This window comes from Bacillus sp. SH5-2, assembly GCF_008368905.1.
Lineage (GTDB): Bacteria > Bacillota > Bacilli > Bacillales > Bacillaceae_G > Bacillus_A > Bacillus_A luti.
The window spans coordinates 114073-171743 of sequence record NZ_QOSD01000002.1 but is presented as its reverse complement, the minus strand read 5'-3'; the positions used below and the strand labels follow the sequence as shown (position 1 = coordinate 171743).

The window sequence follows — 57671 nt, the reverse complement described above, 5'->3', positions numbered from 1 at the left end:
TGGAAAAATCAAAAGTTGTAGAATTAGATGACAATCTCAAGGTAAAAACGCCGATTCTATTAGAAGTGCAAAAACGTAAGGCTGTTGCTTTGCGCATAGCTTAGTGGGTGCGTCAACCATCCATGTGTACGCGACTTGTCGGGGCTTGTAGCACACGCCGGATTCATCTGAGTGGTGGCTTCTTCCATAAGGAAGAATTGCTCTTTTTCGAAAGGGTGGTGCAAGTGGGAAAACAATCGTTCGTTGCCAGTACCAACCAAAAACATACTTGGGGTGTTACCATAAGGTGGCATGAATGCTAGAGCGTCAAACTGTCTAGTGATAGACGAAAAGACCTAGCATTCAAACTCAAGCCCCCACTGAAACGTTTTATCTCAGTGGGGGAGTTGACGCTTGTCCAACAAATCAGTGTGGACAATTAAATGATTATATAAGGATTGGAACTTAAAAATAGGGAGAGTTTTAGAGGGATTTCAAACTTAAAGATAACGGTTTAATTGCGTATAGAAGTAGCTATCATTTTTTGAAGTCTAATAGTAAAAATAATGTTTGTATAATTTCGTATACCAATTTAATAGTACAAAAAAGAACCTCATCAACTAAATTTTAGTTGATGAGGTAACTTTTCTGTAATCAATTACATTTTAACTTTCATCTGTTTCAATAGAACCTTCGGATTACCTTTCACATAATAAAAATGAGGATTATTTTCATCATCGTAAAGCATAATATAAGGTTTTTCATTAAGAGGAAGTAAAATAAGTACTTCATCAATCGTTGAATGCAACCATTGATTTGTGATGGAAACTGGTTTAGATAAAGGTATTTTTATCATATGGCCATCTTTCGGAACAACGTTTAAGTTTTTAAATGGGCCAGTGATTGCTTTAGCATATTGGACTGCCTCTTTTTCAATCGCTGGATCTAAAGATTGTTTTTGAACGACCATTTCTTTTTGACAATCAAACACTTCAATTTGTTTATTTATATTTGCAAAAGCATTTGTTGATAATAAGAAAAGCAGAAAAGTAATAACCCCGATTTTTTTTAACATAATACAACACCTCATCATTACTATGCCCTCAGATGCTATAAATATTTTTCTGTCACATTCATGTAACAAAGAAGTTGTATGATACAATTGGTTTTTTGTTTAAAAGTAATGGAGGAATAAGCATGAAAGTATTAATCGCAGATGATGAACAAGATATGTTAAAAATTTTAAAAGCTTATTTTGAAAAAGAAGGCTTTGAGGTTTTGTTAGCGAAAGACGGGGAAGAAGCACTTCAAACTTTTTATGATGAAAGAGTAGATTTAGCTATATTAGATTGGATGATGCCGAAACAGAGCGGTATTGCAGTCTGTCAGGAAATAAAAAAGAATTCAAGTGTAAAAGTGTTAATGCTTACGGCGAAAAGTGAAAGTGAAGACGAATTAGCTGCGCTTCAAAGTGGGGCTGATGAATATGTGAAAAAGCCGTTTCATCCCGGGGTATTACTTACACGTGCAAAAAAGCTTGTACAGCATGATGATGTAATTCAAGTGCAAGATGTTAAGATCAATTTTGCGAAAAATAAAGTGTTTAAAAATGATATAGAGTTAGAAATTACAAAAACAGAACTTCAGTTAATAAAGTGTTTTTTGCAACATAAAGGAATGATTTTAACTCGTAAAAAGCTGTTAGATATCGTGTGGGGATTTGACTATTTTGGGGAAGAGAGAACTGTTGATACGCATGTAAGAAGATTGCGTAAGAAAATAGGGGAGAATGTTATAAAGACGCATCGCGGGCTCGGATATAGTTTGGAGGAACAAAGTGAATAAACTCGGAAAAAAGCTATTTCTCAGCATTTCTTTAACGGTCATTCTAATTTTTACAATCTCATTATTATTAATCAACTATCTCTTACCGAAATATCATATTTACAAAACACGTGAGAACTTGGATGAATTTACGACGCAAATACAAAATGCATCAGTTAAAGATTTTGAAGAAGTTATTCATACAATCGAAAGTGAAAATAACGTTACAATTGCATATACACCAATCAATCAATCCGAAGATGATATGAATGAAGCGCTACGCATGCAACTTACGAAAAAGAAAGTAACGTTAAATAAACTTTGGATTACGAAAGACGAAGTACTGAAAGTGAAAATGGAAGGGCAATCGAATAAACTGTATGATCAAGAGAAGTTAAAAGCCAGCTTTTTTGCTAAATATATTGCGAAAGATGATTCGTTAATTTTAATGGGAACTTCTATTGCACATTCTAACGAAATTATAAAAACGTTAAATACATTTTATTTATACATTTTTTGTTTCTCACTCCTACTTATTATTTTACTTGTGTGGATACTTTCCAAAATAATAACGACTCCACTGAAAGAGCTAAGTGATGTAGCTCAAGATATTTCACGTTTGAAGTTTAAACGAACGAAAGTGAAAACGAATGATGAAATAGGCGACTTAGCCAATAGTATCAATATTATGAGCGATAAGTTACATGAGGCACATCAAGATTTAACAGATCGGAATGAACATTTAAAACGATTCATGGGTGATGTTACCCATGAATTAAAAACACCAATCGCATTAGTAAAAGCATACTCTATCGGAATAAAAGACGGTTTAGATGATGGTACATACTTAAATATCATTATTAAACAAACAGATCAAATATCAAACTTAATTGAAGAACTATTACGATTTTCCAAATTAGAAAGAGATAGTTTACAAAAAGAAGAATTCCCTATTGAACCACTAGTCCAAAGTATAATAGATAAGTATAAGATTGAATTGGAGTCGAAAGAAATTAAGTTACGAGTGAAATACAATGTGGGTGATTCGGTTATTTATGCGGATGTGAATAAAATGGGAATGGTGTTTCAAAACTTTATTTCTAATGCAATCAAATATACAACAAATCAAAATATAAAAATTAATTTAGAAGAGAGAATAGACGGTGTATATTTTAGTATTCAAAACGGTATTGATGCTGAACAAATGAAAGATATTGATAAAATTTGGGAACCTTTTTACGTTTTAGAGTCTTCGCGAAGTAAAGAAAAATCAGGTACAGGATTAGGACTAGCGATAGTAAAAAGTATTTTAGAGAGACATAGTTTTGATTATGGAGTTTCTATTGTACATGAAGAGATACAATTTTATGTGAATATGAAAAAAGGCTAATGAAATATTAGTCTTTTTTCAGTTTTAGAAATTCCCGATTATAGATTAATAATCATAAATTTCTCAACTTTTATATAAAATTAAAACTGAATTTTCAGTTATTTTGTTATATAGTAAAAGAGAGCAATTAAGGGGAGGGAACATTTTGAGTAAAAAGAAAATAGCAATTACACTTTCAGCAATGCTATCTGCAACTTTTATACCTAACTTGACAACGGATGTGCATGCAGAGAAGAAAGAAGAGACAAGCAGTACGAAAATTGAATTGGAAAATGGGATGACAAAACCAATTTATTCTCTTGATGAAGCAATTATTGAAAATTTATTTGTAGAGACAGAAGTCGATAGTGATCGCGATGGTAAAAAGGACCGCGTATCAATAAAGGTAATGCGTCCAAAGACTGAACCGAATGTAAAGGTTCCTGTTATCTATGAAATGAGCCCATATCGGTCAGGGTTAAAAGATGTTCCGGTTTACAATGTAGATGAAGAATTGTATGCATATGAAGGAAAGCCGTATGGGGCGGTTAATCTTGGTTCATACGGAAATTATTACGTGCCAAGAGGTTATGCAGTTATTTTAGGGGAAAGTATTGGGACTGGTAAATCAGATGGATGTCCTACAACTGGAGATGAACAAGAAATACTTGGGACGAAGTCTGTCATTGATTGGGTGAATGGACGTGCAAAGGCATACACAGAAAATGGTGAGGAAGTTAAGGCTGATTGGTCTACAGGAAATGTAGGTATGACAGGGGTTTCTTACAATGGTACATTACCAAATGCTGTTGCAACGACTGGAGTGGAAGGATTAAAAACGATTATTCCAATTGCAGCGATTAGTAGTTGGTATGATTATTATCGCGCAAATGGTGCAGTCATTGCTCCAGGTGGATATCAAGGGGAAGATACAGATAATATGGCAGAAGCAGTGCTAACAAGAAAGAATCCAGAAGTTTGTGGTCCGATAATTAAAGATCTCACTGCTGGACAGGACCGGAAAACTGGTGATTATAATGATTTTTGGGATAAACGAAACTATGTCAAAGATGCTAAAAATATAAAAGCAAGCGTATTCGTCGTTCATGGTTTAAATGATTGGAACGTAAAAACGAAGCAGTTCGCGCAATGGTGGGATGCGCTTGGAGAAAATGATGTACCTCGTAAAATGTGGTTACATCAAGGTGGACATGGTGGTACGTCAAGTAATGACTGGCAAAAAACACAAAATAAATGGTTAGATTATTGGTTGTACGGAATTGAAAATGGAATTATGGATGAACCAATGGTTGATGTACAACGAGAAAATAAAACATGGGAAAAGTTGAAAAATTGGCCAGATCCAGCAGCTGTGCCGTCAAAAATTCGTATGTATTTAAGTAATAAAGCAGTTAATTTACCATTAGGTATGGGATCTATTAATAAAGTTTTCTCATTCGTTGATGATGCAAAAATAAAGTCAAATCAATTAGTAGAAAAACCGGAGCTAGAGGTAGCAAATCGATTAGTGTACACAATGCCTGTGCTGCAAAAAGATATGCGTATTAGCGGTACACCGAAGATTTCATTTAAAGGAAATATTGATCGCCCTGTATCTAATTTAACGGCATTACTTGTTGATTACGGAGGAGTGAAGCCTGAAATCGTTACGAGAGGTTGGATGGACCCACAAAACTTAAATAGTATAAAAAATTCAACAGCACTTCAACCAGGTAAAGATTATACATTTACATGGGACATGCAACCGGATGATTATGTATTTAAAGCTGGGCATCAAATAGGAGTTGTTTTAATCGCAAGTGACTACGATTATACAATTAGACCAAAGGCTGGAACGAAACTAACAGTAAAATTAAGTGAAGTGACATTACCGATTGTGAAATAAATGGTTAAAGACAAAGAGCTTACGATAGTAAGTTCTTTGTTTTTTGAAATGATACTGTTTATAAATGTGGTGATTTATTATGAATTTCTATTGGTAGAAACAAAGAAACTTATAACAAATAAAACTATTGCATTTACGATTAAAAGTCCTCCAAAGGTAAGTCCAGCCATCCCTCCAGCAAAGCCGTCTCCTACTTTTTCACCAATTATGTGCAAAGTGGTGAAGAAAACAAGGGGAGAAGCAAGAATGAAAATACAACTAGCTATTTTCCATGTTTGCTTATATTTCTTTGCAACAAAGAAAATTAGTGTATTAAAAACGATAAGAAGAAAAAGAAATCCAAGTAACGAATTCATTATATCCTCCTTTAGAGAATTCCACATGTTTATTTTTAAGGGAATATTATACAATGTGATTACATTCTATGGAAATGAGTATTACCAAGAAGGTTTTTTAAAATTCTCGAAGAAACGTTAGATGTTGGACGAGTCATTATTCCATTTCTTATGGATAATTTTAAAGTTGATACAAAAGTGACTGCCTTATTTTCAATCTTATGTGGTTCGGAGGAAAAAATATGAAGTTCATAATAATATTTGGCCCGCAAGCAGTTGGGAAAATGACGGTTGGACATGAATTAGAAAAAGTAACTGATTTGAAGCTGTTTCATAATCATATGACAATTGATTTCGTTAGTCCATTTTTTGATTACAGCACTAAGGAAGCAAAAAGATTAGTGAGTTTGTTTCGTAATGAACTATTTGAAGAAGTGTCTAAAAGTAACTTATATGGAATGATATTTACATATGTTTGGGCATTTGACCTACAATCTGACTGGGAATATATAAATCATATAGTAAGCATTTTTGAATCAAAAGGTGGCACAGTATATTTTGTAGAGCTAGAAGCAGACTTAGATGAAAGGTTGGAACGTAATAAAAGTCCACATAGATTAGAGCATAAACCGAAAAAAAGAGACATTGAGTGGTCGGAAAAAAATTTAAAAGAGACATTGGAAAAACATAGGTTGAATTCACTTTATGGTGAAATTAAACGTGAAGAATATATAAAAATTAATAACACTCATTTAACTGCTAGAGAAGTAGCAAAAATGATTAAAGAGAAATTTAAATTATAAAGTTTATTGAATGTATGTATTCATCGTCCAAGCATTCTTCTGAAAATTTCATAAAATACTTATATTAAAGGTGATTATTGTAAAATAATCGTTATTTTACATGAAAATTTAATATAAGAAAGTAGGGAAATAAACTTGGAAAATGCACAGCCAGGAAGAGTCGAAAATCAAGTTTATTCAAATAGAGTTTTAAGATCAGAATTCGATGAGAATTGGACAACTTGTATTTCAAAAAGTGGTTATGTAAATTATATAGCTACAAGCAATGGTGCAGAAGTAATTGTATTACTTTCTGATGGTACGAGAAAATTATTAGTATTTGATAAAGGTGGAAAAGTAATAGTAGGTGGCGGTGGTACGAGTCACTATAGTAAACCGCATGTCGCAATTGATATTGTGTAACGCATGGTATACTAAGTAAGCATTTCCTATTTTGGGAAATGCTTTTTTATGTTATAGTATAATAGTGTTTAAAGACGATGTTATTTTAATATAATTCAAATCTTGTTATGTATTATTTTTACATTAAATAATCATTTAACGTATTTTTTTATATAAGGAGTAATAATTAGAGAAATGAAAAATATAGATTTCATACTAGAAAGTGATGAGAGATTAAAACCGTCTGAACGATTAGTACTATTATTATTAGAGAAACATAGAATGTTATATACGAATGATCTGTTGGCGTTATCTAATTTATCTTATAAAACATTAACTGATTCGTTAACCGCACTTGTTTTAAAGTCATATGTGTTAAAGGAAACAGGTAAGGGAAGAAGGCAGAATTGTTATAGATTAGTTTGATTTCAAAGACTTAGTACATAGTTTTTTTCAAACGAAAGGCTAAATTTCATTTTAGTTTTCAATTGAAAAAACAAATAAATAACTGTTGTTTGATTAGTATAAACTGCTACGGTTTTCAAAATATAAGTGTATTTCATTTTTGTAAATACAGTATAGTTGTGATAAAAAAACGATAGTATTTAAATAATCACAAAAATGAAATGTAAAAAAACAATCCGTTAACAAGCGGATTGTTTTTTTATTGGAATAACAAATAATAAAAATAATATTATTATGTAAACTTTTTAAATGGAGAAAGAATGCATCATTGATAATAGAAGTACAATTAAAAGCGCAGTAGTTATAGGTTAAACTTTAGTTTATATTTAAATAGAATAATTATATGATATTATTATTTTAATAAAGGTGTGAGAGTATTGGATGAGACTCAAGTCATGATTTACTTTAATCTGTACGGAGATAAATTTCCATTAGAGGTTGTTTCAGAACGATTGAAAGTAAGCCCAACAAAAAGTTTTAGCAAAGGAGACATAATTAGTAAAGTAAATGAAAGTGATATCGAAAGTCGAACAAGAAGCTATACATCATGGGAGCTAGGTACAGGATATCAGGAATCACTTGATGTAGGGGAAATGATGGAGCAAGTAATTGTACAAATAAAAGATAAGTCAGCCATTATAAATGAACTAAAAAGAGAATTTGGATTAGAATGTAGGTTCACAATTGTAATTAAAATGAACGATGGCCATACACCAGCATTTCATTTAGATCTTTCTGTGATTGATTTCGCCAACAGAATTAAAGCTGATTTTGATATAGACTTATATGTTAATCCTTATGCTGAGGAGAGCCTGTGCTAAGTAAGAAAACTCTTCTACAATAGTAGAAAAAGAATAACATAAACTACTATTTTATTGCAGCATACATAAAAAAAATCGATGGAAATATGGAGATGTCGTCGAATGCTATCTTTAATTGGTTAATTTATGAGATATTTTTGTGAAGGAGCTTATTTTATAAGAATAGAATTTAGTTAAGTAAGAAAACGTGCCGATGGTAGTGAAAAATATGGGTTAGGGGGATTTGAATGAGGAAACTCAAACGAGTAAATGTTCCTAATATACCAGAGCAACAATCACAGCCTAGTCACAATCGTACTATAAACAAAAAGAAGTTAAGGCGGCTTATTTTAATGGCTCTTTTTATTGCGGCAACTACTTTGTACGTTCAATATATTTTAACGAAGCAACAAGAGATAATAATGAATAAAAAGGATACGATTACGAATCAAAAGAAGCAATTAGTTTCATTAAAGAAGGATCAATCGTCTTTAAAGACTAATATCGAGAATTTAACGGATAATGAAGAAGAAATCTTGAAGTTTGCGAGAAAAGAATATCAATTTTCTAAGTCGAACGAAACAGTGTTTGTATTACCAAAGTAAAGAAACAGTTAGCGATAGCTAACTGTTTCTTATTTGTGTACGAAGTGTGGAAAAGAAGAAGTAAAATCTTGTCATGGTACAATGAAGCATGACATATTTTAAGGTAAAGTGTTAACCCCTTTCTTCAGTTATATAAATGAATCTCCTTAATTATGGAATATATGTAAAGATAAATGTTGTTAAAATTCTGATAATTTTATATAATATTCGTAAGCGGATACATTTTTTAATCAACGTTGAGTTTACCGCTCATACGTCTGTTAAAAAAACCGTTATCCTCGTTTAAGAAAGGAAGATAGCTGTGTACGCTTCAAATACGATTTATATTGTAGGGGATGCAAAATCTCCTCAAAACAATCCGATTACAGAGAAGTTTAAAAGCTATTTTGTAGCATTTGTAATTGAAAAGGATACAGGGAAAATTGTTGATGCAGATTGCTCAGCAACAATTGTATTAACATCTCAGTTCGTTAAATATTTATTTTTACATAAAAACATTAACGACCCAGATTTATTAATAGAAATAAATAATCGTTATTTCGGTTCATCTCAAAAGGCTCTGCTTGTGGCGCTAAAAGATGCGCAGAAAAAATATAATCAGATCGCTGCTTTGTCTACACATTCATAGACAAAATCCAGCCGTAAGAATCCTTCTTATGGCTGGATTTTTTTATTCCACATTAATGGTCAGTAGCTCAATTACAGTAAAAGTAAACGATAGATAAGAAATTAACTGTCCATAAAGGCCCAATTTGTTTAGCTTAATGTTTCACTTTATTGGACAACGAAAGGATGAACGATATGAAAATTACTAATATAAAAGTAAAGCGCCGGCAAGTAAAGCTTCATACTCCTTTTAAAACAGCACTTCGTACAGTAACAGAAATTGAAAGTATCGATGTGTTTGTTCATACAGATAAAGGAATTATCGGCAAAGGTGCGGCAACTGCGACACCAGTTATTACGGGTGACTTTGCAAACGGGATAGAGGAGGCGATTGTAGGACCGATCCGTTCGTGTTTAATTGGCCAAGATATGATTCAATTTCAACAATTATTACAGCGCATTCAAATGAGTTGCATTGGAAATTCGAGTGCGAAAGCAGCAGTAGATATCGCTTTATACGATGTATATTGCCAATATCAAAATGTACCATTATATGCATTATTAGGCGGGAAGAAAGAGATTCATACAGATATTACAGTGAGTGTGGATGAACCCTTATTTATGGCAAAAGAAGCGAAGAAACATATAGAAAAAGGATTTCAAACATTAAAGATTAAAGTGGGGAAAGAGGCGCATTTAGATTTAGAGCGCATTGAGGCAATTCGAAATGTGGTACCAAAAAATACGACGTTACGTTTAGACGCGAATCAAGGATGGAGTCCAAAAGAAGCGGTGTCTATCATTAAAGAGATGGAAAATCGTAATTTAAATATTGAATTTATTGAACAACCAGTACACGCGAAAGATTGGGATGGGTTAAAGTACGTAAAAGAAAATGTACAAACGCCAATTATGGCTGATGAAAGTATATTTTCAGCACGTGATGCATTAAAACTCGTTCAAGGAAGATATGCAGACTTAATCAACATTAAATTAATGAAATGTGGTGGCATACGTGAAGCGTGGCGTATTGCAGATATCGCAGAAGTAGCTGGTGTGAAGTGTATGGTGGGCAGTATGATGGAATCTTCGCTTTCTGTTAGCGCTGTTGCCCATTTAGCGGCAGCTCATCCTAATATTCATTACTTTGACCTTGATGCACCACTGTGGTTAATGGAAGATCCTGAAGGAATGTCATATTTTGGTTCAAAGGTAAACCTCCATTCTACAGTGAATATTTAATCTTAGAAGAAGTGAAAAATTAACTATCTTTTAAGGGGGATATATATGAAAAAAGTAGGAACTGTATTTTTAACAACTTTATTTATGTTTTCATCGTTTACATCGGTAAATGCTGAAGAAAAGAAGGATCGTAAAGCATTTATAGATGTATCTGCAGCAACTCTTTGGACTGCGCCTGATTCTTTACGACCAATTGATACACCAAGCGCAACAAATCCAGTTGATTTGTGGAAGTGGACGAAATCAATGACGCTTGATGAGAAACTATGGTTAACAAGTGCTAATAAATTAGAAACGCAAGCACTACTTGGTCAAGAAGTAACTGTTATTGATAAAAGAGATGACTGGGTGAAAGTGTTAGTCCATGGTCAGCCAACACCACGAAACGAAGAAGGTTATCCGGGATGGATACCTGAAAAACAATTAACGTATAATCAAGAATTTGCAGATAAAAAAAATGAACCTTTCGTATTAGTAACAAAACCGACAGCTATTTTATATATTAACCCTTCTGAAAAACATAAATCACTTGAGGTTAGCTATAATACGCGTTTGCCGCTACTTAGTGAAGATGCGATTTCATATCGCGTATTGTTGCCAAATGGTCAGAAGGCGTGGCTACGGAAAAATGATGGAACGGTTTATCGTTCTCAAAATGATATTCCGGCTCCGACGGCAGATGATTTAATAAACACTGGAAAAATGTTTTTAGGATTACCGTATATATGGGCTGGTACAAGTGGCTTTGGATTTGATTGCTCTGGATTTACACATACGATTTATAAATCGCATGGTATTACAATTCCACGAGATTCTGGACCGCAATCAAAAGCTGGAGTTGCAGTTAATAAAGAAAACTTGCAAAAGGGAGACTTAATTTTCTTTGCTCATAATCAAGGGAAAGGTAGTGTTCATCACGTTGGAATGTATATTGGTGATGGAAATATGATTCACTCTCCAAAAGCTGAAAGATCGGTAGAAATTATACCGCTAAATACACCAGGATATATAGAAGAATTTGCTGGTGCACGTCGTTACTTACCTTAAAACATAGAGGGGGTTTTCAAATGAAAAAAGTTGTTCGCTACTCATTAGTTAGTACTCTATTAGTTTCTTCATTTTTAGTCGGCTGTGCAAAAGAAAAAACAGCTACAAAACCGAAAGATGAGAAGAAAGTATTACAGCTACTAGAAACGGGTGAAATTCCATCATTAAATTCAGGTAAAGTAACAGATGCGGTCTCATTTAACGTATTAAATAACGTAATGGAAGGGCTATTCCGTTTGTCGAAAAATGATGAAGTGATCCAGGCAGGAGCGCAAAAATATGAAGTGAGTAAAGATGGAAAGACATATACGTTCCACTTACGTGACGCAAAATGGTCTAATGGAGATCCAGTAACTGCTCATGATTATGTATACGCTTGGAAGCAACTGATTAACCCAGACACTGCTTCTCAATATGCATATATTGCGTACGATGTGAAAAATGCAGAGAAAATAAACAAAAAACAGCTAGGGCTAGATGAATTAGGGGTAAAAGCAAAGGATGATAAAACATTCGTTGTAGAGTTAGAACACCCTGTACCGTATTTTACGAAACTACTCATTTTACCATCCTTCTATCCAATTAATGAAAAGTATGCGAAAGAGCAAGGCGATAAATACGGATTAGAAGCAAATAAAACGATATATAATGGACCATTTACATTATCAGAGTGGAAGCATGAAGCTAGTTTTACGATGAAGAAAAATGATAAGTATTGGGATAACAAAGAAGTGAAATTAGATGAAGTCAACTATCAAATTGTAAAAGAAATTTCAACTGCGGTAAATTTATATGAAACAGATAAAGTTGATAGAGCGGTCATTTCAACAGAATTTGTAGATAAATATAAAACGAATAAAGAACTAAAACAATATACAGATCCGGTTATGTACTTCTTCCGTTTCAATGAAAATGTACCGATTCTTAAAAATAAAAATGCACGTCTTGCGCTGAGTACAGTGTTTGATAAGAAAGGCCTCGCAACTTCATTTTTAAACGATGGCTCGATAGCTGCAAACTACTACGTGCCAAAAGGATTTTTAAAAGGGCCAGATAAGAAAGATTTTAGAAGTACAGCAGGTGAGTTTAATAAGACAGACGTAAAGCTGGCTAAGGAATATTGGGAAAAAGCAAAACAAGAGACAGGCACGAATGAAGTGACGTTAGAACTATTAAACTATGACCTAGAAAACTTTAAAAAAGTAGGAGAGTACATTAAAGAGCAGCTTGAGAAAAACTTACCAGGCTTAAAAGTAAATGTGAAATTGCAGCCGCATACTCAAAAACTAGCACTTGAGAAGAAGAAAGAATATGAAATGTCATTATCACGTTGGTTACCTGATTATCCAGATCCAATGACTTATTTAGAAGTATTCCTTTCTGGAAGCAGTGTGAATAATACAGGATATGCAAATCCAGAATATGATGCGTTAATTAAAAAGATTAAAACAGAATTAGGTAATGATGAAAAAGCACGCTGGAAAGCACTGCAAGATGCCGAAAAAATGCTATTAGATGATGCAGTAATTGCACCGGTATTCCAGCGCGGTTTATCTTACTTGCAAAAACCTTACGTGAAAGATTTATACGTACATCAATTCGGTCCAGCAACAAGTTTGAAGTGGGCGGATGTACAAAAATAAAGGAATGGAGAAACAGACTACACTTATGTGTTAGTCTGTTTTTTAGTTAAAGTCGGGTAAATAGTACATGGTATAATTTACTAGTCGGTATAAAATTTTGGAGGGGAATGAAGTTTTATGTTTGAAGAAAAGAAAGTAATATATACAAAAAGGTTATTCATGAGAAAGCCGCTTATAGAAGATGTTGATCAGTTTTATAGCATATTAAAGGAAGAAGTTGTTGGCAAATGGCTTGCTAAATCAAGAGGAATGTCAAAGGAAGAAGTAAATGATTATATTGGACAACTTATATCACATTGGGAACAGTATGATTTCGGGGTATGGTTGTTAGTTAATAGAAATACAAGGAAGCTTATAGGACATTGTGGTTTAAGAAAAATAGATGAAACAGGTGAAATAGAAATTATGTATTTACTTGATCCGGAGTATTGGGGAAATGGATATGCGTCAGAAGCAGCAAAGGCTTCCATTCAATATGCAAAAGAGATGATGAATGTAAAAAGAATAATTGCTAGGGTGAAAATAGCAAATGAGAATTCGAAAAAACTTTTACGAAATTTAGGTTTCACATATACTCATGATGTTGATCATAACGGGCGTTTATTATCGTACTTTGAACTCCAGACATCATTGGATAAATTATAGACATTTTCTATGTTTTTTAATAGTTTAAAAATAAAATTATTACTAAAATTCCAGTGTGAAATGTATGTAGAATCTTGTATAATTAACGTGTTTCTATGGAAACATTTTCTTGCGCTATTTATATAGGGTTTAATAGAACAAGGAAAGAAATACGTACATGTATATAATAGATAAATAGAATGAAACATGTATAGAGAAAAAGGAGAAAAAAATGACGTGTCAAAAACAAGGGTTACAATTTAATAGCGAGAGAAAGAGGAATAGACGATGAAGATGAAACATGCTTTTGGTCCAATTATTATAGCATGTCTACTCTTTTTTATTGTCGTGCTTATTCCATCTTCAACTTTCGTATCACTTATTAGCGATACGAAAGTTGAAGATGCGGCAACTTCCTTACAAAAAGAAAAATTACAAAGTGTTTTCTTACAACAAAAAATGTTAGAGAATTCGCAGTATTTACCGATGTACGGTTCATCTGAATTTTTGCGAATGGATGCATATCACCCTTCTAATTACTTCAAGGTAAATCCCGCAGGTTTTACACCATATTTAATCGGGATTGGCGGTACGCAAAGTTTAGCTCATATTTTAAATATGACGTCTACAATGAATGAGCTAGAAGGTAAAAAAGTAGTCTTTGTTTTATCACCACAATGGTTTACAAAGACTGGGGTATCGCAAGGCGATTTTACTAATAATTTTTCCAAACAACAAGCCTATCATTTTATTTTTAATGACGAAATAAATCCTGAAATGAAGAAGAAGATTGCGAAACGTTTACTAGATTATAAAGTTGTTCGTAAAGATGATATATTAAAAAACTCATTAGAAGGTATTGTATATAATGATACAAAACATAACATAAAGGCAGGAATAGTCAAACCACTCGCTTATATGCATCGAAACATTTTAGATCATAGGGATTTGTTTAATTCCTTATTTAAGGTTGAACCGATGAAAGAAAAAACAAATATGGGACTACGTTCACTATCTTGGGAGGATGCACGTAAACATGCGGAACAAGAAGGGAAAGCTGAATCTACTACAAATACATTCGGAATTGAAAATCCGTACTACTATAAACATAATTTAAAGAAAAAATTAAAAGGGTTAAAAAACTTTAGAGCAAATGAATCGTATGATGAATCGCCAGAATATGATGACTTACAAATTGTTTTAGATCTTTTCAAAGAAAAAAATGTCGAACCACTCTTTATTTCTGTTCCTGTAAATGGACCTTGGTATGATTATGCCGGGTTCCCGAAAGAACGCCGTGATGTATATTATAATAAGGTTCGCGAGCAAGTTGAAAAAGCAGGATATCCAGTAGTTGATTTTTCTGGCCATGAATATGATAAGTATTTCTTAAAAGATACAATTCATTTAGGTTGGAAAGGTTGGATTTACTTTGATGAAGCGGTACAGAAGTTTTATGCTGAGAAATAAAGTAGTGAAACCGGAATAGCTATTAGCCGTTCCGGTTTTTTAATATAGAGGATTTTGGTGTGGACAATTCGGAAATGCATGTATGTCTTGAATTTGTCTAAAATCATAATGTTTCATTGCGAACTGAGCCTGGTACAGGTATTCATATACATATAATTGACCATCATGTGCTGAGCATAATACACCAGAAGTTCCTTGCCCATTCATGAAGGAAATGCCAATAGGGGCCCGATTAAGTATGGTATTTTTTGTTGCCAATGCATAGGAAAATCACTCCTTTTTGAAATAATATACGAAATGTATGACTGGATTGTTGCTTATCCACATAAATATGGAGGCTTTTCATACAATTTCTAGAAGGTATTAATATGAATGGATTATAATTATGAGAAAGGAATGAAAAATGAAGAAAGAAAATATTTTGGAAGAAAAGTTAAATGTAATAGAATGGTCCCAAACGTTGAAGGGAGTACCTGATGATATATGGTTTCAATCATTTAAAAATGGTTCGTGGGCAAGTGCAGATGTGATTTCACATTTTATCGTTTGGGACGAGTTTGTAATGAAGTATCGAATACCTTATTTTCTTAGTGCGCAATTAATACCTCATGTTCCAACAGATGTGGAGGAAATGAATACGGGTGCAATAAGATATGCAAGATCAGGTATTTCAAAAGAAGGACTATTAGATCAATTTAGTTTTACTCGTAAACAATTAGTAGATCAAATTGAGCGAATTCCCACCCCATATTTTTATAATGACTACCAATTTGACACTAAAAAAGTGAGGTTAAATAATTACTTTGCATCACTCATTAAACATGACTTAAAGCATAAAGAATACATAATCAAGCCTATAATAAAAACCGCTAAAATTCGTAATGAATTTTAGCGGTTTTTATTATTAGCTTAAGCAAGATTTTTACGTTTTTTTGTCCATTTTTTTATGACGAAATATAAAAGAATAAGTATGACGCCGCCAATTGCGAACGATTTCACATACGGTCCAGCAATATCATTAATATTCTCCCAGTTTTCGCCAAGTTTTTCACCTAAATAAATGAAAATGATTGACCAAGGAATTATCGCAAGTGCTGTTAATGTAGTGAAACGCAGCAATGGCATTTTTGTAATACCAGCAGGAATTGAAATCGCATGACGCACTACTGGAATGAAGCGAGCTGTGAAAATTACGCCAGTTCCGTAACGATTAAACCAATCTTCAGCAGCATCGATTTGTTTTTTATGAATGAAAATATATTTTCCGTAACGTTCTAATACAGGACGACCACCGTATCGGCCAATCCAATAAATAAAGACTTGGGCAATAACACCGCCAATTGTACCAAAGATAACTGCACCTATAAACGATATACTTCCATTTGAAACTAAGTATCCTGCATAAGCGAGGACAATTTCACTCGGAATAATTTCAATCATTAATCCAAGCATAATGCCCCAATAACCTAATCCTTCAAAAAAAGTTAATACGGAATGAATAAAACTACTTAACATTGTTGCACCTTCTAGTTCATGAATTTTTGCATAGAAATTCCTTTTAATTAACTACGTAAAAGGTTTACTATATGTAGATTATACCTTATTTACATAGGGGATTGCTATTTCAATTCTTTTATGTCTCATATAAGTAATATAGTAAAGGATATTAGCCTAGTTTTCATGAAGAGATAATGAAAAGATTATTAAAAATTTCTCATATATCAATGATAATAAACTGAAAATTAAGTATAATGATAGGAGCTTTTATTTATAAAAATAGGAGGAGAATACATGCAAATTAATGATCCGATTTATGGAACAAACTCTATTCGTGATAAAGATATCCTTCGATTGATAGATACAAAAGCATTTCAAAGGTTGGCGTATATTAAACAACAAGGACATACATATTTTTTACACGAAAACGCAATACATACGAGGAAAGAGCATTCAATAGGTGTATATGTATTAGTAAATAAAGTGATAGAACATCTTACAGATATTGGTGACATTCGTTTGTCAGAATACGAGAGGAAATTATTATCTGTTGTAGCTCTCTTACACGATGTTGGCCATGGCCCATATTCACATTGCTTTCAACATATATCAGGTGAAGATCATGGTGATTGGACTGTACGAATCATTCAAGAGGATGAAGAAATACGCATGATTTTAAATCAGATTCCTAGATTATTAGATGATGTAACGAAAGCTTTAACAGAAGATGGAGTTTTTCAAATTATAGATGAACTATTATTTAATTCATTAGGAATGGATCAATTAGATTTTTGGAATAGAGATTTATATTACTCATCGCTTGAATTAGAAGGTTTACGGGTAGAAGAATTGATTACTTATATGCGTTTCATTAACGGTAAACTTGTAATTGAAGAACCAGGAATCCCTTTAATCGAACAACTAATGAAAATGAAAGAAGGGCTTTACCATAATGGATTTGGCAACCCGTTTGTGGTAGGTAAAGACTTATTGTTGCAAAAGATTTTTAAAAAGATAGAAGAGAAAAACCTTTCGTTCTATACTCCTGAGCTTCAAAACTTCTTTTATAAAAGAGAGAAGTTAGAAGTAGAGGATTTTCTTCCATTACATGATGGAATGATCTTCAATGAATTAAAGTGTTTTACAAAATCAAACGACGTAGAAATAGCAGCATTAATCCAGCTATATTTTTCGGCAACTAAAAGTTTAACATTTGAAAAAGGAACAGAGGGTGACTTTAATAAGGAAAATAGCAGCTTAGCGGTAATCACCGAAAAAAAGGCTTACAGTACATATGTAGGTGGTATTTATGTTTATTGTAGTGATGAGTTAGAAGATATTATAAAGCAATCACCTTTCATTCAAGAGATAGTAAAATTGCCTAAAAAAGAATATGCATACTCAATTTAAGTGAGTTTAAAAATAAACATGGATGAGGTGAGAATGTGGATTGGAAAGAACGGCTATTAGAATTAGATGATTTGTCAATTATATTAGAATGGTATAACAATGAAGAATTACATAATATAGCAAATGTGAAATCATTTAAGCGATATACAATCGAAGAGCTTCGGCAGTATTGGACCGAAAAATTGTCGCGGTCTTATGCAAGTTATCATGTAATAGTAGTGCAAGATGAAGTAATAGGTAGGGTCGGATTAAAAAAGAAGAAACATAATGATATGTATGTAATGGAATACTCTATCCTTATTGGTGCTTCTAACTTATATTCAAAAGGGATTGGAACAGAGGTTACAAAGTATTTTATTAATAAATCATTTTTAGACGCCGATATACAAGCGGTTGTATTGCAAGTTAAAGACGATAATAAGAGGGCAATTCGATGCTATGAGAAAGCTGGATTTATAAAAATAAAATCGTATTTAGAGAATGAAGTGAAAGTGTATGATATGCATAAAATTAAGGAAGGGGTAGCAGTATAGAAAGAAAAATATAAACGATTAATTCTGAATATAAGGTGAATTAAGGGTATGAAACCAAAAATGATACTACTTGCAGGTGTACGTAATACCACCACTTTATATGAAATGAAACAAAGATTTAAAACGGCCTAAATTGAAATAAAACAAGCATCTACATAGTATGGAAGGTAGATGCTTGTTTTCATTATAAAAAACAGGAGCAAAATTGCTCCTGTTTTTACGGTTTTACATCTAAATTTTGTAAAAATAACGTTGCTGTTACGTAACGTTTTGCTAACATTTGTACATAAGCGGTATGTACAGAAAGGGTTGCAATAATAATAGCATTACGAATTGCTTCGCGTTGTTCGTTATTAATTTGGTCGAATTTGCTTGCGATTTTATCAGCTTTTTCCTTCACAATATTTTCAATTGTATGGACTGTATCTGTCGCATTTAATTGTAGGCAATCTCCGCGGTTTAACTCTTCAAATAAAGAAGAGTAGGCTACATATAAATGAACAGGGTTAATTAAATCGTCACTTCGATCGGCTGGGTCATTTACGATGAGTCGTAAAAGTTTGCGAATAGATTCAAAATCAAGCGCTGTTTTTAAATCCTCAACAATGAATAGTAAGGCTGCTTGTTCAATTGAATATTTTTTTCCTTTTTGAGGAGAGCCAATCATTTCTTTTATATCTCGTTTCACCCAGTTTTGCATCGCAGTTACAGAGAAACTCGTGTTTTCAATCTGATTGCCAAGCGCAACTATTTCATTTAATGAAAAACCAATGTCCGTATCTTCAATTTTAATCAATTTTTCAAAAATAGGTGAAAGTGCGGTAGTAATAAAAGCAGTAACGCTTTGTCCGCTTTCAATATCTTTTTTATGTGACTTTGCCCAAGCTTCTTGTAATATTCCGAGAGGCTTTTTTGTATTCCATCCTCTTAGTGATAGAAGAAGGGTAGCCATTTCGTTTCGTGTGAGATGAAATGTTTCCATCTTTTCACCTCCAAAATAATAAAAAGTTCTTATGAACCTATAATATGTTTTGTTTCATTTAAAGTCAATTCTGTTTTGCTTAATTTTTCCTTTGTCAACAAACATTCGAAAGTAAATAATGCTTGCATATTTCGACAAAAGTTCATATAATGAGTTCATAAGAACCTTTAAAATGTTTTTAAAAACAAATCTATCATTCTGAATTTACTAGAAAGGTAGATTTCACATATATCTATATAAAAGGAGAATGGATATAATATGTTGAAAAAACTTGTAGCAGTAATGACAGCATTCATGGTGATCTTTGGAGCTAGTAGCTTTATATTTGTAGATCATGCAGCAGCGAAAAGTTACAAATCTGGTAAAAAATCATTTACACCAAGTTCAGGTCAAAAGTCAAAAGTTGACTTAAATAAAAAAGACTCTAACGTAAATTCTCAAAAAACGACTCCAGATTCAAAAACAAAAGCAACTAACACAGCACCAAAAAGTAATAAAGGCAGCTTTATGAAAGGTTTATTACTAGGTGGTCTTGGTGGTTTACTAATGGGTAGCTTATTTGCAAATATGGGAGCTCTTGGTTCTGTATTAGCGTTTATGGTAAATATGTTAGTAATGGCTGGTATCGTAATGTTAGCAGTTCGTGCATTTAAATACTTCAAAAATCAACGCAAGAAAAAGGCAGATGAAGTAGCATGGAAACAATAAAAATTTCTGAACAAGAACTTATAAATGCGCTTTGTGTATATATCGCTGAAAAAAGACAAGTTGGTCCGGAAGAAGTTTTAGTTGAACTGATGTATGATGATGACTATGGTTTCTCAGCTGAAGTAGAGGTAAATGGTCGTCAGCAAATATTAATTCAAGCAAACTTAATTGAGGCACTACGCTTGTTACTTGACAGAGAATATAATGTCAATTCATTCGCAGCAAGATTACAACTTGAATTAGATGATGAAGAAGGCATTTACGCATTAGCGAAATTTAATAACTCGGATGAGTAGTGAAAAGAGCTGTTGAGAGTAATCTCAACAGCTCTTTTTAGTATGTGCATAGGAAGAGGAATAATCACGCCAAATTTCATTCATTTTTCGTCTGCCAGCATCGACCATTGGATTAAACTGAATTGCAGCTTGTTGACGTACGGCGTGTACATTTTGGATTGCTTGTTGCAAGTGTTGTTCAATCGAATTAGATTTTTTATTTGCTTGTTTTACGATTGAATATCCAGCAACCGCTCCTTGCGCCATTGCGATTTTTCCGCTTTCAATGCCAGTAATATTGCCGGCTACAAATAAACCGGGAAGAGGGGTTTCCATTGTTTCGGAATGAAGAGGGATGTGTCCGCCTAATTCCGAGATGTATTGGAAAGGACAACCAGCTACAGCGGCAAGCTCGGCAAGCGGATATAAGCCACCAGCAATACAAACGAAGTCTGCCTCTAATATTTTTTCTGATCCATGAATAATATTACCTTTAGAATCAATGCTGGCGACGCGAACCCCTTCAACTTGATCCGTTCCGATAATTTCAAGCGCTGATTTACGGAGATGAAGCGGTGTTCCATTTATTTTCATCCCGTTATTTGGATAAAAAGTTAATCCGGCTTTTCGAATCCAATCGTATTTCATGAACTTACTTCCGAAACGAAGTAAAGCAGAAGGAGCGAGGTGAGCAGCATTTAAAAGGGAGTTCAAAACTTCCTCTGGTTCACCAGCTTTTTGGCTTAACTCACTTTTTTCAGGGAGTACGATATGATCCACTTTAATTCCAGCTAATTGTAGTTCATTTAAAATCGCAAATGACAAAATGTTAGCACCAATAATGATTCCTTTTTTCCCAACTTGAACTCGGTGAACATTTGTCATAACTTGTGCTGCTCCAATCGACATCACCCCTGGAAGTGTCCAGCCAGGAAGGGGAATAGAATATTCAGCAGCCCCTGTAGCGAGTAGAACAAACGGTGCTTCTAACGTACCGATATTTGTATGTACAAACCAATTACTTTCATCTTTATCTAAATTAAAGACAGAAACATCGCATTGAATTTCGACTGAAAGTGATTTTGCTTCTTCATAAAGGCGTTTTGCTTCTTCTATTCCGTTCCACCATTCTCCAGTCGACTCTTGATGCAACTGTCCTAACAATCTTCCACCTGGCTTCATAAATTCATCAATAACGAGTACATTTAGCCCGAAACGTGCACAAGAGATAGAAGCTGATAATCCCGCTGGTCCTGCACCAATAATAATTACATCTCTCATCGCTTTTTCACCATCTCTCTCACGATATTCGGGTGCTGTTTTCCGCTTTCCACAACCATATTGTCTTCTACAACAGTTAAGCAAGCACGTACATTCGTTTGATTATTTACTGTCACGCGGCATTCAGAGCAATGTCCGATATTGCAATAAATGCCTCGCGGTGTTCCGCTATCTTCATGTACTCTTAACGTTCGTATTTCGTTTGCTAGTAAGGCAGCAGCAATTGTTTCATGTTCATATGCTTCATATTGTTGACCGTTAAATTGAAAAGTGATTCGCTGACTATTATTTAAACTACCTAAAATAGGGTGATGTGTAATTCGGCTCATTTACTCTCACCTACCGATCCAAAAGTAACTGCACGTACCGGTGGCTGATATTTCAAAGGGGTTTCATTGGAATTTATATCAGGATTTGCATTTTCAATCATTCGATCTATCATCATTCTACATGTGCGGCCACCACAAAACCCCATGCCAGCACGTGTTCTTAGTTTTAATTCCCTTGCCGAGCAATTATATTCAGCGATTGTTGATTGAAGTTGTCCGTATGTTACTTCTTCACAACGACAAACAATTACGTTCTCTGTATTCGTCATATGTATTCCTCCTCTAGTTCGGTTTGCACAAATTAAGATGCAAAAACTGTGCCAAAGTAGAGGAGGAGAGGTGGTTATTGTAACCCGAGTTTTTTCAATCGGTTATATAAAGTAGCCCTCGTTATGCCAAGTTGCTTTGCACATTCTAATTTATTTCCATTTAGAATTCTTAAAGCGCGTTCGATTACCTTTTTCTCATGCTCATCCATTTCATTTTGTAAAGTGAGGATTGTATTATTGTTACTTAGCAAAAGGGAATGAGACGTTTCGCTTTCTAAAGTTTCGTTTGTGTGAAATGGTAAATATTCTTGTTTTATAATACCGTCTGTCGCAAATACAACGAGTCTTTCAACTACGTTACGGAGCTCGCGAATATTACCTGGCCAATTGTAATGAAGTAGTTCATGCATAATACTTGAAGGTAAGTCGCGAACTGGTCTGTTATAGTTAATTGAAAAATCATTTAAGAAGGAGTACGTTAATTCGATAATATCTTCTCGTCTTTCTCGTAGTGGTGGAATATGCAAACTAACTACATTTAAGCGATAATATAAATCTTCTCGGAAAGTTCCTTTTCTCATTTCTTCTTGTAAATCACGATTTGTAGCAGCGATAATGCGGAAATCAATATTTATTTCTTTTTCCCCACCAACTCGGTAATATTTTCGTTCTTGTAGTACACGTAATAGTTTCACTTGCATATCGAGTGGCATTTCGCCAATTTCATCGAGGAATAAAGTACCGCCTTGCGCGAGCTCAATTTTCCCTTTTTTCCCTTTACTATTTGCGCCAGAAAAAGCGCCTCGTTCGTATCCGAATAACTCACTTTCAAATAGCGCTTCTGGAATTGCACCACAGTTAATTGAAATGAAAGGTGCATTTGCTGTTTCGCTTGCTTCATGTATCGCTTTCGCAAATACTTCCTTACCAACACCGCTTTCCCCAAGTATTAAAACAGTCGACTTCACAGAACAAACCTTTCGAGCTAATTGTATCGTTCTTTGTATGACAGGACTTTTTCCGTTCATTGCATGGAAAGGATCTGATGTATCTTTATACTTTGCGACTTCTTGTTCTAATCGGTGCATTTCATGCGACATATTAAATAGTTTTTCATTCAAAGCGACTTGATTTGTAACATCCGTTTCTGAAACGACTGCTCCTATTATTTTATCGTTACAATAAACTGGATTTGAATTAATTAATACGAACAAATCAGGGCGAGGCTGATGGAACTGAGCGATTATGCTTTTTCCACTATGTAATGATTGTAAAATTTCTAAATCTTTATAATCAAAAAAGCGAGTGATTGGTTGCCCAATAATTTCATTATGTTTTACTGAAAAAATCTTTTCAGCACCATCTGTCCAAGTGCGAACGCATTCTTTATCGTCAATGACTGTAACGGAAGAATCTGACGTTTGAATAACAGTGTTATAAAAAGCTTGTAGTTCATTGTAATACTTATAAAGAAAAGGAATCATTTGCTGTGTAGTAATACAGTATATAGGTTCTTCGTTTTCGTTCATGATGACAACAGCTAGTTCATGTGAGAATGCGTCGATTAAAGCAGTGAAAGAGTCATCCTCATATATAACTGCACAACTCCATTTTTCAGTAGATGAATGGATGTAAAAAAATTTCTCATTTACTTGCTTGATTGGTTGCAGGATACTTTTGTGATCCATTGGCAAAAATTTTATAAATTCTTTTATTGTCGGAAATGAAAATGCCATAGTGTCCTCCTGTTATGTAAAAAATTTTAGACAGTGATAAAAAAATAATACACCTATTCACGATAAATTTAAAATATTTTTACAAATAAAAATATTAATTATAAAAAGTGTATATATGTAGAGTTGGCACATCAATTGCATAAAAGAAAGTGAGAGGTTTAGGGGGAAAGGAGGAGTGTTTTGTGAGGCACTGCGACGTTTTAATTATAGGTGGTGGAATAATAGGATGTTCCATCGCTTATTACACTTCAAAATACGGAAGAGATGTAACAATCATTGAAAAAGGAGAATTTGTCAGTGGGACGTCTTCACGGTGTGATGGAAATATATTGGCAATTGATAAAGATCCAGGGTTTGATAGTCAAATGTCATTAGTAAGTCAAAAGTTAGTAACAGAACTAAGTGAAGAGTTGGAGCATTCATTTGAATATAGGGCACCTGGCAGCATCCTCGTTTGTGAATCAGACGAAGAGATGGAAGCGGCGCAGCAATGGGTAGCTAGGCAAAAAGAAGCTGGTTTACCGTTTCGAATGCTAGATAGGCAAGATATAAGAGCGGAATCACCATTTTTTGCTGATGATTTATTAGGTGGTTTAGAATGCGCAACTGATTCAACTGTAAATCCGTATCTTCTCGCTTTTTCACTTTTAGCAGAGGCGAAAAAATTTGGTACAAAAGCTTATAACCATACAGAAGTTAAGGAAATGAAAAGAGAGGCAGACGGCTTATTTATTGTAGAAACAACAAACGGTACATATACTGCGAAGCAAGTTGTGAATGCAGCTGGTGTGTGGGCTCCTAAAATCGGACAGATGTTAGATGTGAATATTCCAATCGAACCGAGAAAAGGGCATATTATTGTAGCTTCAAGGCAACAACACGTTGGCTGCCGTAAAGTAATGGAATTTGGTTATTTAATTTCTAAGTTTGGCGGGAAACGACAAGTGGATGATTTGACTGAAAAATACGGGGTTGCACTTGTATTTGAACCGACAGAAAGTCAAAACTTCTTAATTGGTAGTAGTCGGGAATTTGTAGGGTTTCACACGAGAATAAACAATGAAGTTATTAAATGTATTGCAAATAGAGCAATTCGTTTTTATCCGAAAATGGCGGATATGATGGTAATCCGTTCATATGCAGGCTTACGTCCGTGGACAGAAGATCATTTACCAATCATTTCACGTGTGGAACATATTCCGAACTATTTTATAGCAGCGGGGCATGAAGGCGATGGAATTAGTCTTGCGGCAGTTACTGGGAAAGTGATTGAGGAGCTATTAAATGAAAAAGAAACAATCATTCCTATTGAACCACTTCGTTTGAGTCGTTTTACAGAAAGGGTGTTAAATGGATGAGGTTACAAAAAGTCTTTACGACAATTGATACACATACGGGCGGGAATCCAACGAGGACATTAATTAGCGGACTTCCAAAGTTAATTGGAGAGACGATGGCAGAGAAGATGTTACATATGAAAAAGGAGTATGACTGGATTCGCAAATTGTTAATGAATGAACCACGTGGACATGATGTAATGTCAGGTGCACTATTAACTGATCCGTGTCACCCTGAAGCTGATATAGGTGTTATATACATAGAGACAGGTGGATATTTACCGATGTGTGGACACGATACAATCGGTGTATGTACAGCTTTAGTCGAATCAGGCTTAATTCCAGTAGTTGAACCGGTTACTTCTTTAAAGCTAGATACACCAGCTGGCTTAGTTGAAGTAGATATTTTTGTTCAAGATGGGAAAGCGAAAGAAGTCTCCTTCTGCAACATACCAGCTTTTTTATTGAAAAACATTACTGTAGACGTTGAAGACATTGGAACTGTAGGGGCTCATATTGCATATGGAGGGAATTTTTATGCCATTATCGATGCGAAGTCAGTAGGTTTAGAGTTAGTACCAGAAAACGCATCTACAATCATTGATAAGGCAATTCATATTCGAAATACAATTAATGAGAGGTTTGAAATCATTCATCCAGAGTATTCGTTTATAAGAGGATTAACACATGTTGAATTTTATACAGATCCTACTCATGAAAGTGCGCATGTGAAAAATACAGTTGTTGTTCCACCAGGAGGAATTGATCGATCTCCATGTGGTACAGGAACATCGGCGAAATTAGCTGTATTATACGCTCATAAAGAAATCGACATCAATGAAGAGTTTGTTCATGAGAGTATTGTGGGCTCTCTCTTTAAAGGGTGCGTCATAAATACGACATATGTAGAAAATATTGAAGCTGTAGTAACGAAAATTACAGGATCAGCTTGGCTTATGGGTATGCATAGATTTTTTTACAATGAAAAGGATCCACTTAAAGAAGGTTTTTTGTTAATTCCGCCGATGGAGCATGAAACGGAGGATGTAAAATGAACATTCAAAAAATATATACAGCAGTAGATGTACATGTAGCTGGTGAAGCATTTCGTGTAATGAAAGACGTGCCATGCAAATATTACTACAGTTTGGAACAATTAAATGAACAATTTTCAGGTGAATTAGCAGAAGAGATGAAACTTCTATTAAATGAACCACGTGGTTTTATCGGTTTAAATGGATGTATTGTTGTTCCTTCTATTTATCAAGAAGTGGATGCAGCTGTATTGTTTTTTAATCATGAAGGATCCATTCCTCTTCATTACGGTGGTATCGTGGCGGTAATAACGATGTTACTAGAAAGTGGTTATTTAAAAAAGAGAGAGTCAAATCAGTACAAAATCGAAACGCTATCTGGAATATTTTTAGTTCATGCGTATGTAGAGAATGATGAAGTTATATCTGTTTCATTTGAAAGTAAACTATGCTATATGATTGAGAAAAATTTAAAGGTTGGTAATATAAGTTACTCTCTCATACAGGCAGATAAAGTATATGCAGTTGTAGAAAAAGATACGCATTCGCCAGAAATTTGTGTGGAAAACATTTCTGAATTAAAGAAATGGGGAGAAGCTACACTCCAAACTATACAAAAACAGTCACTTATAAAAAGGCTTATTTTAGTAAATTCGTCGCAAAAAGAAGAAAACCATATAAAGTCGATTACATTTCATGAAAATAACTTTATAGTACGGTCGCCTGGTTTTGTTTCTACTATTGTGTCTTATGTTAATGCTCTACTTAAAAATGATATTACAACGAAAAAACCTTTTAAAAACGAAAGTATATTTAATAGCTTTATAACAGTAGAAAAAGTGAAAAAAGAAGAACTAGGATACATTTTTCGCTTTGAAAGTAGAGGGTTTATTACAGGAATGCAGACGTTTCTATTAGATCCTACAGATCCGTTTCCGGCAGGTTTCTTATTAAAATAAAATATGAAAGGGAGAGATAAGTATGCAAAAAATTAAAGGGGCATTTCCAGTATTAATAACACCGATGGATGAATTTCAGGAGATTAATTGGGATGGGATAAAACAAAATGTTAATTACTTTATTAACCAAAAAGTTGCAGGTATTATCATTAACGGAAGTACAGGAGAGTTTGTAAGTTTATCAAAAGAAGAACGATTTAAAATGGTAGAAACAGTTTTAAAAGAAGTTGATGGTCGTGTTCCTGTCATTGTGGGTACTGCAGCAGAGACGACGAAAGAAACGATTGAATATACGAAACATGCAGAAGCGCATGGAGCGGATTGTGCGTTAATTATAAACTCGTATTATTGTAAACCGAAAGAAGAGGAAATCTATTTTCATTTTAAAGAAATCTCAAACGCAGTAAATATACCAATTATGTTATACAATAATCCATTTACTTCTGGTGTTGATATGAGCACAGAGCTAATGCTCCGTATTGGTAAAGAGTGTGAAAATGTTACACATATTAAAGAATCTAGCGGAGATATTCGAAAAGCGAGAGATTTAGTACGACAAGGCGAAGGTGCTTTTCAAGTTTTCTGTGGATCTGAAGATTTAGTTATGGAATCTTATTTAGTTGGTGCCTCGGGATGGGTTTCAGTTGCAGGAAATATCGTTCCAGGTCTCGTTACGAAAATGTATGAGCATTTTCAAAATGGTGAATTAGAAAAAGCATGGGAAATAAACGATGCGATTTTACCTCTTTGCGAGTTTCTTGAAGGGTCAGGAAAATATGTACAAATCGTGAAACGCTCAATGGAATTACACGGTCAAGCTGGGGGGCCATCTCGCTATCCGAGACTTGGATTAACGGAAGAAGAAGATCAAAAGCTTCAAACGATTTTATCAGAAATTGCAGCACATGCTGCTGTTTAAATAAGGGGGAATGTATAAATGTTAACGACAAACATTGAACTGAAACCAAAAGTGAAAGCGTTTTTAAATGAAGAAATTAAAATGTTTATTAATGGTGAGTTTGTTTCTTCTATTAGTGGGAAGACGTTCGAAACATACAATCCAGCAACAGAAGATGTTGTAGCTGTCGTATGTGAAGCGCAAGAAGAAGATATTGATATCGCAGTAAAAGCAGCAAGAGCTGCATTTGAAAGTGGACCTTGGGCAGAAATGACTACTGCTGAAAGAGCGCATCTTATTTATAAGTTAGCAGATTTAATTGAAGAGCATGGCGAAGAATTAGCGCAGTTAGAAGCTTTAGATAATGGGAAACCATATCAAGTAGCACTCGATGATGATATTGCAGCGACTGTAGAAAATTATCGCTACTACGCGGGATGGGCTACAAAAATTATCGGGCAAACCATTCCGATTTCAAAAGATTACTTAAATTACACACGCCATGAACCTGTTGGCGTTGTAGGTCAAATTATTCCGTGGAACTTCCCGCTCGTTATGTCTTCCTGGAAAATGGGAGCTGCACTTGCGACAGGTTGTACTATTGTATTAAAACCGGCAGAGCAAACGCCTTTATCGTTATTATATACAGCGAAGCTCTTTAAAGAGGCTGGTTTTCCAAATGGTGTTGTAAACTTTGTTCCAGGTTTTGGCCCTGAAGCAGGGGCTGCAATCGTAAACCATCATGATATTGATAAAGTAGCCTTCACTGGTTCAACAGTTACGGGAAAATATATTATGCGTCAATCAGCAGAAACAATTAAACATGTAACGTTAGAACTTGGTGGCAAGTCCCCAAATATCATTTTAGAAGACGCTGACTTAGAAGAAGCGATTAACGGTGCATTCCAAGGTATTATGTATAATCATGGTCAAAACTGTAGTGCGGGATCTCGCGTATTCGTGCATCGAAAGCATTATGAAACAGTCGTAAATGAACTTGTAAAAATGGCAAATGAAGTAAAGCTTGGAGCAGGTATGGAGAAGGAAACTGAAATGGGTCCACTTGTATCTAAAAAACAACAAGAGCGTGTGCTGCATTATATTGAACAAGGGAAGAAGGAAGGTGCTACTGTTGCTGCTGGTGGAGAACGTGCATTTGAAAAAGGTTATTTTGTACAGCCGACAGTATTCACAAATGTTACGGATGATATGACAATTGTTAAGGAAGAAATTTTCGGACCAGTTGTCGTTGTACTTCCATTTGATTCGACAGAAGAAGTAATTGAAAGAGCAAATAAATCTTCATATGGACTTGCAGCAGGGGTATGGACACAAAACATAAAAACAGGTCATCAAGTAGCTAATCAGTTAAAGGCAGGAACAGTGTGGATTAATGATTATAACTTAGAAAATGCAGCAGCACCGTTTGGTGGATATAAGCAATCTGGTATTGGGCGTGAGTTAGGTTCATATGCGCTTGATAATTATACAGAAGTGAAAAGTGTTTGGGTCAATATTAAGTGAAACGCTACTTAATAGAAGCCTTATAGCCTGTAAATAACGGGATAAATAAGAGAAGCGGACAACTGGAACGCAAGTCAAAGGTTGTCCGCTTTCTATATATAAATATTCTTTTTCAAAATAAGTAAGAGGGGGACTTTGATGGAGCAGTTAGTAGAGTGGTTAGTAGGGCAAGTATGGAGTATTGGTTTAGTTGTTTTTGCATTAGGGGCAGGCGTATATTTCACAATTGCGACACGTTTTTTGCAAATTCGTTATTTTAAAGAGATGATTAAGCTACTTTTTGAAGGGAAAAGCTCAGAGACTGGAATTTCATCTTTCCAAGCATTTTGTTTGGCCTTATCAGGTAGGGTTGGAATAGGTAATATTGCAGGGGTCGCGACAGCTATCGCGTTTGGTGGTCCTGGAGCTGTATTTTGGATGTGGATAATGGCTCTTTTAGGCGCAGCTAGTGCCTTTGTTGAATCAACATTATCTCAAGTATATAAGAGTAAAGTAGGGAATGAATACCGCGGCGGTACACCATATTTCATTGAAAAAGGTTTGAAAATGAAATGGTTTGCGGTTATTGTAGCGGTGGTTGTAACACTTTCATATGGCGTATTATTGCCAGGTATTCAATCAAGTAGTATCGCTGTTGGATTTGAAAACTCTAATGGCATTAGCAAATATATAACTGCGGTATTCTTAGTTATACTATTAGCAGCGATTATATTTGGGGGCGTAAAGAGGATTGCTGGTGTTTCGCAAATGCTAGTTCCATTTATGGCAATTGGTTATGTAATTGTGACATGTATCGTATTAATTGCGAATGTAACAGAAATTCCAAATATGTTTGCTTTAATTTTCTCGAGTGCATTTGGTGTAAATGAAATGTTTGGCGGCATCGTTGGTGCAGCTATTGCTTGGGGCGTAAAACGTGCGGTATTTTCAAACGTTGCAGGTGTTGGAGAAGCGACGTATAGCTCGGCTGCAGCGGAAGTATCACATCCTGCAAAACAAGGATTAGTTCAAGCATTTTCTGTATACATTGATACAATCGTCGTTTGTACAGCGACAGCGCTTATGATTTTAATTACAGGTATGTACAATGTAATACCTGAAGGAAAAAAGGCTATTGTACAAAATATAGGAAATGTAGAAGCAGGTCCAATTTATACACAACAAGCAGTTGAAACTGTTATGACGGGATTTGGTCCAATATTTATTTCAATTGCAATCTTCTTCTTTGCATTTACAACTTTGCTTGCTTATTACTATATTGCTGAAACGACACTTACTTATTTAGATCGCGGGCTTAAATATAGCTGGTTAAAACCAGTTTTAAAAATCGGATTTTTAATTATGGTTTACATCGGTAGCGTAGAATCAGCGTCGCTATTATGGAACCTTGGAGATTTAGGAATCGGTAGTATGGCATGGTTAAACTTAATCGCGATTCTACTATTAAGTAAAATCGCATTAAAAGTGTTAAAAGATTATGAAACGCAGAAAAAAGAAGGGAAAGATCCTGTGTTTGATCCTAAAAATGTGGGGATTGAAGGCCTAACATTTTGGGAAGAAAGAAGTAAAGAGGTTGAAAGAAAAAACTCTAAAGAACAAGCGGTAGTGGATGATAGTCTGAAATTGTAGCTTAAATAAACTGAATATTCATTCTATTTATTAGGTATATTGCCTTCTTTTCATCACATACTACAGTAGGTACAGATAATTTGAATGGGGGTAATAATAAGATGGAACACGAACAACATCATAGTTCAGTAAATGACGTTCTACATCATTATAAAGAAGGAATCGGTAGTTTTACAAACCAAATTCCTGAAATTGCTGAAACATATAATGCATTCACGCAAGCTTGTTTTCAAGAGGGCGCTTTAACAAAAAGGGAAAAACAACTTATCGCATTAGGAATTAGTCTAGCAACGCAAGATGAATATTGTACCATTTATCATACAAAAGGTTGTCTTGATCAAGGGTGTTCAGATAAAGAGATTCTGGAAGCGTGTGGGGTATCAGCAGCATTTGCTGGCGGAGCTGCAATGAGTCAAGCGGTAACTTTAGTACAAGAGTGTTTAAGTGAACTGAAAAATCAAAAGCATTGAATAGAAAAGAACGTTTTAAACTTTATGTTTAAAACGTTCTTTTACGTGAGATTAAATTTGAGTATAAAAATTACCTTGTATGTGATGTACTAAAGTGAAAATTTTAAATCTAGTGGGAATGAGAAATCGAAACTATTTATTTAGTTTTAAGATTTTCTAAAAAGTTTCAATTGTTTCATATAGTCAATGGCCTTTGTTTTGTTTTTTTGTTTACATACATATTCGAATTCATTCGTATCTCTATAATAACTATTCATAATATCTTCTGTAAGAATTCCATCGGAAATAGCTTTTTTAATTGCACATTGTGGTTCATTTGTATGCGAACAGTTAGAAAATTTACATCTCTTAGATATATTCACTATATCTTCATACCAAAAATCAGAGTTATCTTTATGATTTATCAAGTCAAATCCCATTTTACTAATAAGTAATCCCTCCACTTTTAAATGAGTTTTTAGAATCATACATACAAACTCTAACGTTTTCAAGTTGTATGTAATTTAATATTCTATATTTTTATAAATCGATTTTTCTACGTCAGGAAGAACTCTGTATATACTCTTACCAATTAAAGATTCTAATTCTTTCTTAATTGTATAGAATCCTTTCCAATGTAAGGATGTATGAGAGGTTGTACCGTGACGTAAACCAACTGAAATCAATCTTTTTTCAAGAGTAGTAAAGCCTTCCGCATCAGCAAGTGCGTCACAAAGGGTAATGACCTTATTGTATAAGTCGTAGTCACTATTTTCATTTAATATTCCAATTAGTCGGCTTTCTATATAATCAGGAACAAGACTCCACTCCGCTGCGATATCTATATGTTCATTTTTGCAAGGGAATGAATGTGTCACACAAATAATCGCGTTTCCTGTATAACCTAAATCATTCATGTACATATAACCATCATAGGAATGTATAACAGATCTGGTAAAACCTTTATACCTTCCTATGTCATGCAGGAGGGCAGCATTATATGCTATGTCAGCATTTAGGTCATAACCATTATTAATAAGTTCTACAACTATCTTTTCAGTTGCAAGGGCAACATTAATTGAATGTTCGAACCATGGACCTGGATTTTGTTCATATGCCCACTCGAGTAATTCTCTCGCGTATGTCCTATCTAATATATATTTCATATAGGTATCCTTTCTCTGAAAATTCATATTTTAATAGTTTCATCTTAAAATTTAATTATTCCTGCTTTAAAATTGTTAAAATAAAAATAAAAGGGGGAAAAGTAATGGGGAATTTAGTAATTGAAGAAATTAAAAAATTAGAAAACAATATTGAAGAGCTTACTAAACTTTTGAAAACTGTAGTAGATGATGGAGCATCAATTGGATTTTTACCGCCAATGGAGCGAGAAGAAGCGACGAAGTATTGGCAAACTGTCTTAGCGCCGGAAGTGATATTATATGTCGCTAAAATAAACAATGAAGTAGCAGGAAGTGTTCAATTACATTTAGTTACAAAGCCAAATGGTAGCCATAGAGCTGAAATTTGTAAGTTAATGACTCATCCAAATTTTAGACGTAACGGTATTGGACGTTTGCTTATGAAAAAAGCAGAGGAACGAGCAAAACAAGAAAACAGGTCTCTTTTAGTGCTAGATACGAGAGAAGGAGATCCTTCTAATAGATTGTACAAATCATTAGACTATCAAGAAGTTGGAAAAATACCGGAATATGCAATTTCTCCGAACGGCGAGTTAGATGCAACAGTTATATATTATAAAGGTATTTAGTTTTTTGACCCTTTAACTATGGTTGGAATGTTCAATTAAAGGGCCAGTTTGTAGAAGGTTGTAACAGTTTTTTAGTTATTATTTAATAGGGGTTTAGCAGTCTTTTGGTGAATATTAAATGTTAATCTAAAAGATGGAGGTTGCGGTCATGTTGAAACTGTTTCAATATAATTGGCAAGTTCGTGATGATTGGTTTACATTTTGTGAAGACATATCGGATGAAGAACTATTAAAGAAACGGGTCGGTGGGTTTGGCAGTATCTTACATACGCTATTTCATATTGTAGATGTGGAATATATGTGGATTTTAGGTTTGCGCGGTGAACCAGTGCCCGAGGAGCCAGAGTTTAAAGAGTATTCTAGCTTGCAAAAAGTGAAAAAACTCTCAACTCAATACCACGAGAAAGTGAAGCCATTTGTGACTTCTTGGACAAGTGAAATGGAGTCTCGGAAATTTTCAGAAACTGATTTCAATGACGCACCGATTAGCTCTAGAGACGCAGCAATTAGGCGCCGAGTTATTGAATGTACACACGGAGAAATAATGCGTCATGTCATTGTCCACGAAATTCACCATATCGGTCAGTTATCTATATGGGCACGTGAGATAGGAAAGGAGCCAGTTTCCGCAAATTTGAGAGGGAGAGGGTTATTTGATAATTAAGACCCCTCTTGTCAATTTTGTACTTGGGCGCTTTAAAGGTACACTAATCAAGAATGGAAAATATAGTGCAAGTGCCTACACTATTTTAAATTAATATACATTTCGATCATCTATTTCATTTTAGATGATCTTTTTTATGAAAAATATAGAAGAAAGTGCAATTATTTATAAAAAAATACGCTTTAAATATTGTCATATTTGCTTCTTTAAGATATCCTTTTCATGAAGAGGTGGAAAACATGGAAAAAGTACTAGTTTTCGGGCATAAAAACCCAGATACAGATGCAATTTGTTCTGCAATTGCTTATGCAGAATTGAAAAAAGAATTAGGAATGAATGCTGAGCCTGTACGCTTAGGCGAAATCAGCGGTGAAACTCAATTTGCGTTAGATTATTTTAAAGTAGAAGGACCGCGTTTTGTTGAAACAGTTGCAAGCGAAGTGGACAACGTTATTTTAGTTGACCATAACGAGCGTCAACAAAGTGCTAACGATATCGAATCTGTTCGTGTGTTAGAAGTTATTGACCATCACCGTATTGCTAACTTTGAAACAAGCGATCCTATATACTACCGTTGTGAGCCAGTTGGATGTACAGCTACAATCTTAAACAAAATGTACAAAGAAAATGGCGTTACAATTCGTAAAGAAGTTGCAGGTTTAATGTTATCTGCAATCATTTCAGATTCTTTACTATTCAAATCTCCAACTTGCACAGAGCAAGACGTAGCAGCAGCTCGCGAATTAGCGGAAATCGCTGGTGTAGATGCAGATAGCTACGGCTTAGAAATGTTAAAAGCTGGTGCTGACTTAAGCGGAAAAACAATGGAGCAATTAATCTCTCTTGACGCTAAAGAATTCCAAATGGGTAACGCGAAAGTTGAAATCGCACAAGTAAACGCTGTTGATACAAACGACGTTCTTGTACACCAAGCGGAACTTGAAAAAGTTATCTCTGCAGTAGTAGAAGAAAAAGGTTTAGACCTATTCTTATTCGTTGCAACTGACATCTTAACTAACGATTCTGTAGGTCTTGCGATCGGTAAAGCAGCAAACGTTGTTGAGAAAGCTTACAACGTATCACTAGAAAACAACACAGCTACTTTAAAAGGTGTTGTATCTCGTAAAAAACAAATCGTACCTGTATTAACAGAAGCATTCCAAGCTTAATATTATTGAGTACAGATAAACAGAAAGGACAAGTAGTCAGATTGACTACTTGTCCTTTTCTCTTTTAAATGGCGAGAAATCCAGGTTTTTAATTAGAGGGAATTGTGTCTGCGAAATTTCTCAAAGTTGTTAAATTTGGATGAAAACAGGAAATGTTATGACTTGGAAACATTAAAAAGTTTGATTTTTCGCAAGAAGTAGTACAAAATACGTTCAGGGCAATACTTGATATGATAAGTGAATAAAAAAGGACAGCATTTGCTATCCTTTTAAACGATTCTTATTCACATAAAAAGTAACAATAGCAACAACGAGGAAAATAGGAATTGCATATACTTGCCCAACAAATAATTTCCAACTAACAGTATTGTAGCCGTCAGATGCTGGTAGGGTAATTACAATAACGCAAACGATAAAATAAACAAATAGTGCAGGGATAATATTTTTCATTGCTGTTCACCTCCTCTCCAAGCTTTAATATATAATATTTGTATATTATAGTGTCATTAAATAGATTTGGATAAAAGCAAGCAATTTTAATTTGATTTATATAAGTATGTTTTTAGTAAATGTTTTAAAAGACTAATTGTAAATGAAACTAATGAAAAATGTGGTAAATAATGTATTTTTTCTTTCGGGATTATTATATAGTATTTTGTGAAGAAAATGTACAAAAAACTTAACTTTATATACGAAAGAAAAGAGGTAAGACATAAATATGAAGAGACTATGCATAATCCCATGTGGAAAAAAGAAAATTTGGGATAAGCATCCAGATTCCGGACCGAATGAGGCAAAGGATGTGTATATTAGTCCATTCGGAAAAGCATGCCAGGCATACGCAACTATGTTTTTTGAGAACTGGGTTATCTTATCAGCGAAGCATGGATTTTTAAGACCGAATGACATTGTGAAAGAAAACTATGATCTCGCATTTGATTCAAAGAGTAATGAAATTATTAGTATTGAACAATTACAACAACAGATGGTTGATAAAGAGTTCCTTCAGTTTGACGAAATCGTTTTGCTTGCTGGGAAGAAACATAAAAAAGTAGTGACGAAATTATATTCGGAAGAAATCATTACATATCCGTTAGAAGGTTGTAAAGGAATTGGATATATGTTGCAGAGTTTGAAGAAAGCAGTGCAGGAAGGAAAGGAATTATAGTTTATTCTTTTTGATCGGTCGTATTTCAATGGTTTTTTTGAGTTTTTCAAATGTTTATTTATCTATACCTAGTAATACACGAGAGTATAAATCAGGCGTTGTTTATGCCCAAAGTATGCTGATATTTGATAGTTGGCTACATTTACTAATAAAAAGAAGAACGTTTATCCCCACTGCAAGGCATTCCTCTTTTTTATTTTATTCTTCGTCTTTAAAATCACGTAAGTTATCCAGTAATTCTGTAAAAGATGAGCAAACAGGATAAGTGGACTCTTCCATTTCTACTTCGTAGAATTGAATTATTTTTATCTTAGAAAATGCAGGACACATTGTAATCCGATTGGCACAGCCGTTAAAAGAATGTAGTTGAAATTTTAGACGGTAAGAGCAAAAAGACAAGCTATGAATATGATAATAAAAAAAGGAGATGTTGAATAATGGGTTACATTGTAGATATTTCGAAATGGAATGGCGATATTAACTGGGATGTAGCAGCACCACAATTAGATTTCGTGATTGCACGTGTGCAAGATGGTTCAAATTATGTAGATCCTCTATATAAAAATTATGTACAAGCAATGAAAGCGAGAAATATTCCATTTGGTAACTATGCATTTTGCCGTTTCGTTTCAGTAGAAGATGCGAAAGTAGAAGCGCGAAATTTTTGGAACCGTGGGGATAAAAGTGCTACGGTTTGGGCTGCAGATGTTGAAGTGAAAACGATGGATGATATGCGAACAGGTACACAAGCTTTTATCGACGAATTACGCCGACTAGGTGCTAAGAAAGTTGGTTTATATGTTGGTCATCATATGTATGAACCTTTTGGCATGGCAAATGTGAAATGTGACTTTGTATGGATTCCGAGATATGGCGGGAATAAGCCGGTGTATCCGTGTGATCTTTGGCAGTACACTGAAACAGGGAATGTTCCTGGTATCGGTAAATGTGATCTCAATTCACTCATAGGAAATAAACCTCTATCGTGGTTTACTGGAGCAGTACAACAACCAGTACAACCTGTGCAAGTACAAGCAAATAAACAAAATATCATCCAATCTGGAGCCTTTTCACCATATGAAGTGCCTGATGTTATGGGAGCATTAACTTCTTTAAAGATGACAGCTAAGTTCATTTTACAATCGGATGGATTAACATATTTCATTTCTGATCCAACTTCAGACACGCAATTGAATGCAATGAAAGATTATCTTGAACGTAAAAAATGGTGGTATAAAGAAATATAGTAATCAAAGTTTATACCATAGAGCATACTCCATCTAAAAAATAGCTTCGCATAGAAGGTAAAATAGAATTCCCTTCGAAATGTAACCTCCTATATGTACAAAATATATTACCTATGTCTAGAATAATAAATTACAAATAATTGTTTTGTGAAAAATCCCCAATATGTTAGTGCTCATTAAATATGATATATGTCCTCTAAATCTTAATACTAGACAAGTACACAAGCCCTTCTATTATTTCAAACATAGAATATAATGAATTCTATTTAGGAGGAAGTATATTCATGGGGAATCATTGTCATTGTGGACGTTCATTTTGGGATGGTTTAATGTTTGGAGGATGTCAATGCAGGAATTGTCATACATGCAGTTGCAAAGAGAAACCGAAATGTAATTGTGAAAAGTGTAGCTGCAAGGAGAAACCGAAATGCGATTGTGAAAAGTGTAGTTGCAAGGAGAAACCGAAATGCCACTGTAAACATGAAGACTAGTAATAAAAAAAGAGTACTAGTTTATATTCCATCTAGAACTGATTTGTTTTCAATTTCCCATGAATCTTTCTTTTTAATTTTTATAGATACATAAGATCCATTAGATTCTTGATAAAAGATATAACCATTATTTGATTTCACATATGTTAATGGTTCACCTATGCAATCTCGTGAACAAGACGTATTAATTAGCTCAATTAATGATAGATTACTTGGATCAGTCTTACTTGTATCTATAAGGGTATCGAGATTTGTTTTACGAAACCCCTGTAAATTTACATTGAAATTTTTTTCGATTTCCCCAGTACCGTTCGTATTTATTACTTCGGCGGAGTTTTTCTTTTCGAGAAGAAAACCACTTGTATAAAGGGATTTTGTATATCCTATCCAGGTGATTAAAATTATTATAAAAAATATACTTGCTGTTCTAAGTTTACGAAGCCGTTTGCTTACAATTGTTTCTGAGTATTTCATTTAGTCTAATCCTCCAATGTTTTTTATTTAAAGTATGCCTGGACACATATATTTAGAAGAGGATAAAAGGTAACGGGTTCTTGATTCAAAAAAGAAAGCATTCCATACTGGATGCTTTCTTTTTTGAATATTTTCTGCTATCTGTTAGTTACTTGTTTCATAAGTGGCCTTATCTCTTTCACAGGAGGCTTTTTATCATATGCATCAACGTAAGAAAAGTAATAATTTAAGTTTCTAAGAAGGCCTTTTCCTATTTTTGCACTTAAGAAGGGGAATACTTGTCCCGTATAATCATCGAGGGATTTACAATAATATTTTTCATCTAAATATATACTGTATTTACACGTTAGTTCTACTAATGGGTTGCCTTCATCATCAAATACTTCCTTAGAGTCAATAATGTCTATTAATGCGAATTTTTCATTCAAATAAACTTTCTTTTTTTTCTCGTGTTTATTTGTGAGAATAAATACGAGACCAATGGCGTTAATCAAACTATGTCCTCCTATAAAAAACGGATATTAATAAAATATATCGATATAAGCTAAATGTAAAGAGGCTAGGCAAAATATCATGAATAGAAAGCGTAATAAGCCGATTTGTTTTTCCGAATCGGCTTGTTTTTATCCCTCAGTCACAAGAGGTGAGATTCTTGGCTGTAACAGAAAAATCAGGTGGGAAATTAATGGCTTGTAAAAGCTAAATTGGTGTGAGTACTTCTCGTTGTTTAAGGTTTCATTTTATTGAAACACTTGCGGAAATTGTTTTACGATTGCTTCTGTTATCATGTCGGCCATTTCTAATGCTTCTTTTTCAATTTTATCGTACAATTTTACTCCTGCTTCATAATCTTTATTTAAGAAGGAAAGTGCTTCTGCTTTCGTTAGTGCTAAATGTTCATAGAACATTTTTCTGAATTCCTCTTTTTCTATATATGGGTTGATGCCAGTAAGAAACGCAACAATCTCATCCCCGTTAGCGTACCATTTTTTCTCTATCGCGGCAGCGGCATTTTGATCACCAGCTTTTGCAGCTTTAACAAGATCAGCGGCGATTACTAAATGATCTTTAATTAATGCGCTATATTTTTTTACTGCATCCTCACCATAGAAAGGTTCAAGGGATAGCCCCATGTGCGTTGCGTTTTGTAGAAGCCGTCCAACTGAAACGTTAACATCTGGTAAATTAAAAACAATGCTTATAATCGCTAATCTCGTCCAAGCGACATGTTGTTCCCATAATGAACGCATATAACCTTTTAAAAAGCTCTCATTTTTACTAATTCGATAATTACGTACGGATGCATCAAAGTTTACATAAGGGTTATGATAGGGGGAGTAATACGGTTGCCAATAAGTATACATAAGTAGTAACACTCCTTTGAACATGTATATCTCAAAGTATGATGAAATTTATTTTTTAGTTACGTGTCCTAGATTATTTTCAAGAATTACATAAGTGGAAGGTTAAAAAGTGGACTTGTGATATATATATAAATTAATTGAATATGAAGTAAAGGAGGCTCTGCAAGGGAAATTGCAGAGCCTCTAAAGGGTATTGTCGAGATGTCGGACTCGACTACGTAATAGTACCATAAATTTTTTTTGAAAAAACCTGGTAAATCTGTCCAAATGAATGATGTAAAGCTTTAATAAAGTGAAAAGGAGCTGCTTCCCGCGGCAGCCCCATTTCACTAGATAATGTTGATGAGTAAAAACTCATCTAGAGTACCTTTATAGTAACAAGTAAAAATAGTTTTGTGTATTGAGAAAAAATGAATTACATAGTTAGACGTAAAGTATTTATATTTTAAATTTTTTCGGTTATTATCATTTGTTGTGAGTGGGTTATAGTTATAAAATGTAGAAAAGGTTTATATGCGAGACTAAGGTGTACTGAAATATGTAATTATTAAAAAGACCTGCTAATGTAAGCAGGTCAACTTAAGGGGTTTATTCAACAGATTATTCTATATGTTAACAACTGTATTGGAGTAGGTCTATAAGTTTTATATTGAGAAAATTTATATGAGTTATATATTTTTTGCACATGTATTACCGTCTGAAAAATTGAAGTAGAAAGTTACATACCTTTCTATAAGAGAATAATGGCTGATATTTATAATATGATTCATATTTCCACGCATCATTATTAGAGAATTGGAGTTTTTTCGTTTCTGTTTTATGTTTGATGAAACTAATATTACGACGCTTCATATAGTAACCTCCTGAATTTATACGTATATGATTAGTAGTATTCAAGGAAGGGGAAGAAAATGAATATTTGAATTGGAATACTTTCTTTTTGTATATTGAATATGCGTCGTAGCTGTTAGGAGACGTAGAATGTAACTAAACATGTATGTTAATCAATATTTAATACAAAAAGGAATAAGCATGTATTCATTACTTTCAAGTCACATAAGTGATGATATAATAGGGATAGATGAAAGATAAAGAAAAGCAGGTGAATCTTTTTTGTTTACAAAAGCACAAGAACTTTTAGCGACTTACTTCGGCTATTCGTCATTCCGAAGAGGACAAGATGAAACAATTAAAAATGTATTAGATGGGAAAGATACAGTTTGTATTATGCCTACGGGCGGTGGGAAATCAATTTGTTATCAAATTCCGGCATTAGTATTTGAAGGAACGACGTTAGTAATATCCCCTTTAATTTCACTTATGAAAGATCAAGTAGATACGTTAGTACAAAACGGTATTTCCGCTACGTATATTAATAGTTCAATTTCTATTACAGAAGCAAATCAACGAATTCAATTAGCAAAACAAGGACATTACAAGTTGCTTTATGTTGCTCCTGAACGACTTGATTCAATGGAGTTTGTTGATCAACTTATCGATATGAAAATCCCGATGATTGCAATTGATGAGGCGCACTGTATATCGCAGTGGGGTCATGATTTCCGTCCAAGTTATTTACATATACATCGCATATTAGACTACCTTCCGGAAAAACCGCTTGTTTTAGCATTAACCGCAACAGCGACACCACAAGTACGTGAGGATATTTGTAACACGCTTGGAATTAATCAAGAAAATACAATTATGACAACGTTTGAGCGTGAGAATTTATCGTTTTCAGTCATTAAAGGACAGGATCGTAATGCGTATTTAGCGGATTACATTCGCCAAAATCAGAAGGAATCTGGGATTATATATGCAGCTACTAGAAAAGTAGTCGATCAGTTGTATGAAGATTTAATGAAAGCTGGAGTTTCAGTGTCAAAATATCACGCTGGTATGAGTGACCATGATCGAAATGAGCAGCAAGAACTCTTTTTACGAGATGAAGTCAGTGTAATGGTAGCAACATCTGCATTCGGTATGGGGATTGATAAATCGAATATTCGTTACGTTATTCATTATCAGCTACCAAAAAATATGGAAAGTTACTATCAAGAAGCAGGACGTGCTGGTCGTGACGGATTAGATAGTGCATGTATATTGTTATATTCATCGCAAGATGTGCAAGTACAGCGCTTTTTAATTGATCAATCAACGGGAGAATCACGTTTTTCAAATGAACTTGAAAAATTACAAAACATGACTGATTACTGTCATACCGAACAGTGTTTACAATCATTTATTTTGCAATACTTTGGAGAAGAACCGAAAGAAGATTGTGGACGCTGCGGTAATTGTACGGACGATCGTGAGAGCATTGATGTGACAAGAGAATCACAAATGGTGTTGTCTTGTATGATTAGAACGAACCAAAGATTCGGGAAGCAAATGATTGCACAAGTTTTAACGGGATCAAAAAATAAGAAAGTTATTGAATTTAATTTTCATACTTTACCAACGTATGGTCTTTTATCAAACCGTAGTGTAAAAGAGGTAAGTGAGTTTATTGAGTTTTTAATTTCAGACGAGTTAATTGCAGTTGAACATGGTACTTATCCGACGTTAAAGGTCACAGAAAAAGGGAAAGAAGTATTACTTGGTAAAGAGAATGTGCTACGTAAAGAACGAGTAGAGACAAGACAAATTGTCCAAGATCATCCATTATTTGAAGTGCTTCGTGAAGTGCGTAAAGAAATTGCGCAAGGAGAAGGTGTGCCGCCGTTTGTAATTTTCTCTGATCAAACGTTAAAAGATATGTGCGTGAAAATGCCGCAAAGTGACTCTGAACTCCTAACTGTAAAAGGAATTGGAGAACATAAACTTGTGAAGTACGGTTCTCGCTTTTTACAAGCAGTTCAGCACTTTATTGAGGAGAATCCAAACTATGTTGAAACAATTAAGACGGAAGTTGTTTCAGAGCGTAAGAAGTCAGGAAAAGCTTCAGCAAATTCCCATTTAGAAACGTATGAAATGTATAAACAAGGCATTGATTTAAATGAAATTGCGAAAGAACGTGGGTTATCGAGACAAACGATTGAAAATCACTTAATCCGCTCTTTTGAAGATGGTATGGAAGTAGATTGGAATAGTTTCGTTCCGAAAGAGTATGAATCTCTAATTGAAACTGCTGTACAAAACGCAGAAGGTGGTTTGAAGTCGATTAAAGAACAACTTCCAGGTGAAGTGAGTTACTTTATGATTCGTGCCTATTTACAAATAAGAAAGTAGAGACATATAAAGGGGATAGGGATATATGCATCGTGTTTTCGTGTACGGCACGTTAAGAAGAGGGCAAACGAACGTTCATTATATGCAAGGCGCAACATGCATCGCTGACATAGCATGGACGTATGGCAAATTATTTGATACAAATGAAGGCTATCCGGCGATGATTTATTCAAATGAGGATAAAGTATACGGAGAAGTTTATGAAGTAAATGAGGCTGTTCTGCAAAAATTAGATGAACTTGAAGAATACACAGGTAATGCAGAGAGTGATTTATATGACCGAATCACCGAAACAATTTATTTAGGTGATAGAGAAATGCGTGCATTTGTGTATGTTGCTCAAGATAAAGAGATGCTGAAGAAAGTTATCATTTCTGGTGATTGGGTAGAGTATCAAAAAGGGCAATAAGAGCAGCCGTAGAGCAGATAGTGGAATCATCCATTATTTGCTTTTTATTTTAGTACTTTTAAAGTTCTTATTATTTTGATGAATTGTAAATATAGGAAAATAAAATATATTATTTCATAGGTGTAAGAAATTTAGTCGGTCACCTACAGCGGGAAAACTTATTGTAGGAGGAGAATAATGAACGAATTAGATGCGAGGGAATTTTACCAAAAACAATTTGAACTTTCGAATTACGATATAAATACAGAAAGCTGGTTAGAGCAGGTTGCTAAAGAAGTTAAAGAACAAATCGGAAATCCATTTCAGTCGATGTTAGAACTAGGAGCAGGAAATGGTGGTTTTGCAAGGGCGATGTCTAAGTTAGATGTAAAGATGACTACTGTTGAGTTTGTACCAGAGTTAGTTATATTTGCAAAAAAACATTCTACTAATGATATAGATATTCATTGCGCTGATTTTTATAAAATTAACTTTGAAGAAAAGTTTGATGTCGTTACTTATTTAGACGGATTTGGTGTAGGAACAGATGAAGAACAATTATTTTTATTAAAACGCATCCATAATTGGTTGAAAGATGATGGGTGTGCACTTATTGATATTTATCAACCTTTATATTGGGAAAAAGCAAATGGACAAGAAATGCCGATTGGCTCTGCAATGCGAAAATATGAATATGATAGTGGAAATGCTAGAATGCTAGACCATTGGTGGGAAACGGATTCTTCAAATGATATTGTGACACAATCTTTACGTTGCTATACTATAGATGAGATTAGTAATTTATGTGCAGAAGCTCGTTTCAGTATAGTTGGGATTTTCCCAGGAGGAGCGTATGACTTTAAAGAGAGAATATATAAAGAGCAAGCTTCTTTAAATGAATGTTTAATCATATCGACTGTCTGTATTTAATTGTCGTTCTTTTTTAATTCTTATGAATCTTAGTACGATCCCAATTCCAAGAAATATAATAGTAGCAACGACTCCGCTAATAGGGTTTAACCAAAAATCACTGCTGTTAGTAAGTGTAATGATCCCTGTTATTGTAACTAAAACAGTAGGAATGGCATCTTCAATTGCATGCATGATAACACATGGCCATACTGACTTTGTAAGTCTATATATTTCAACATACATAATAGACCAAGAAACCATAAGTATACAGCCTGATACAAGCATATTTAACCTTGAAATAGATTCAAAATATTCATTTGGTAAAAAGACTAAATAATAAGCGGTATGCCAAAGAGCCCAAACTAAACCAGAAATAATATAAATAAACCAATCGTTTAACTTTAGTTCAATCAACTTTGGAGTTAAATAACCGCGCCAGGAAAACTCTTCAAAAATATTCTTAATAAAATTACCAATAGTAGACATGAATATGAGTGACAATAACGAGGATATTTCAAAACTAGTTATGTTAGCTAATCCAAAAATAAGTGCTAAACTTATCGTTATTACTGTAACGAACGGGTAAATTAGTAGTGCGACGAAATACCATTTAAAGTTTCCCTTCAAATTTAGTCTGATACCAAAACCATTCCAATCTCGGCTAATAACTCTTAGTAAAATACATGAGAGGAAAGGTAATATTAGCCACAGTCCCATGCCTAAAGAGTTTCCTTCAGGCTGATCCGTTAGGAGAGAATCTAGAATTACGCCAATCCAGCCACTTGCCAATACAATGAACAGAAAAATAAGTAAATGTAACTTAAGGGGGTTTCTTTTGGTAGCAGTCACTTTGAATAGACTCCTTTACTTTTATTTTTGACTTTTGTGATTTCGGTTATTTTATAAATGAAATAATAGACAACTAGAAAAGAAGCTAGAGAGTATGTGAGGGGGAACTTAGTTAGAAAGCATAAAGTTCTTTAAATCAATAGAAAATAGCAGCTTTTGTGTGAATCACTTTATTATATGTGTAGTTGTATGATTTAGATGTTATATATTCTTATAATGTAAAAATCTCATTTGAATTTCAATATTAGAAAGGAGAAAAGTAAGTTTTTTCAGAAAAAATAAAATTAATTCTTGACTTTATAATTGGATTTTTAATACAATTATATTTCGACTGAAAAATTAGAACGGACAGGAGGGAATCATCAAATGAGTAACATATTTGAAGAAGAATTACAGAAAATGAAAGATATTTTATGTACGATGGATGAGCAACTAGAACAGCTTGAAAAAATCCCGGTTTATTATGGAGAAGATTTTAAAGAGCAAATTCTTGAAAGTATGAGGGAGTCTAATAGACAAAACTTACGTATCGGTGTGCAAGAGCCGTACTTTGGAAGATTAGACTTCCAGGAGGATGGAAAAGAAGAAGTTATGCCGATTTACATCGGTAAAGTAGGTGTTTCAGATAAAGATACGATGAAACCGATGGTTATTGATTGGCGAGCACCTGTCGCAAGTATGTTTTATTCATTTACCGGTGGAGATGAATTAGCATTTTATCAGTCACCAGACGGATTGGTAGAAGGCGATGTTTATTTAAAACGAAACATTTCTATTCGAAAAAGAGAGCTTGAACGTGTTGTGGATACATATGTTAAAGGAAATGAAGATGTATCGCATGCCGATGATTTTCTTCTATATCGATTAGGTGAGAATAAAGATAATAAATTGAAAGATATCGTTTCGACTATACAGTCGGAACAAAATGATATTATTCGTGCGGAAAGAAACTTACCATTATTAATTCAAGGGGTTGCAGGGAGCGGAAAGACAACAATCGCTTTACATCGCCTTGCTTTTTTAATTTATGAATATCGTGAACAATTGGAAGCGGAGAGAATGATTGTATTTGCTCCAAATAGTTTGTTTTTAGACTACATTTCTAGCGTACTTCCTGAATTAGGAGTAGGAAATATTAGTCAAACAACGTTTCCAGATTGGGCGTTACGTACGTTAGAGGGTTCGGTGAAACTAAAGCAGACAGAAGAAAAATTGAAAGAAGCTTTTTCAATTAATCGTGATGAAAGAAAGGTAATGCTTGGTAAATTAAAAGGCACGCTGGAATTTAAGACGTTTATAGAAGAAAGAATGATTCAATTTGAAAATGATTTAGTGCCAACAAAAGACTTTGAAGCATGGGATAAAGCTGTTATTCCAGTAGAGGACGTTAAAAAATGGATGCAAGTGGAATATAAACATTATCCATTAAAGAAAAGAAGAGAACGTTTAGTTGGCCGTATGAAACGCTGGATTGAAATTGAACTTAAAAAGTATGGAGAAACAAACGAGAAAAAGTTACTAAAAAAAGAAGCAACAAAGAGATTGAATACCTATATGAATTTTTGGCCAAAAATGAGCCCGCTTTCACTATACAGTTCAATGTTGAAAAGCAAAGAAATACTCGACGTACTACCTGAAGAACTTGTTCAAGAAACAGAAAAGAGTTGTCGTAAAAAAGAAGTGTATGTAGAAGATTTGCCTGCTTTAATTTACATACATCACCGCACTACAGGAATTGAAATCGGACAAAAGTTTCATCATGTCGTGATTGATGAAGCGCAAGATTTCTCGCCTTTCCAAGTGTATGTATTAAAAGAAATTACACTAGGTAATTCTTTCACTATATTAGGTGATTTATCGCAAGCGATTTATGATTATCAAGGAATTGAAGACTGGAGTGCTTTTAAGGACGTATTTCAAGAAACAGGTTACTTTGAATTAACAAGAAGTTACCGTTCTACAAAAGAAATTATTGAATTTGCAAATGAAATAATTAAAAATGCAGAAATTCCTGTAGGGCTTGCAACGCCAGTTTTTCGTAGTGGTGAAGATGTGAAAGTAATTGGTACAGAAGATCAATTCACTGAAATTGTAAAAACGTTGCAACAGCTGCAAAATGAAGATGTGAAAACAATTGCGGTAATAGGTAGAACAGATGATGAATGCCGTGAAATGTATGAGAAATTAACGAATGCAGGATTAAAAGTGAACGTAATTGAAGCCGATCAAAGTAAATATGAAGGTGGTATTTCTGTAGTACCTGTCTATTTAGCGAAAGGGTTAGAATTTGACGCTGTCCTACTCATTGATGTTGATGAAGAACATTATAAAAATACGAAACATGATGCGAAGTTATTGTATGTCGGATGTACGAGATCACTTCATGATTTATGGATTTTCCATAGTGGGGAAGCATCTCCGTTAATTAAGAAATAAAAATTCAAGAGGCTTTTCTAGTAATGAATAGGAAAGCTTCTTATTTTATAAATATATAGGGGAAATGATAATGATTACAAAAGTAATAACAAAGAGAAATTGGGAAATCGCAAAGATAAATGGAGAGATTAATGAAGTTTCACTAAAAGAAGAGGGGTTTATACACTGTTCATCTTTAGAACAAGCTTTAAACGTTGCAGAAAAATATTTCATTCATGAAGAAGATGTATTATTACTGACAATTGATCCATCCTTAGTGAAAGCAGAAATAAAATATGAACTTGCTTCAAACGGTCAAGAGTACCCGCATGTATACGGAGTAATCAATGTTGAGGCGATTGTAGAGGTTATCCCATTTTTTAAAGAAAAAGGTGAGTTTATATTACCAGGGGTACAAAGTTAAGAGTGTTATAGGTATTTAAGTTAGATAGAAAAGCACAAACTATATGAATTGTGCTTTTTATTATGTATTTTTTTGTAAATAATCATTGTTTTTGTCACAATAATACTGTACGATACATAGTATAAAACATATACTGTATGACATATAGTAATGAAAATGAGGTGAATAAATGGATGCTTTATTACATTCATTAATTACTGAGCTAAGAAGAGGGACATTAACTTTAGCGGTTTTAAGTCAATTAAGAACGCCGCAGTACGGATATTCACTTGTCCAATTATTGGAGCAATCGGGGATTATAATTGATCAAAGTACTTTATATCCACTACTTCGCCGATTAGAAAAGCAGGAGTTAGTGACGAGTAGTTGGGATAAAACAGAGAGTAGACCTCGTAAGTATTATGTTTTAAGTGAATATGGATTAGAGATATTTTTACAATTGAAAAAGCAGTGGGTAAAGGATTCGAAAGAACTTTATAACTTATTAAAGGAGGAGGACGAAAATGAGTTTGATTGATATGTATGTCCATGAAGTTGCGAAGAGATTGCCTGAACAAAATCGTGAAGATATTACACTTGAACTACGGTCAACAATAGAGGATATGTTACCAGACGATTATAATGAGGAAGATGTGAAGAGCGTACTCGAAAAATTGGGAAGTCCAGTTTCATTGGCTAATGGGTACTTGGATAGACCAATGCATTTAATTGGACCACGTTATTTTGATGTATATACGACGCTATTAAAAATGATTATACCAATTGCAGCTGTTATTGCGCTCATTTCAATGGTTGCAGAAAATTTTATAGGCTATAATGGTGATCAAGCGGTATTAAATGTTATTTTACAATTGATAGGTAAAGGTATTGGGGAAATTTTTGAAGTGGGTCTCCATGTATTTTTCTGGTTAACACTTGTATTTGCTATTTTAGAAAGAACTGATAAAGAAAAGGATCCACACCCATTAACAACAAGCTTAAAAAAATGGACACCAGATGACTTGAAAAAAGTTTCGTATATCCCGAAGAAAAAGGTGATTTCAAAGTTTGAAGTTTTTGGAGGTTTAATGTGGACAGCAATATGGGCTACACTTTACTTTTATGCGAATCATCTTGTAGGCGTATATCATGGTACAGAAAACGGATTGAAGTTTGTCGCGCCAACGTTTAATCAAGATGTTTTGCTTCAATACTGGCCCCTAATTTTGGTTATGATCGTTTTTGAAGTAGCTATATCACTTTATAAGTTAGTACAGGGACAATGGACGAAAAGGTTGGCAATTGGAAATGCTATTCTTCAAGTAGTCGGAACAATCATATTCATTGTAATTGTAGTAAATCCACATTTATTAAACGAAGGATTCATTACGTATTTGGCAAATGCATTTACTACTTCCCCAGAGGGATTTAAAACGTGGTTAATTGGCGGTGGCATTTTCATTTACACGTTATCTGCTGTAATAAATATATTTGATGGTTTCCGAAAAGCAAGTATTCGTATGTGAAAATGAATCAGAAATTCCGATAAGATGAAACCATTTAGAAGATAATGATTATGAAAGGAAGAAAACAATGATAAGGGAAGCAACGATACAAGATTTAGCCTTTATTTTAGATATTTATAATGATGCGATACTTTATACAACAGCTGTGTATGCATATAAACCTGTAACCCTTGAAAATAGAAGAGATTGGTATGAACAAAAAAAGGCTGACGGTTATCCCATTTTCGTATACGAATTAGATAATAAAGTAGTAGGATTTGCGACATTTGGACCATTTAGAGCTTGGCCTGCTTATAAATATTCAATTGAGCATTCGGTGTATGTTGATAAGTATTATAGAAAAAATGGGATTGGGACGTCTTTAATGAAAACATTAATCGAAATTGCAAAAGAAAGAGGATATATGACCTTAATTGCTGGAATTGATGCGGAAAACGAGAAAAGTATTGCTTTGCATCAAAACTATGGATTTGTTCATGCAGGGACAATAAAAAAAGCAGGTTATAAATTTGATAAATGGCTAGATTTAGCCTTTTATCAATTGGAGCTTAATGGACCTGTAAATCCTATAGAAGAATAGAAGTTTTTCGGGAAAATTTATTTTTGGGTAGCAAGGAATAATCCGTGCTACCTTTTTCGTATTGTAATAGCAAAAATAATTTTCCAGAAAAGGAATTTTATATTCTATATTGAATTATTAGAAGGTGATATTACGATGTGAAAAGAGGAATGGAAATGGAAACTGTCATTCAAAAAATAAAAGAGATACAATCTGGTCATGTAGGAGTAGCTATTTATTCTACAAAAAATGAACGTGTAATTGCTTCATATAATGATGAACTATATATTCCATTAGCATCAGCAGCTAAAGTGGCAATTGGATTTGCACTAGCAAAGATGGTGAGGGAGAAAAAAGTTTCTTGGAATGATATACTTCATCACATTACGTTTAATCCAGGTGAAGATAGTGCACAGCTATATCCACATTTACAAGGAAGAACTACATTAACACTTAGTAAAGCGGTTGAAGTAATGATAGCTTGTCATGACAGTTATGTTGCGCAGTCAATTGTAATGCACTGCGGAGGATGGAATACTGTCAGAGAATATGTTTTAACATACTTTTCGAAGATTTATATCCAGGAAAACCCTAGAGACGAGAAAAATATCGGAGAGTTAAATCAAGTTCTTTCGCTTTTAGTTCATATTTTTCAAGGGTATAAAACAGAACCAGAATTATGGGAACCAATTGTAAACGGGATGGTAAGACAACAAGGTGAATATGATGGAATACCTTCATATCATTTAGCTCATATGACAGGTGGATTGTCCACAGCTACAATAAATATTGGTATAATAGGAATGTTTAACGAATTCCCGTTTCTTTATGTCATTGGGGGGAAAGATTTACCTAATCGACGTGAAAATAAAGAGGTAGATGAAGAGTTTGCAGCAGCTTTGAAGCGCATATACAAAGAATATATTGAAAACATGCTAGAGGTGAACAATTGAAGAGAAACTTAAAAACTTCAACAATTATCATTTTAATTGTAACAATTATTGCTCTTGAAGTTGGAATCGCACTATATGATCACAATTTGTCATTAGATACAATTTACTTTGCAGCGATCCTTATTTGTATTGTATTGCTTTTTGGCACACGTGTTTCTGAAGAGAAAGAAAATACATCGAAACAAGGACGGAGAAAAACTGCTCTTATATTTTGGCCATCTATTTTATTGTCAATCGCTTGTTTTGCAGTTGTAAGTTACGTAAGAACAGGCTATGTCTCTATACCCGGGATAATTGGCTTTACATGCTTTATTACATACGGAGGATTTGTTTTTATAAGTATTTTAAAGCGAAGAAATAAAAATTAAATGTAGCTTACTAAGCTGAAAGGATGGTATAGATGAAACATATAGAGAGTGGTACTCGCAATGAAGGAGAATACATAAAAAATAAAGTAATTCAATATAACATGTCCATCTTAACAGAGGAAGTAAAACAACAGATGGAACAAGTAAGTTTTGTAGTGAAAGATGAAGAAGGAAAAATTTTTGGTGGTGTAACAGGAACGATGTATTTTTATCATCTTCATATCGATTTTTTATGGGTTGATGAATCAGTTCGCCATGATGGATATGGCAGTCAATTGCTACATAAAATCGAAGAAATTGCGAAGGAAAAAGGGTGTAGATTAATATTATTAGATTCATTTAGTTTCCAAGCGCCAGAGTTTTACAAAAAGCATGGCTACAGAGAATATGGTGTTGTTGAAGATCACCCGAAAGGACATAGTCAGCACTTTTTCGAAAAGAGATTATAATAATATTATGTAGACTAGATGACGGGAGTATTAAAATGTACACTTATAAAGTGCAACACGAACAACTGATCTGTCCAGAAAAAATAAAAACACTTTATGATTCTGTCGGTTGGTGGCCAGAAAGAAAAGAAATAGATATTGAAAAAATGTTAAAGAATAGTATAGCAATTGGAGTATGGAAAGAAAACGAATTAATTGGATTTGCTAGAGTCGTTTCTGATGGTATTTTTCGAGCATACATAGAAGATGTTGTCGTACATGAGAGTGTAAGAAATAAAGGTATTGGAGAGAAGATGCTTACAATGTTACTCGAGGAAATATCTCATATTCATATTGTTAGTCTATTTTGCGGAGAGAAGCTAATGCAGTTTTATGGTGAACAGCAATTTCAAGCGACGAAGCAAATTGTGATGCACCGTAATCAAATCGTGAAAGAATAAGAGGTGCCAATTAGAATGAATGCAACAAGGGCATATTGTTTATCGAAAAGAAAAGCGACAGAAGATTCTCCAGATGGCTGGAGCGCAACGTGTATGAGGTTAAACAATAAAATATTTGCGATATTGAACCATGAAGAAGGTGAAAGAGCTGCGATTACATTAAAATGTGATCCAGAACTCGCATTAAGAATCAGAGAGGATTATCCTGAAACAATTATTCCAGGGTATCATATGAATAAAAAGCATTGGAATACAGTGTACATACATAAGGATGTAGGACAAGATCAAATTAATAAGATGATAGATTGGTCGTATGATTTAGTACTGCACTCATTTTCAAAGAAAAAGCAGCAAGAGTTAATGGATGAAATGCAAAGTGAACTTGATTATAAATAGCTAGTAAAATGATTATATTTTACTAGCTATTTGCAGTTTTAAAAAATTTATCAGGAGATTTTGAAATGAATACGAAAAGAAATAGATTACGATATGCTATGTTTACTATCATTGTTATTATTTTAGGCCTTAGTTCAAGAAAGTTTGCTTTCGTGTTACCGGATTTATTAAATGATTACTTAGGTGATGCGTTATGGGCGTTAATGATTTTCATTGGATTCGGATTTTTGTTTCCTAAAATAGAAACGAAGAAGTTAGCTGTTATTAGTTTACTATTTTGCTACGGGATTGAAATGAGCCAATTGTACCATGCACCATGGATTGATAGTATTCGTACAACGACTTTAGGTGGGCTCGTATTAGGTTACGGATTTTTGTGGAGTGATTTAATTGCTTATACAATTGGTGTGGGGATAGGAATACTTTTAGAGCTTAAGTTACGAAAGAAATAAGAATTAAAAAAAGGGGTATTTGTATATGGAGAATGCATTGGAAATTGCAAAGTTTTGGTTTCAAAATGAACAAGTGATAGCTACAGTCATTCAATCGAAAGTCACGAAACTTACGTGTAATAATAAAGTGTATATATTAAAGGAAAAGGGATCGATAAAGCAGCTTCTAGTTGAAATGAACATATTAGAGCAAATGTATGAAAAAGGAATTAAGGTACAAAGAGTAGTTAAAATGGAAAATGATGAAAAGTATGTTTTATATAAAGAGAAATATTATTGCTTATATGAGTATATTGCCGGAAGTGTTTTAGAAATAAAAAATAAGAATAAGCTGACAGATCTAGCAAGTACGGTTGGAGAGGAAATAGCTAATTTACATAAAGCGCTATATTCAGTGAATAGTGCTAATGATCTAATAAAAAGAGATTTGTATAAAGTTGTATACGAGTGGGCTATACCGATTTTAGAAAAGAATAAGCATGTTCATCGGGATATAATTTCAAAAATGGATCAAGTACATACAACTTTTAAAGAAACGATCTACTCATTGCCGAAACAAATCATTCATCGCGATATGCACTTATCGAATGTAATCTTTAAAAGTAATCAATTTCAAGGATTTATAGATTTTGAGCTTTTAGAAAACAATGTAAGAGTATTTGATATATGCTATTGTTGTACAAGCATTTTAAGTGAGCTATATAGTGATGAAACATTGAGAGGGAAATGGTTACATATCGTCAGTAAAGTGTTTGAAGGATATTATAAACAAAATAATTTAACGCAAGAAGAAATAAAAGCCATTTGGAATGTTATGCTTTCAATTCAAGTAATCTTTGTTACTTATTTTGTCCAATTACCAGACTTATTAAAGCTAAATGAAGAGATGTTCTTTTGGATTTTTGCCAATAAAGAGGATATTGAAGAAGCAATAGGAGACATTGTAAAGGTATGAACAAAATAATATTAATTGGTTCCGGTGGTTCAGGAAAATCTACATTGGCAAAGCAGTTAGGAAATAAACTAAATATTAAGGTACATCATCTTGATGCACTATTTTGGAAACCGAATTGGGAAGGTGTTCCGAGAGATGAACAAATAACAGTTCAAAACAACTTAATTAAAGATGAGAAGTGGATTATTGATGGGAATTACGGCGGGACGATGGATATAAGACTTAAGGCAGCTGACACTATTATCTTTCTTGATATTCACAGAACAATTTGTGTTTATCGCGCCTTTAAAAGGGTGATGCAATATCGAAATAAAACAAGACCAGATATGGGCGCGGGATGTGAAGAAAGATTTGATTTACCATTTTTCAAATGGATATGGAATTATTCGAAGACGAAGCGGCCTACAGTTTTAAAAGGATTAGAGCAATTGTCCAAAGAGAAAAAGGTTATTGTTTTAAAATCTCCAAATGAGGTTCGAGAGTTTTTAAAGCAAATATAATAATAGGCTGTAACGAAACAAATCCTTGTGGGTATTACCGATTAGTTTAATAAAACTAATCGTTTTTTATTATGATAAATTTAATAGTTACTACTAATTGTATTTTGTAATGAGTACATCATTATTAATCTATAAAAAATTAATGTTTGGAGGAATAGAAAATGACTAACGATTTAATTCATAGGATGGATTCAGTAATGGTTAATATTCCAGCAGGAGAGGTAGTATTGAGAGATGATCGTATAAAAAAAGAATGGCAAGTTCAAATTCAACCATTTCTTCTATCCAAGTATGTAGTAACAGCGGAATTATATTATGCTATTACGAATAGTACATCAAATGGTTATAAAGATAGTAATAAGCCAGTTGTAAATATTTCATGGAATGATGCAATTGTATTTTGTAATTTGCTTTCTAAAAAAGTGGGATTAACAGAGTATTATTCTATTAGTAATGGTGGTCAAAAGGTGAGTTGTAATTTGGGATCTAACGGCTACCGATTACCATCTGAGGCAGAGTGGCAATATGCATGTAAAGCAGGTACAGCGGGATATACATACGGGGAACTGCAGGAAATAGCATGGTATAATGGAAATTCAAATGGACAAATTCATGATGTCGGCCAAAAAGAACCGAATGCATGGGGACTATATGATATGTTAGGAAACGTTTGGGAATGGTGCTATGATTTGTACGATGAAAAAGTGTACGGATCGTACCGGATTTTTCGAGGCGGTAGTTGGGCTGAAGCAGCTAGAGGTTGCGGTGCTACTTGTCGCCGTCGTAGCCATCCTACATTTCATATAGATGATCTTGGGTTTAGGCTTGCTAGGTCAATTAAGTAGGAAAATAATAAAGAAAAGAGTATCTGTACTCTTAACGATATAGAAATGATTTAACTTAAGGAGTGTTTATAATGGCTAGAGTTTTATTCATTAACGCCGGATCAGAAGGACATATAAATCCAACTTTACAAGTTGTGGAAGAACTGATTTCCCGTGGTGAAGAAGTCGTTTATTTTTCAATAGAAGCTTTCAGGGAGCGTATTGAGAAGACAGGAGCTACAGTCCGAACAATTGATAATCAAAAATTTTTAAAGGCGTTTCTGTCTGGTGGTAGAAATTATTTACATGAAAGAATAAACGGGCTTCTACATACAGCAGATGTTGTAATCCCTAGTATTTTAGAGCAAATTGAAGGAGAAGATTTTGATTACATCATTCACGATTCTATGTTTGGGTGCGGTCGTTTAATTGCTCAAATTCTTAAACTACCAGCAATTAATTCCTGTACATCTTTTGCGCAGGATGAAAAATCATTTGAACAAATATTAGACTATCTTTCGAAAAATATCCCAGCGGAAGTTCATGAAAGAATACAGAATGATTTTCAAAATTTATCAAAAGGAATTACAGAAAGATATGGTGTAGAAATAGCATCACCGTATGAAGTTTTTTGTAATCCAGCACCACTCACTATTGTATATACAATTAAGGAGTTCCAACCTTTTGGAGATACATTTGATGACACATTTAAATTTGTGGGACCATCTATCTCTGAACAAGCGAAAAATGAAGACTTTGATTTTAATTCAATTGAAATGAAGAGCCCAATTTATATTTCATTAGGTACTGTTTTTAATGAAGCGATTGATTTTTATAAACTTTGTATTAAGGCGTTTGAGAATAGTGAGCATACAATTGTTATGTCTATTGGTAGTAACACGAAAATAAGTGATTTAGGCGATATCCCTAAAAACTTTATTGTGAAAAATTATGTACCTCAAACTGAACTGCTCACATATACGAAACTATTTATTACACACGGCGGTATGAACAGTACGCATGAAGGACTCTATAATGGGGTTCCACTCATTGTAATCCCGCAAAGTGCCGATCAGCCAGTAATTGCGAAGCAAGTGGAGAATATCGGGGCAGGAGTTACATTGCAAATGAAAGAATTAACTGAAGGACAAATATGTGAAAGTGTAGAGCATGTGTTACATAATTCATCATTTAAGGAAGCTGCATTGAATATGAAGGAGTCTTTCCGAAAATCAGGTGGGTATAAACAAGCAGTTGATGATATTTTAACATTTACAGATCGTGATTAAATTTGGATTTAACAGAAACGTAAGTAGATTAATCTGTTAAGAAGGAGTAATGAATGCTAAATAAACTATACGAAAAGTATAAAATGCGTAGCATCCCAAATGAATTTTCAATAATTGAAATTGATCGGATTTTGAAGGAAGAGTATAAGGCTACCGAAATCGACAAAGATAAAATTGGCTCTATGATGCATGATCCATATACAAATTTTGCTGAGATAATAAAATGTTACAAGATTGATCAGCAAGATATTTTATCTAATTTGTTTAGCAATGAGGAAAAAAGTAATTTTGCTGAAACGATTCAATTCAATCAATCTGAGCAAAACACACAGTATGATGAGCAAGATTTCTTCAATCAACAAATCCAAGAAGGTAAGTTAATCATTATATTTATAGCAAGTATGGACGGGACATATATGAATTATTTCAACCTATTAGGACATTCGGAGAAATTGTATTATA

At 34.0% G+C, this 57671-nt stretch carries 67 protein-coding genes and 2 pseudogenes (2 of these 69 only partly in view); 51 read left to right on the top strand and 18 right to left on the bottom strand.

The annotated features are described in order from the left end of the window. Positions 1-104: the end of an RNA-guided endonuclease TnpB family protein gene (locus tag DN410_RS02665; RefSeq protein ID WP_149175215.1), read on the top strand. The gene continues 1252 nt to the left of window position 1, outside the view; 104 of the gene's 1356 nt are visible here — the last part of the coding sequence; its start codon lies beyond the left edge, outside the window; the stop codon is at positions 102-104. Between the two features lie 533 nt (positions 105-637). On the opposite strand, the gene DN410_RS02655 is transcribed toward DN410_RS02665, so the two are convergent. Next, positions 638-1054 carry a hypothetical protein gene (locus DN410_RS02655; RefSeq protein WP_149175214.1) on the bottom strand — a complete coding sequence of 139 codons (417 nt, stop codon included), beginning with the start codon at positions 1052-1054 and terminating at the stop codon, positions 638-640. Positions 1055-1176: 122 nt separating this feature from the next. Between DN410_RS02655 and DN410_RS02650 the strand changes: the two genes are divergently transcribed. The 3 genes from DN410_RS02650 (at position 1177) to DN410_RS02640 (ending at position 5078) form a co-directional block, all read left to right on the top strand. Next, the gene (locus tag DN410_RS02650; protein WP_149175213.1) at positions 1177-1824 is read left to right on the top strand and encodes a response regulator transcription factor; all 648 of its coding nucleotides are present in this window, start codon (positions 1177-1179) and stop codon (positions 1822-1824) included. Beyond that, positions 1817-3193: a HAMP domain-containing sensor histidine kinase gene (locus DN410_RS02645; protein WP_149175212.1), complete on the top strand. Its 1377-nt coding sequence runs from the start codon at positions 1817-1819 to the stop codon at positions 3191-3193. Before DN410_RS02650 ends, DN410_RS02645 begins: the two co-directional genes overlap by 8 nt. Positions 3194-3338: 145 nt before the next feature. Continuing rightward, on the top strand, positions 3339-5078 hold the full coding sequence (locus DN410_RS02640; protein WP_149175211.1) for a Xaa-Pro dipeptidyl-peptidase: 1740 nt from the start codon (positions 3339-3341) through the stop codon (positions 5076-5078). A gap of 77 nt (positions 5079-5155) precedes the next feature. On the opposite strand, the gene DN410_RS02635 is transcribed toward DN410_RS02640, so the two are convergent. Beyond that, complete coding sequence (locus DN410_RS02635) at positions 5156-5434, bottom strand: hypothetical protein (RefSeq protein WP_149175210.1); 279 nt, start codon at positions 5432-5434, stop codon at positions 5156-5158. Positions 5435-5655: 221 nt separating this feature from the next. On the opposite strand from DN410_RS02635, the gene DN410_RS02630 reads away from it, so the two are divergent. The 11 genes from DN410_RS02630 (at position 5656) to dltD (ending at position 15099) form a co-directional block, all read left to right on the top strand. After that, positions 5656-6216 carry an AAA family ATPase gene (locus tag DN410_RS02630; RefSeq protein WP_149175209.1) on the top strand — a complete coding sequence of 187 codons (561 nt, stop codon included), beginning with the start codon at positions 5656-5658 and terminating at the stop codon, positions 6214-6216. A gap of 135 nt (positions 6217-6351) precedes the next feature. Next, entirely contained in the window at positions 6352-6618 is a 267-nt protein-coding gene (locus DN410_RS02625; RefSeq protein ID WP_149175208.1) for a hypothetical protein, read from the top strand. A 174-nt stretch (positions 6619-6792) separates the two neighbouring features. Next, on the top strand, positions 6793-7023 hold the full coding sequence (locus tag DN410_RS02620) for a hypothetical protein (protein WP_000789034.1): 231 nt from the start codon (positions 6793-6795) through the stop codon (positions 7021-7023). A 416-nt stretch (positions 7024-7439) separates the two neighbouring features. Then, complete coding sequence (locus tag DN410_RS02615) at positions 7440-7883, top strand: DUF4279 domain-containing protein (RefSeq protein WP_149175207.1); 444 nt, start codon at positions 7440-7442, stop codon at positions 7881-7883. Between the two features lie 227 nt (positions 7884-8110). Beyond that, a complete protein-coding gene (locus tag DN410_RS02610) occupies positions 8111-8467 on the top strand; it encodes an FtsB family cell division protein (RefSeq protein WP_001228735.1) in 357 nt (118 codons plus the stop codon). A gap of 301 nt (positions 8468-8768) precedes the next feature. After that, positions 8769-9095: a DUF3870 domain-containing protein gene (locus tag DN410_RS02600; RefSeq protein WP_149175206.1), complete on the top strand. Its 327-nt coding sequence runs from the start codon at positions 8769-8771 to the stop codon at positions 9093-9095. Between the two features lie 164 nt (positions 9096-9259). Beyond that, positions 9260-10315 (top strand): dipeptide epimerase, encoded by a 1056-nt coding sequence (locus DN410_RS02595; protein ID WP_149175205.1) that lies wholly within the window; start codon positions 9260-9262, stop codon positions 10313-10315. Positions 10316-10360: 45 nt separating this feature from the next. Continuing rightward, positions 10361-11362, top strand: a complete 1002-nt coding sequence (locus DN410_RS02590; protein ID WP_149175204.1) for a C40 family peptidase — start codon at positions 10361-10363, stop codon at positions 11360-11362. Positions 11363-11382: 20 nt separating this feature from the next. Beyond that, positions 11383-13005, top strand: a complete 1623-nt coding sequence (locus DN410_RS02585; RefSeq protein ID WP_149175203.1) for a peptide ABC transporter substrate-binding protein — start codon at positions 11383-11385, stop codon at positions 13003-13005. Between the two features lie 117 nt (positions 13006-13122). After that, positions 13123-13650: a GNAT family N-acetyltransferase gene (locus tag DN410_RS02580; RefSeq protein ID WP_149175202.1), complete on the top strand. Its 528-nt coding sequence runs from the start codon at positions 13123-13125 to the stop codon at positions 13648-13650. A gap of 267 nt (positions 13651-13917) precedes the next feature. Then, positions 13918-15099 (top strand): D-alanyl-lipoteichoic acid biosynthesis protein DltD, encoded by a 1182-nt coding sequence (gene dltD, locus DN410_RS02575; protein WP_149175201.1) that lies wholly within the window; start codon positions 13918-13920, stop codon positions 15097-15099. 39 nt (positions 15100-15138) lie between these two features. Here dltD and DN410_RS28265 read toward each other — a convergent pair. Then, a pseudogene (locus DN410_RS28265) lies at positions 15139-15362 on the bottom strand (hypothetical protein). A 140-nt stretch (positions 15363-15502) separates the two neighbouring features. Here DN410_RS28265 and DN410_RS02570 point away from each other — a divergent pair. Continuing rightward, a complete protein-coding gene (locus DN410_RS02570) occupies positions 15503-15991 on the top strand; it encodes a DinB family protein (RefSeq protein WP_255446636.1) in 489 nt (162 codons plus the stop codon). Positions 15992-16008: 17 nt separating this feature from the next. Here the strand turns inward: DN410_RS02570 and uptA are convergent, their stop codons facing one another. After that, complete coding sequence (uptA, locus tag DN410_RS02565; protein WP_149175200.1) at positions 16009-16614, bottom strand: undecaprenyl phosphate transporter UptA; 606 nt, start codon at positions 16612-16614, stop codon at positions 16009-16011. Between the two features lie 276 nt (positions 16615-16890). On the opposite strand from uptA, the gene DN410_RS02560 reads away from it, so the two are divergent. Further along, the gene (locus DN410_RS02560) at positions 16891-18006 is read left to right on the top strand and encodes an HD domain-containing protein (protein ID WP_149175199.1); all 1116 of its coding nucleotides are present in this window, start codon (positions 16891-16893) and stop codon (positions 18004-18006) included. A 35-nt stretch (positions 18007-18041) separates the two neighbouring features. Further along, positions 18042-18539, top strand: coding sequence for a GNAT family N-acetyltransferase (locus DN410_RS02555; protein ID WP_149175198.1), 498 nt, complete (start codon positions 18042-18044; stop codon positions 18537-18539). Between the two features lie 217 nt (positions 18540-18756). Here the strand turns inward: DN410_RS02555 and DN410_RS02550 are convergent, their stop codons facing one another. Then, positions 18757-19521: a DUF1836 domain-containing protein gene (locus tag DN410_RS02550; RefSeq protein WP_149175197.1), complete on the bottom strand. Its 765-nt coding sequence runs from the start codon at positions 19519-19521 to the stop codon at positions 18757-18759. Between the two features lie 258 nt (positions 19522-19779). Between DN410_RS02550 and DN410_RS02545 the strand changes: the two genes are divergently transcribed. Next, a complete protein-coding gene (locus DN410_RS02545) occupies positions 19780-20229 on the top strand; it encodes a hypothetical protein (protein WP_149175196.1) in 450 nt (149 codons plus the stop codon). Then, on the top strand, positions 20217-20525 hold the full coding sequence (locus DN410_RS02540; protein WP_000447759.1) for a YxcD family protein: 309 nt from the start codon (positions 20217-20219) through the stop codon (positions 20523-20525). The genes DN410_RS02545 and DN410_RS02540 overlap by 13 nt, the downstream gene beginning before the upstream one ends. A 24-nt stretch (positions 20526-20549) precedes the next feature. Here the strand turns inward: DN410_RS02540 and DN410_RS02535 are convergent, their stop codons facing one another. The 4 genes from DN410_RS02535 to DN410_RS02520 all read right to left on the bottom strand — a co-directional run bounded on the left by DN410_RS02535 (position 20550) and on the right by DN410_RS02520 (position 24119). Then, the gene (locus DN410_RS02535) at positions 20550-21785 is read right to left on the bottom strand and encodes an NAD(P)/FAD-dependent oxidoreductase (protein WP_149175195.1); all 1236 of its coding nucleotides are present in this window, start codon (positions 21783-21785) and stop codon (positions 20550-20552) included. Continuing rightward, on the bottom strand, positions 21782-22114 hold the full coding sequence (locus tag DN410_RS02530) for a (2Fe-2S)-binding protein (RefSeq protein WP_149175194.1): 333 nt from the start codon (positions 22112-22114) through the stop codon (positions 21782-21784). The genes DN410_RS02535 and DN410_RS02530 overlap by 4 nt, the downstream gene beginning before the upstream one ends. Next, positions 22111-22383, bottom strand: coding sequence for a (2Fe-2S)-binding protein (locus DN410_RS02525; RefSeq protein ID WP_149175193.1), 273 nt, complete (start codon positions 22381-22383; stop codon positions 22111-22113). Before DN410_RS02525 ends, DN410_RS02530 begins: the two co-directional genes overlap by 4 nt. A 74-nt stretch (positions 22384-22457) precedes the next feature. Further along, on the bottom strand, positions 22458-24119 hold the full coding sequence (locus DN410_RS02520) for a sigma-54 interaction domain-containing protein (protein ID WP_149175192.1): 1662 nt from the start codon (positions 24117-24119) through the stop codon (positions 22458-22460). Between the two features lie 182 nt (positions 24120-24301). Between DN410_RS02520 and DN410_RS02515 the strand changes: the two genes are divergently transcribed. The 7 genes from DN410_RS02515 to DN410_RS02485 all read left to right on the top strand — a co-directional run bounded on the left by DN410_RS02515 (position 24302) and on the right by DN410_RS02485 (position 31970). Further along, positions 24302-25477, top strand: a complete 1176-nt coding sequence (locus DN410_RS02515; RefSeq protein WP_149175191.1) for an NAD(P)/FAD-dependent oxidoreductase — start codon at positions 24302-24304, stop codon at positions 25475-25477. After that, positions 25474-26511 (top strand): proline racemase family protein, encoded by a 1038-nt coding sequence (locus DN410_RS02510; RefSeq protein ID WP_149175190.1) that lies wholly within the window; start codon positions 25474-25476, stop codon positions 26509-26511. The genes DN410_RS02515 and DN410_RS02510 overlap by 4 nt, the downstream gene beginning before the upstream one ends. After that, a complete protein-coding gene (locus DN410_RS02505) occupies positions 26508-27449 on the top strand; it encodes a proline racemase family protein (protein ID WP_149175189.1) in 942 nt (313 codons plus the stop codon). The genes DN410_RS02510 and DN410_RS02505 overlap by 4 nt, the downstream gene beginning before the upstream one ends. A gap of 22 nt (positions 27450-27471) precedes the next feature. Beyond that, positions 27472-28368, top strand: a complete 897-nt coding sequence (dapA, locus tag DN410_RS02500) for a 4-hydroxy-tetrahydrodipicolinate synthase (protein ID WP_149175188.1) — start codon at positions 27472-27474, stop codon at positions 28366-28368. An 18-nt stretch (positions 28369-28386) separates the two neighbouring features. Further along, entirely contained in the window at positions 28387-29871 is a 1485-nt protein-coding gene (locus DN410_RS02495; RefSeq protein ID WP_149175187.1) for an aldehyde dehydrogenase family protein, read from the top strand. Between the two features lie 138 nt (positions 29872-30009). Further along, positions 30010-31500, top strand: a complete 1491-nt coding sequence (locus DN410_RS02490; RefSeq protein ID WP_149175186.1) for an alanine/glycine:cation symporter family protein — start codon at positions 30010-30012, stop codon at positions 31498-31500. Between the two features lie 29 nt (positions 31501-31529). After that, entirely contained in the window at positions 31530-31970 is a 441-nt protein-coding gene (locus DN410_RS02485) for a carboxymuconolactone decarboxylase (RefSeq protein WP_179958561.1), read from the top strand. A 146-nt stretch (positions 31971-32116) separates the two neighbouring features. Here DN410_RS02485 and DN410_RS02480 read toward each other — a convergent pair whose 3' ends face one another. Together DN410_RS02480 and DN410_RS02475 are read right to left on the bottom strand one after the other, a co-directional pair. After that, entirely contained in the window at positions 32117-32389 is a 273-nt protein-coding gene (locus DN410_RS02480) for a P-loop NTPase family protein (RefSeq protein WP_149175228.1), read from the bottom strand. A gap of 84 nt (positions 32390-32473) precedes the next feature. Continuing rightward, a complete protein-coding gene (locus tag DN410_RS02475; RefSeq protein ID WP_149175184.1) occupies positions 32474-33115 on the bottom strand; it encodes an HD domain-containing protein in 642 nt (213 codons plus the stop codon). A gap of 104 nt (positions 33116-33219) precedes the next feature. On the opposite strand from DN410_RS02475, the gene DN410_RS02470 reads away from it, so the two are divergent. The 3 genes from DN410_RS02470 (at position 33220) to ppaC (ending at position 35556) form a co-directional block, all read left to right on the top strand. Continuing rightward, positions 33220-33723, top strand: a complete 504-nt coding sequence (locus DN410_RS02470; protein ID WP_149175183.1) for a GNAT family N-acetyltransferase — start codon at positions 33220-33222, stop codon at positions 33721-33723. A 148-nt stretch (positions 33724-33871) separates the two neighbouring features. Continuing rightward, the gene (locus DN410_RS02465) at positions 33872-34387 is read left to right on the top strand and encodes a DinB family protein (protein ID WP_149175182.1); all 516 of its coding nucleotides are present in this window, start codon (positions 33872-33874) and stop codon (positions 34385-34387) included. Positions 34388-34626: 239 nt separating this feature from the next. Continuing rightward, complete coding sequence (gene ppaC, locus DN410_RS02460) at positions 34627-35556, top strand: manganese-dependent inorganic pyrophosphatase (protein ID WP_149175181.1); 930 nt, start codon at positions 34627-34629, stop codon at positions 35554-35556. A 261-nt stretch (positions 35557-35817) separates the two neighbouring features. Here ppaC and DN410_RS02455 read toward each other — a convergent pair whose 3' ends face one another. Next, complete coding sequence (locus tag DN410_RS02455) at positions 35818-36006, bottom strand: DUF4017 family protein (RefSeq protein WP_149175180.1); 189 nt, start codon at positions 36004-36006, stop codon at positions 35818-35820. 268 nt (positions 36007-36274) lie between these two features. Here DN410_RS02455 and DN410_RS02450 point away from each other — a divergent pair, with 268 nt between their 5' ends. Continuing rightward, entirely contained in the window at positions 36275-36724 is a 450-nt protein-coding gene (locus DN410_RS02450; protein ID WP_149175179.1) for a DUF6884 domain-containing protein, read from the top strand. A 198-nt stretch (positions 36725-36922) separates the two neighbouring features. On the opposite strand, the pseudogene DN410_RS28260 reads toward DN410_RS02450, so the two are convergent. Continuing rightward, a pseudogene (locus tag DN410_RS28260) lies at positions 36923-37012 on the bottom strand (SMI1/KNR4 family protein); the annotation flags it as partial. 149 nt (positions 37013-37161) lie between these two features. Between DN410_RS28260 and DN410_RS02435 the strand changes: the two are divergent. After that, entirely contained in the window at positions 37162-37971 is an 810-nt protein-coding gene (locus DN410_RS02435; RefSeq protein WP_149175178.1) for a GH25 family lysozyme, read from the top strand. 512 nt (positions 37972-38483) lie between these two features. Here the strand turns inward: DN410_RS02435 and DN410_RS02430 are convergent. The 4 genes from DN410_RS02430 to DN410_RS27790 form a co-directional block, all read right to left on the bottom strand. Continuing rightward, on the bottom strand, positions 38484-38936 hold the full coding sequence (locus tag DN410_RS02430; protein ID WP_149175177.1) for a hypothetical protein: 453 nt from the start codon (positions 38934-38936) through the stop codon (positions 38484-38486). Between the two features lie 137 nt (positions 38937-39073). Beyond that, positions 39074-39430, bottom strand: a complete 357-nt coding sequence (locus DN410_RS02425; protein WP_000606231.1) for a hypothetical protein — start codon at positions 39428-39430, stop codon at positions 39074-39076. 246 nt (positions 39431-39676) lie between these two features. Next, positions 39677-40300, bottom strand: coding sequence for an acetylglutamate kinase (locus tag DN410_RS02420; protein ID WP_149175176.1), 624 nt, complete (start codon positions 40298-40300; stop codon positions 39677-39679). Positions 40301-40990: 690 nt separating this feature from the next. Next, positions 40991-41152, bottom strand: coding sequence for a hypothetical protein (locus tag DN410_RS27790; RefSeq protein WP_000830198.1), 162 nt, complete (start codon positions 41150-41152; stop codon positions 40991-40993). A 261-nt stretch (positions 41153-41413) separates the two neighbouring features. Here DN410_RS27790 and recQ point away from each other — a divergent pair, with 261 nt between their 5' ends. From recQ to DN410_RS02405, 3 genes are all read left to right on the top strand, one after another. Next, entirely contained in the window at positions 41414-43531 is a 2118-nt protein-coding gene (gene recQ, locus DN410_RS02415) for a DNA helicase RecQ (protein ID WP_149175175.1), read from the top strand. Positions 43532-43556: 25 nt separating this feature from the next. After that, a complete protein-coding gene (locus DN410_RS02410) occupies positions 43557-43940 on the top strand; it encodes a gamma-glutamylcyclotransferase family protein (RefSeq protein WP_149175174.1) in 384 nt (127 codons plus the stop codon). A 177-nt stretch (positions 43941-44117) separates the two neighbouring features. Beyond that, complete coding sequence (locus DN410_RS02405; protein ID WP_149175173.1) at positions 44118-44849, top strand: class I SAM-dependent methyltransferase; 732 nt, start codon at positions 44118-44120, stop codon at positions 44847-44849. Here the strand turns inward: DN410_RS02405 and DN410_RS02400 are convergent. Next, a complete protein-coding gene (locus tag DN410_RS02400; RefSeq protein ID WP_149175172.1) occupies positions 44823-45680 on the bottom strand; it encodes a CPBP family glutamic-type intramembrane protease in 858 nt (285 codons plus the stop codon). The two genes, DN410_RS02405 and DN410_RS02400, sit on opposite strands and share 27 nt — an antisense overlap. A 366-nt stretch (positions 45681-46046) precedes the next feature. On the opposite strand from DN410_RS02400, the gene DN410_RS02395 reads away from it, so the two are divergent. The 16 genes from DN410_RS02395 to DN410_RS02320 all read left to right on the top strand — a co-directional run. Further along, positions 46047-48116 carry a HelD family protein gene (locus tag DN410_RS02395; protein WP_149175171.1) on the top strand — a complete coding sequence of 690 codons (2070 nt, stop codon included), beginning with the start codon at positions 46047-46049 and terminating at the stop codon, positions 48114-48116. A gap of 70 nt (positions 48117-48186) precedes the next feature. Next, positions 48187-48519 carry a DUF952 domain-containing protein gene (locus DN410_RS02390; RefSeq protein WP_149175170.1) on the top strand — a complete coding sequence of 111 codons (333 nt, stop codon included), beginning with the start codon at positions 48187-48189 and terminating at the stop codon, positions 48517-48519. A 169-nt stretch (positions 48520-48688) separates the two neighbouring features. Beyond that, on the top strand, positions 48689-49036 hold the full coding sequence (locus tag DN410_RS02385) for a PadR family transcriptional regulator (protein ID WP_149175169.1): 348 nt from the start codon (positions 48689-48691) through the stop codon (positions 49034-49036). Beyond that, on the top strand, positions 49023-50024 hold the full coding sequence (locus DN410_RS02380; protein ID WP_149175168.1) for an HAAS signaling domain-containing protein: 1002 nt from the start codon (positions 49023-49025) through the stop codon (positions 50022-50024). Before DN410_RS02385 ends, DN410_RS02380 begins: the two co-directional genes overlap by 14 nt. Before the next feature lie 67 nt (positions 50025-50091). Then, the gene (locus DN410_RS02375; RefSeq protein WP_149175167.1) at positions 50092-50604 is read left to right on the top strand and encodes a GNAT family N-acetyltransferase; all 513 of its coding nucleotides are present in this window, start codon (positions 50092-50094) and stop codon (positions 50602-50604) included. Positions 50605-50759: 155 nt separating this feature from the next. After that, on the top strand, positions 50760-51536 hold the full coding sequence (locus tag DN410_RS02370) for a serine hydrolase (RefSeq protein WP_149175166.1): 777 nt from the start codon (positions 50760-50762) through the stop codon (positions 51534-51536). Beyond that, complete coding sequence (locus tag DN410_RS02365; RefSeq protein WP_149175165.1) at positions 51533-51904, top strand: hypothetical protein; 372 nt, start codon at positions 51533-51535, stop codon at positions 51902-51904. Before DN410_RS02370 ends, DN410_RS02365 begins: the two co-directional genes overlap by 4 nt. A gap of 32 nt (positions 51905-51936) precedes the next feature. Beyond that, on the top strand, positions 51937-52353 hold the full coding sequence (locus DN410_RS02360) for a GNAT family N-acetyltransferase (protein ID WP_149175164.1): 417 nt from the start codon (positions 51937-51939) through the stop codon (positions 52351-52353). Between the two features lie 35 nt (positions 52354-52388). Further along, positions 52389-52793: a GNAT family N-acetyltransferase gene (locus DN410_RS02355; protein WP_149175163.1), complete on the top strand. Its 405-nt coding sequence runs from the start codon at positions 52389-52391 to the stop codon at positions 52791-52793. Positions 52794-52808: 15 nt separating this feature from the next. Then, on the top strand, positions 52809-53189 hold the full coding sequence (locus DN410_RS02350) for an MmcQ/YjbR family DNA-binding protein (protein WP_149175162.1): 381 nt from the start codon (positions 52809-52811) through the stop codon (positions 53187-53189). A gap of 65 nt (positions 53190-53254) precedes the next feature. Beyond that, entirely contained in the window at positions 53255-53641 is a 387-nt protein-coding gene (locus DN410_RS02345; RefSeq protein ID WP_149175161.1) for a ribosomal maturation YjgA family protein, read from the top strand. A 25-nt stretch (positions 53642-53666) separates the two neighbouring features. Beyond that, positions 53667-54596 (top strand): phosphotransferase enzyme family protein, encoded by a 930-nt coding sequence (locus DN410_RS02340; protein WP_149175160.1) that lies wholly within the window; start codon positions 53667-53669, stop codon positions 54594-54596. Further along, positions 54593-55096 carry a DNA topology modulation protein gene (locus DN410_RS02335; RefSeq protein ID WP_149175159.1) on the top strand — a complete coding sequence of 168 codons (504 nt, stop codon included), beginning with the start codon at positions 54593-54595 and terminating at the stop codon, positions 55094-55096. The genes DN410_RS02340 and DN410_RS02335 overlap by 4 nt, the downstream gene beginning before the upstream one ends. A 161-nt stretch (positions 55097-55257) precedes the next feature. Further along, the gene (locus tag DN410_RS02330; RefSeq protein WP_149175158.1) at positions 55258-55941 is read left to right on the top strand and encodes a formylglycine-generating enzyme family protein; all 684 of its coding nucleotides are present in this window, start codon (positions 55258-55260) and stop codon (positions 55939-55941) included. Positions 55942-56012: 71 nt separating this feature from the next. Further along, positions 56013-57209 (top strand): macrolide family glycosyltransferase, encoded by a 1197-nt coding sequence (locus DN410_RS02325; RefSeq protein WP_149175157.1) that lies wholly within the window; start codon positions 56013-56015, stop codon positions 57207-57209. Positions 57210-57262: 53 nt separating this feature from the next. Continuing rightward, positions 57263-57671: the 5' portion of a hypothetical protein gene (locus DN410_RS02320; protein WP_149175156.1), read on the top strand. 104 nt of this gene lie beyond the right edge of the window; 409 of the gene's 513 nt are visible here — the first part of the coding sequence; it begins with the start codon at positions 57263-57265; its stop codon lies beyond the right edge, outside the window.

Coding starts and splice junctions, on each gene's coding strand:
- DN410_RS02435 (WP_149175178.1), top strand. CDS start 37,162: ATGGGTTACATTGTAGATATTTCGAAATGGAATGGCGATATTAACTGG.
- DN410_RS02655 (WP_149175214.1), bottom strand. CDS start 1,054: ATGTTAAAAAAAATCGGGGTTATTACTTTTCTGCTTTTCTTATTATCA.
- DN410_RS02450 (WP_149175179.1), top strand. CDS start 36,275: ATGAAGAGACTATGCATAATCCCATGTGGAAAAAAGAAAATTTGGGAT.
- DN410_RS02650 (WP_149175213.1), top strand. CDS start 1,177: ATGAAAGTATTAATCGCAGATGATGAACAAGATATGTTAAAAATTTTA.
- DN410_RS02520 (WP_149175192.1), bottom strand. CDS start 24,119: ATGGCATTTTCATTTCCGACAATAAAAGAATTTATAAAATTTTTGCCA.
- DN410_RS02620 (WP_000789034.1), top strand. CDS start 6,793: ATGAAAAATATAGATTTCATACTAGAAAGTGATGAGAGATTAAAACCG.
- DN410_RS02395 (WP_149175171.1), top strand. CDS start 46,047: ATGAGTAACATATTTGAAGAAGAATTACAGAAAATGAAAGATATTTTA.
- DN410_RS02595 (WP_149175205.1), top strand. CDS start 9,260: ATGAACGATATGAAAATTACTAATATAAAAGTAAAGCGCCGGCAAGTA.
- DN410_RS02385 (WP_149175169.1), top strand. CDS start 48,689: ATGGATGCTTTATTACATTCATTAATTACTGAGCTAAGAAGAGGGACA.
- DN410_RS02530 (WP_149175194.1), bottom strand. CDS start 22,114: ATGAGCCGAATTACACATCACCCTATTTTAGGTAGTTTAAATAATAGT.
- DN410_RS02570 (WP_255446636.1), top strand. CDS start 15,503: ATGAAGAAAGAAAATATTTTGGAAGAAAAGTTAAATGTAATAGAATGG.
- DN410_RS02545 (WP_149175196.1), top strand. CDS start 19,780: ATGTTGAAAAAACTTGTAGCAGTAATGACAGCATTCATGGTGATCTTT.
- DN410_RS02610 (WP_001228735.1), top strand. CDS start 8,111: ATGAGGAAACTCAAACGAGTAAATGTTCCTAATATACCAGAGCAACAA.
- DN410_RS02355 (WP_149175163.1), top strand. CDS start 52,389: ATGTACACTTATAAAGTGCAACACGAACAACTGATCTGTCCAGAAAAA.
- DN410_RS02630 (WP_149175209.1), top strand. CDS start 5,656: ATGAAGTTCATAATAATATTTGGCCCGCAAGCAGTTGGGAAAATGACG.
- DN410_RS02590 (WP_149175204.1), top strand. CDS start 10,361: ATGAAAAAAGTAGGAACTGTATTTTTAACAACTTTATTTATGTTTTCA.
- ppaC (WP_149175181.1), top strand. CDS start 34,627: ATGGAAAAAGTACTAGTTTTCGGGCATAAAAACCCAGATACAGATGCA.
- DN410_RS02505 (WP_149175189.1), top strand. CDS start 26,508: ATGAACATTCAAAAAATATATACAGCAGTAGATGTACATGTAGCTGGT.
- DN410_RS02475 (WP_149175184.1), bottom strand. CDS start 33,115: ATGAAATATATATTAGATAGGACATACGCGAGAGAATTACTCGAGTGG.
- DN410_RS02465 (WP_149175182.1), top strand. CDS start 33,872: ATGTTGAAACTGTTTCAATATAATTGGCAAGTTCGTGATGATTGGTTT.
- DN410_RS02560 (WP_149175199.1), top strand. CDS start 16,891: ATGCAAATTAATGATCCGATTTATGGAACAAACTCTATTCGTGATAAA.
- DN410_RS02510 (WP_149175190.1), top strand. CDS start 25,474: ATGAGGTTACAAAAAGTCTTTACGACAATTGATACACATACGGGCGGG.
- DN410_RS02340 (WP_149175160.1), top strand. CDS start 53,667: ATGGAGAATGCATTGGAAATTGCAAAGTTTTGGTTTCAAAATGAACAA.
- DN410_RS02360 (WP_149175164.1), top strand. CDS start 51,937: ATGAAACATATAGAGAGTGGTACTCGCAATGAAGGAGAATACATAAAA.
- DN410_RS02420 (WP_149175176.1), bottom strand. CDS start 40,300: ATGTATACTTATTGGCAACCGTATTACTCCCCCTATCATAACCCTTAT.
- DN410_RS02330 (WP_149175158.1), top strand. CDS start 55,258: ATGACTAACGATTTAATTCATAGGATGGATTCAGTAATGGTTAATATT.
- DN410_RS02635 (WP_149175210.1), bottom strand. CDS start 5,434: ATGAATTCGTTACTTGGATTTCTTTTTCTTCTTATCGTTTTTAATACA.
- DN410_RS02325 (WP_149175157.1), top strand. CDS start 56,013: ATGGCTAGAGTTTTATTCATTAACGCCGGATCAGAAGGACATATAAAT.
- DN410_RS02375 (WP_149175167.1), top strand. CDS start 50,092: ATGATAAGGGAAGCAACGATACAAGATTTAGCCTTTATTTTAGATATT.
- DN410_RS02370 (WP_149175166.1), top strand. CDS start 50,760: ATGGAAACTGTCATTCAAAAAATAAAAGAGATACAATCTGGTCATGTA.
- DN410_RS02540 (WP_000447759.1), top strand. CDS start 20,217: ATGGAAACAATAAAAATTTCTGAACAAGAACTTATAAATGCGCTTTGT.
- DN410_RS02490 (WP_149175186.1), top strand. CDS start 30,010: ATGGAGCAGTTAGTAGAGTGGTTAGTAGGGCAAGTATGGAGTATTGGT.
- DN410_RS02535 (WP_149175195.1), bottom strand. CDS start 21,785: ATGAGAGATGTAATTATTATTGGTGCAGGACCAGCGGGATTATCAGCT.
- dapA (WP_149175188.1), top strand. CDS start 27,472: ATGCAAAAAATTAAAGGGGCATTTCCAGTATTAATAACACCGATGGAT.
- DN410_RS02430 (WP_149175177.1), bottom strand. CDS start 38,936: ATGAAATACTCAGAAACAATTGTAAGCAAACGGCTTCGTAAACTTAGA.
- DN410_RS02580 (WP_149175202.1), top strand. CDS start 13,123: ATGTTTGAAGAAAAGAAAGTAATATATACAAAAAGGTTATTCATGAGA.
- DN410_RS02525 (WP_149175193.1), bottom strand. CDS start 22,383: ATGACGAATACAGAGAACGTAATTGTTTGTCGTTGTGAAGAAGTAACA.
- DN410_RS02410 (WP_149175174.1), top strand. CDS start 43,557: ATGCATCGTGTTTTCGTGTACGGCACGTTAAGAAGAGGGCAAACGAAC.
- DN410_RS02345 (WP_149175161.1), top strand. CDS start 53,255: ATGAATACGAAAAGAAATAGATTACGATATGCTATGTTTACTATCATT.
- DN410_RS02495 (WP_149175187.1), top strand. CDS start 28,387: ATGTTAACGACAAACATTGAACTGAAACCAAAAGTGAAAGCGTTTTTA.
- DN410_RS02390 (WP_149175170.1), top strand. CDS start 48,187: ATGATTACAAAAGTAATAACAAAGAGAAATTGGGAAATCGCAAAGATA.
- DN410_RS02585 (WP_149175203.1), top strand. CDS start 11,383: ATGAAAAAAGTTGTTCGCTACTCATTAGTTAGTACTCTATTAGTTTCT.
- DN410_RS27790 (WP_000830198.1), bottom strand. CDS start 41,152: ATGAAGCGTCGTAATATTAGTTTCATCAAACATAAAACAGAAACGAAA.
- DN410_RS02350 (WP_149175162.1), top strand. CDS start 52,809: ATGAATGCAACAAGGGCATATTGTTTATCGAAAAGAAAAGCGACAGAA.
- DN410_RS02480 (WP_149175228.1), bottom strand. CDS start 32,389: ATGGGATTTGACTTGATAAATCATAAAGATAACTCTGATTTTTGGTAT.
- DN410_RS02470 (WP_149175183.1), top strand. CDS start 33,220: ATGGGGAATTTAGTAATTGAAGAAATTAAAAAATTAGAAAACAATATT.
- DN410_RS02455 (WP_149175180.1), bottom strand. CDS start 36,006: ATGAAAAATATTATCCCTGCACTATTTGTTTATTTTATCGTTTGCGTT.
- uptA (WP_149175200.1), bottom strand. CDS start 16,614: ATGTTAAGTAGTTTTATTCATTCCGTATTAACTTTTTTTGAAGGATTA.
- DN410_RS02380 (WP_149175168.1), top strand. CDS start 49,023: ATGAGTTTGATTGATATGTATGTCCATGAAGTTGCGAAGAGATTGCCT.
- dltD (WP_149175201.1), top strand. CDS start 13,918: ATGAAGATGAAACATGCTTTTGGTCCAATTATTATAGCATGTCTACTC.
- DN410_RS02335 (WP_149175159.1), top strand. CDS start 54,593: ATGAACAAAATAATATTAATTGGTTCCGGTGGTTCAGGAAAATCTACA.
- DN410_RS02405 (WP_149175173.1), top strand. CDS start 44,118: ATGAACGAATTAGATGCGAGGGAATTTTACCAAAAACAATTTGAACTT.
- DN410_RS02550 (WP_149175197.1), bottom strand. CDS start 19,521: ATGGAAACATTTCATCTCACACGAAACGAAATGGCTACCCTTCTTCTA.